The organism is Nostoc sp. (genome assembly GCF_036916655.1).
GTDB lineage: Bacteria > Cyanobacteriota > Cyanobacteriia > Cyanobacteriales > Nostocaceae > Nostoc.
Genome location: NZ_JBALFY010000021.1, coordinates 57,672 through 112,863, shown reverse-complemented (window position 1 = coordinate 112,863; position 55,192 = coordinate 57,672). Strand labels below are relative to the sequence as shown.

Annotated in this window: 52 protein-coding genes and 2 pseudogenes (1 of these 54 running past the window's edge); 28 read left to right on the top strand and 26 right to left on the bottom strand. The window is 42.5% G+C overall.

Annotated features, from left to right (window positions below; all coding sequences use genetic code 11):
• The first annotated feature begins 84 nt into the window (after positions 1-84).
• The 6 genes from V7L31_RS05770 (at position 85) to V7L31_RS05745 (ending at position 6,682) form a co-directional block, all read left to right on the top strand.
• On the top strand, positions 85-612 hold the full coding sequence (locus V7L31_RS05770) for a transposase (RefSeq protein ID WP_442944360.1): 528 nt from the start codon (positions 85-87) through the stop codon (positions 610-612).
• Between the two features lie 725 nt (positions 613-1,337).
• Positions 1,338-3,071 (top strand): fatty acyl-AMP ligase, encoded by a 1,734-nt coding sequence (locus V7L31_RS05765; protein ID WP_334695353.1) that lies wholly within the window; start codon positions 1,338-1,340, stop codon positions 3,069-3,071.
• A gap of 54 nt (positions 3,072-3,125) precedes the next feature.
• On the top strand, positions 3,126-4,094 hold the full coding sequence (locus V7L31_RS05760) for an acyl-CoA desaturase (protein ID WP_334695352.1): 969 nt from the start codon (positions 3,126-3,128) through the stop codon (positions 4,092-4,094).
• A gap of 473 nt (positions 4,095-4,567) precedes the next feature.
• Positions 4,568-4,903, top strand: a complete 336-nt coding sequence (locus V7L31_RS05755; protein WP_334695351.1) for an acyl carrier protein — start codon at positions 4,568-4,570, stop codon at positions 4,901-4,903.
• A 123-nt stretch (positions 4,904-5,026) separates the two neighbouring features.
• Entirely contained in the window at positions 5,027-5,914 is an 888-nt protein-coding gene (locus V7L31_RS05750; protein WP_334695350.1) for a cyclopropane-fatty-acyl-phospholipid synthase family protein, read from the top strand.
• A gap of 15 nt (positions 5,915-5,929) precedes the next feature.
• Positions 5,930-6,682, top strand: a complete 753-nt coding sequence (locus tag V7L31_RS05745) for a thioesterase II family protein (protein ID WP_334695349.1) — start codon at positions 5,930-5,932, stop codon at positions 6,680-6,682.
• Here the strand turns inward: V7L31_RS05745 and V7L31_RS05740 are convergent.
• A complete protein-coding gene (locus tag V7L31_RS05740; RefSeq protein WP_334695348.1) occupies positions 6,679-6,858 on the bottom strand; it encodes a hypothetical protein in 180 nt (59 codons plus the stop codon). The two genes, V7L31_RS05745 and V7L31_RS05740, sit on opposite strands and share 4 nt — an antisense overlap.
• 184 nt (positions 6,859-7,042) lie before the next feature.
• Positions 7,043-8,242, bottom strand: a complete 1,200-nt coding sequence (locus V7L31_RS05735; RefSeq protein ID WP_179065629.1) for an acyl-CoA dehydrogenase family protein — start codon at positions 8,240-8,242, stop codon at positions 7,043-7,045.
• A gap of 908 nt (positions 8,243-9,150) precedes the next feature.
• Between V7L31_RS05735 and V7L31_RS05730 the strand changes: the two genes are divergently transcribed.
• Positions 9,151-9,318: a CopG family transcriptional regulator gene (locus tag V7L31_RS05730; RefSeq protein ID WP_179065628.1), complete on the top strand. Its 168-nt coding sequence runs from the start codon at positions 9,151-9,153 to the stop codon at positions 9,316-9,318.
• Between the two features lie 334 nt (positions 9,319-9,652).
• Here the strand turns inward: V7L31_RS05730 and V7L31_RS05725 are convergent, their stop codons facing one another.
• The 3 genes and pseudogenes from V7L31_RS05725 to V7L31_RS05715 form a co-directional block, all read right to left on the bottom strand.
• Entirely contained in the window at positions 9,653-11,824 is a 2,172-nt protein-coding gene (locus V7L31_RS05725) for a PAS domain-containing sensor histidine kinase (protein ID WP_334695347.1), read from the bottom strand.
• 46 nt (positions 11,825-11,870) lie between these two features.
• Positions 11,871-12,239, bottom strand: a pseudogene (locus tag V7L31_RS05720) (protein kinase domain-containing protein); the annotation flags it as partial.
• Positions 12,240-12,488: 249 nt separating this feature from the next.
• Positions 12,489-12,736 (bottom strand): annotated as a pseudogene (locus V7L31_RS05715) (ISKra4 family transposase); the annotation flags it as partial.
• A 187-nt stretch (positions 12,737-12,923) separates the two neighbouring features.
• On the opposite strand from V7L31_RS05715, the gene V7L31_RS05710 reads away from it, so the two are divergent.
• The gene (locus V7L31_RS05710; RefSeq protein ID WP_334695346.1) at positions 12,924-13,313 is read left to right on the top strand and encodes a hypothetical protein; all 390 of its coding nucleotides are present in this window, start codon (positions 12,924-12,926) and stop codon (positions 13,311-13,313) included.
• 181 nt (positions 13,314-13,494) lie between these two features.
• Entirely contained in the window at positions 13,495-13,716 is a 222-nt protein-coding gene (locus V7L31_RS05705; protein ID WP_334695345.1) for a type II toxin-antitoxin system HicB family antitoxin, read from the top strand.
• Positions 13,717-13,718: 2 nt separating this feature from the next.
• On the opposite strand, the gene V7L31_RS05700 is transcribed toward V7L31_RS05705, so the two are convergent.
• Complete coding sequence (locus tag V7L31_RS05700; RefSeq protein ID WP_334695344.1) at positions 13,719-14,087, bottom strand: PH domain-containing protein; 369 nt, start codon at positions 14,085-14,087, stop codon at positions 13,719-13,721.
• A 157-nt stretch (positions 14,088-14,244) separates the two neighbouring features.
• Between V7L31_RS05700 and cobJ the strand changes: the two genes are divergently transcribed.
• Positions 14,245-15,963: a precorrin-3B C(17)-methyltransferase gene (gene cobJ, locus V7L31_RS05695; RefSeq protein WP_442944363.1), complete on the top strand. Its 1,719-nt coding sequence runs from the start codon at positions 14,245-14,247 to the stop codon at positions 15,961-15,963.
• A gap of 318 nt (positions 15,964-16,281) precedes the next feature.
• On the opposite strand, the gene V7L31_RS05690 is transcribed toward cobJ, so the two are convergent.
• Complete coding sequence (locus V7L31_RS05690; protein WP_334695342.1) at positions 16,282-17,106, bottom strand: alpha/beta hydrolase; 825 nt, start codon at positions 17,104-17,106, stop codon at positions 16,282-16,284.
• A gap of 551 nt (positions 17,107-17,657) precedes the next feature.
• Between V7L31_RS05690 and V7L31_RS05685 the strand changes: the two genes are divergently transcribed.
• Together V7L31_RS05685 and V7L31_RS05680 are read left to right on the top strand one after the other, a co-directional pair.
• Positions 17,658-19,727 (top strand): vWA domain-containing protein, encoded by a 2,070-nt coding sequence (locus V7L31_RS05685; RefSeq protein ID WP_334695341.1) that lies wholly within the window; start codon positions 17,658-17,660, stop codon positions 19,725-19,727.
• A gap of 348 nt (positions 19,728-20,075) precedes the next feature.
• Entirely contained in the window at positions 20,076-21,329 is a 1,254-nt protein-coding gene (locus V7L31_RS05680) for a glycoside hydrolase family 10 protein (RefSeq protein WP_334695359.1), read from the top strand.
• Positions 21,330-21,478: 149 nt separating this feature from the next.
• Here V7L31_RS05680 and V7L31_RS05675 read toward each other — a convergent pair whose 3' ends face one another.
• From V7L31_RS05675 to V7L31_RS05655, 6 genes are all read right to left on the bottom strand, one after another.
• Positions 21,479-21,670, bottom strand: coding sequence for a DUF6887 family protein (locus tag V7L31_RS05675; RefSeq protein WP_334695340.1), 192 nt, complete (start codon positions 21,668-21,670; stop codon positions 21,479-21,481).
• Positions 21,667-21,810 (bottom strand): DUF6888 family protein, encoded by a 144-nt coding sequence (locus tag V7L31_RS32545; protein ID WP_442944362.1) that lies wholly within the window; start codon positions 21,808-21,810, stop codon positions 21,667-21,669. Before V7L31_RS32545 ends, V7L31_RS05675 begins: the two co-directional genes overlap by 4 nt.
• Before the next feature lie 38 nt (positions 21,811-21,848).
• Entirely contained in the window at positions 21,849-23,330 is a 1,482-nt protein-coding gene (locus V7L31_RS05670; protein WP_334695339.1) for a site-2 protease family protein, read from the bottom strand.
• A gap of 288 nt (positions 23,331-23,618) precedes the next feature.
• The gene (locus V7L31_RS05665) at positions 23,619-24,641 is read right to left on the bottom strand and encodes a spore photoproduct lyase family protein (protein WP_442944361.1); all 1,023 of its coding nucleotides are present in this window, start codon (positions 24,639-24,641) and stop codon (positions 23,619-23,621) included.
• Positions 24,642-24,742: 101 nt separating this feature from the next.
• Positions 24,743-25,099, bottom strand: coding sequence for a hypothetical protein (locus tag V7L31_RS05660; protein ID WP_104900334.1), 357 nt, complete (start codon positions 25,097-25,099; stop codon positions 24,743-24,745).
• Positions 25,100-25,761: 662 nt separating this feature from the next.
• Positions 25,762-26,211, bottom strand: coding sequence for a hypothetical protein (locus V7L31_RS05655; RefSeq protein ID WP_334695338.1), 450 nt, complete (start codon positions 26,209-26,211; stop codon positions 25,762-25,764).
• Between the two features lie 347 nt (positions 26,212-26,558).
• Here V7L31_RS05655 and V7L31_RS05650 point away from each other — a divergent pair, with 347 nt between their 5' ends.
• The 4 genes from V7L31_RS05650 (at position 26,559) to V7L31_RS05635 (ending at position 28,895) form a co-directional block, all read left to right on the top strand.
• On the top strand, positions 26,559-26,996 hold the full coding sequence (locus V7L31_RS05650) for an RrF2 family transcriptional regulator (protein ID WP_292847338.1): 438 nt from the start codon (positions 26,559-26,561) through the stop codon (positions 26,994-26,996).
• A 119-nt stretch (positions 26,997-27,115) separates the two neighbouring features.
• A complete protein-coding gene (locus tag V7L31_RS05645; protein ID WP_334695337.1) occupies positions 27,116-27,508 on the top strand; it encodes a pentapeptide repeat-containing protein in 393 nt (130 codons plus the stop codon).
• A 147-nt stretch (positions 27,509-27,655) separates the two neighbouring features.
• Entirely contained in the window at positions 27,656-28,144 is a 489-nt protein-coding gene (locus tag V7L31_RS05640) for a DUF2243 domain-containing protein (RefSeq protein WP_334695357.1), read from the top strand.
• Between the two features lie 145 nt (positions 28,145-28,289).
• Positions 28,290-28,895, top strand: a complete 606-nt coding sequence (locus tag V7L31_RS05635) for a DUF4129 domain-containing protein (RefSeq protein WP_334695336.1) — start codon at positions 28,290-28,292, stop codon at positions 28,893-28,895.
• A gap of 47 nt (positions 28,896-28,942) precedes the next feature.
• Here V7L31_RS05635 and V7L31_RS05630 read toward each other — a convergent pair whose 3' ends face one another.
• Together V7L31_RS05630 and V7L31_RS05625 are read right to left on the bottom strand one after the other, a co-directional pair.
• Positions 28,943-30,223, bottom strand: a complete 1,281-nt coding sequence (locus tag V7L31_RS05630; protein ID WP_334695335.1) for an aspartate aminotransferase family protein — start codon at positions 30,221-30,223, stop codon at positions 28,943-28,945.
• 322 nt (positions 30,224-30,545) lie between these two features.
• Positions 30,546-30,923, bottom strand: coding sequence for a hypothetical protein (locus V7L31_RS05625; protein ID WP_334695334.1), 378 nt, complete (start codon positions 30,921-30,923; stop codon positions 30,546-30,548).
• 126 nt (positions 30,924-31,049) lie between these two features.
• On the opposite strand from V7L31_RS05625, the gene V7L31_RS05620 reads away from it, so the two are divergent.
• Positions 31,050-31,232 (top strand): hypothetical protein, encoded by a 183-nt coding sequence (locus V7L31_RS05620; protein ID WP_334695333.1) that lies wholly within the window; start codon positions 31,050-31,052, stop codon positions 31,230-31,232.
• Here the strand turns inward: V7L31_RS05620 and V7L31_RS05615 are convergent.
• From V7L31_RS05615 to V7L31_RS05605, 3 genes are all read right to left on the bottom strand, one after another.
• Positions 31,209-31,352 (bottom strand): hypothetical protein, encoded by a 144-nt coding sequence (locus V7L31_RS05615; RefSeq protein ID WP_334695332.1) that lies wholly within the window; start codon positions 31,350-31,352, stop codon positions 31,209-31,211. The genes V7L31_RS05620 and V7L31_RS05615 overlap by 24 nt on opposite strands.
• Before the next feature lie 91 nt (positions 31,353-31,443).
• Positions 31,444-32,328, bottom strand: a complete 885-nt coding sequence (gene rsmH, locus V7L31_RS05610) for a 16S rRNA (cytosine(1402)-N(4))-methyltransferase RsmH (RefSeq protein WP_334695331.1) — start codon at positions 32,326-32,328, stop codon at positions 31,444-31,446.
• Between the two features lie 719 nt (positions 32,329-33,047).
• Positions 33,048-34,958 carry a M48 family metallopeptidase gene (locus tag V7L31_RS05605; protein WP_334695330.1) on the bottom strand — a complete coding sequence of 637 codons (1,911 nt, stop codon included), beginning with the start codon at positions 34,956-34,958 and terminating at the stop codon, positions 33,048-33,050.
• 319 nt (positions 34,959-35,277) lie between these two features.
• On the opposite strand from V7L31_RS05605, the gene V7L31_RS05600 reads away from it, so the two are divergent.
• Positions 35,278-36,462, top strand: coding sequence for an NAD(P)H-quinone oxidoreductase subunit H (locus V7L31_RS05600; RefSeq protein ID WP_109006767.1), 1,185 nt, complete (start codon positions 35,278-35,280; stop codon positions 36,460-36,462).
• Between the two features lie 243 nt (positions 36,463-36,705).
• On the opposite strand, the gene V7L31_RS05595 is transcribed toward V7L31_RS05600, so the two are convergent.
• Entirely contained in the window at positions 36,706-37,185 is a 480-nt protein-coding gene (locus V7L31_RS05595; protein WP_334695329.1) for a DUF6985 domain-containing protein, read from the bottom strand.
• A 218-nt stretch (positions 37,186-37,403) separates the two neighbouring features.
• On the opposite strand from V7L31_RS05595, the gene V7L31_RS05590 reads away from it, so the two are divergent.
• On the top strand, positions 37,404-37,619 hold the full coding sequence (locus tag V7L31_RS05590) for a hypothetical protein (protein WP_334695328.1): 216 nt from the start codon (positions 37,404-37,406) through the stop codon (positions 37,617-37,619).
• 142 nt (positions 37,620-37,761) lie between these two features.
• Here V7L31_RS05590 and V7L31_RS05585 read toward each other — a convergent pair whose 3' ends face one another.
• Complete coding sequence (locus tag V7L31_RS05585; RefSeq protein WP_334695327.1) at positions 37,762-38,724, bottom strand: hypothetical protein; 963 nt, start codon at positions 38,722-38,724, stop codon at positions 37,762-37,764.
• 218 nt (positions 38,725-38,942) lie between these two features.
• On the opposite strand from V7L31_RS05585, the gene V7L31_RS05580 reads away from it, so the two are divergent.
• The 5 genes from V7L31_RS05580 (at position 38,943) to V7L31_RS05560 (ending at position 44,683) form a co-directional block, all read left to right on the top strand.
• Positions 38,943-39,077 carry a hypothetical protein gene (locus tag V7L31_RS05580; RefSeq protein WP_334695326.1) on the top strand — a complete coding sequence of 45 codons (135 nt, stop codon included), beginning with the start codon at positions 38,943-38,945 and terminating at the stop codon, positions 39,075-39,077.
• 149 nt (positions 39,078-39,226) lie between these two features.
• The gene (locus V7L31_RS05575) at positions 39,227-40,684 is read left to right on the top strand and encodes a sensor histidine kinase (RefSeq protein ID WP_334695325.1); all 1,458 of its coding nucleotides are present in this window, start codon (positions 39,227-39,229) and stop codon (positions 40,682-40,684) included.
• A 65-nt stretch (positions 40,685-40,749) separates the two neighbouring features.
• Positions 40,750-41,922: a sigma-54-dependent transcriptional regulator gene (locus V7L31_RS05570; RefSeq protein WP_334695324.1), complete on the top strand. Its 1,173-nt coding sequence runs from the start codon at positions 40,750-40,752 to the stop codon at positions 41,920-41,922.
• A 504-nt stretch (positions 41,923-42,426) separates the two neighbouring features.
• Positions 42,427-43,182, top strand: coding sequence for a glucose 1-dehydrogenase (locus V7L31_RS05565; RefSeq protein WP_334695323.1), 756 nt, complete (start codon positions 42,427-42,429; stop codon positions 43,180-43,182).
• Between the two features lie 139 nt (positions 43,183-43,321).
• Positions 43,322-44,683: an RNA polymerase factor sigma-54 gene (locus V7L31_RS05560; protein ID WP_334695322.1), complete on the top strand. Its 1,362-nt coding sequence runs from the start codon at positions 43,322-43,324 to the stop codon at positions 44,681-44,683.
• Here the strand turns inward: V7L31_RS05560 and V7L31_RS05555 are convergent.
• Both V7L31_RS05555 and V7L31_RS05550 read right to left on the bottom strand, forming a co-directional pair.
• Entirely contained in the window at positions 44,661-45,848 is a 1,188-nt protein-coding gene (locus tag V7L31_RS05555; protein WP_334695321.1) for an anion transporter, read from the bottom strand. The genes V7L31_RS05560 and V7L31_RS05555 overlap by 23 nt on opposite strands.
• 2 nt (positions 45,849-45,850) lie before the next feature.
• The gene (locus V7L31_RS05550; protein ID WP_334695320.1) at positions 45,851-47,134 is read right to left on the bottom strand and encodes an MFS transporter; all 1,284 of its coding nucleotides are present in this window, start codon (positions 47,132-47,134) and stop codon (positions 45,851-45,853) included.
• 369 nt (positions 47,135-47,503) lie between these two features.
• On the opposite strand from V7L31_RS05550, the gene V7L31_RS05545 reads away from it, so the two are divergent.
• Positions 47,504-48,484, top strand: a complete 981-nt coding sequence (locus tag V7L31_RS05545) for an aldo/keto reductase (protein WP_334695319.1) — start codon at positions 47,504-47,506, stop codon at positions 48,482-48,484.
• A gap of 43 nt (positions 48,485-48,527) precedes the next feature.
• Here the strand turns inward: V7L31_RS05545 and V7L31_RS05540 are convergent, their stop codons facing one another.
• Positions 48,528-49,382: a class I SAM-dependent methyltransferase gene (locus V7L31_RS05540; protein ID WP_334695318.1), complete on the bottom strand. Its 855-nt coding sequence runs from the start codon at positions 49,380-49,382 to the stop codon at positions 48,528-48,530.
• 267 nt (positions 49,383-49,649) lie between these two features.
• On the opposite strand from V7L31_RS05540, the gene V7L31_RS05535 reads away from it, so the two are divergent.
• Entirely contained in the window at positions 49,650-50,297 is a 648-nt protein-coding gene (locus tag V7L31_RS05535) for an MOSC domain-containing protein (RefSeq protein ID WP_334695317.1), read from the top strand.
• Between the two features lie 290 nt (positions 50,298-50,587).
• On the opposite strand, the gene V7L31_RS05530 is transcribed toward V7L31_RS05535, so the two are convergent.
• Complete coding sequence (locus V7L31_RS05530) at positions 50,588-50,971, bottom strand: hypothetical protein (RefSeq protein ID WP_334695316.1); 384 nt, start codon at positions 50,969-50,971, stop codon at positions 50,588-50,590.
• 695 nt (positions 50,972-51,666) lie between these two features.
• On the opposite strand from V7L31_RS05530, the gene msrA reads away from it, so the two are divergent.
• Positions 51,667-52,344 (top strand): peptide-methionine (S)-S-oxide reductase MsrA, encoded by a 678-nt coding sequence (gene msrA, locus V7L31_RS05525; RefSeq protein WP_334695315.1) that lies wholly within the window; start codon positions 51,667-51,669, stop codon positions 52,342-52,344.
• A gap of 159 nt (positions 52,345-52,503) precedes the next feature.
• A complete protein-coding gene (locus V7L31_RS05520; RefSeq protein ID WP_334695314.1) occupies positions 52,504-53,259 on the top strand; it encodes a hypothetical protein in 756 nt (251 codons plus the stop codon).
• 481 nt (positions 53,260-53,740) lie between these two features.
• Here V7L31_RS05520 and V7L31_RS05515 read toward each other — a convergent pair whose 3' ends face one another.
• Positions 53,741-54,082 (bottom strand): 4Fe-4S binding protein, encoded by a 342-nt coding sequence (locus V7L31_RS05515; protein WP_334695313.1) that lies wholly within the window; start codon positions 54,080-54,082, stop codon positions 53,741-53,743.
• Between the two features lie 13 nt (positions 54,083-54,095).
• Positions 54,096-55,192, bottom strand: the 3' portion of a protein-coding gene (locus V7L31_RS05510; protein ID WP_334695312.1) for an FAD-binding protein. It continues 562 nt past the right edge of the window; 1,097 of the gene's 1,659 nt are visible here — the last part of the coding sequence; its start codon lies beyond the right edge, outside the window; the stop codon is at positions 54,096-54,098.

Sequence of the window (55,192 nt, the reverse complement as noted above, 5' to 3'; positions counted from 1 at the left end):
GCAAAGACCCAGAGTTAGTAGCAAAAAAAACTAGAAATTACAGCATGGCTCAATGCACATCAAAGCGAGATTGTGTCTGGGGAAATGGTTGTATTTTTTGAGGATGAGTGTCATTTGTTGTGGGGAGACATTTGTGGTTATATTTGGGGTAATACTAAAGAAAGAATTGAAGTTCCAGTTCTTAACGAAAGACAAAGGCAGACATACTTTGGCGCACTTAATTATTACACTCAGGAATTTTTGATTAAGCCATTCAAAAAAGGTGATTCATCTTCGGCGATCGCATTCGTAGAATATCTGCTTACTCAATATCCCAAAAGCCGTATTGCTTTGATTTGGGATGGAGCTAGTTATCATCGTTCACTTGAATTTCAAGATTATTTAAAATCTGTAAATCAAGAGCTAGACGAAAACGAATGGAAAGTGACTTGTATTCGTTTTGCTCCTAATGATCCAACACAAAACCCTGTAGAAGATATTTGGTTATATGCTAAAAACTTTGTTAGAGAGTTTTATCATCTATGTAAATCCTTCACTATTGTCAAGCGTTTATTTGAACTTGTCATTCACCATCAAATCTTCAATTTCCCCAAAATATTTATGTATAGTTGATTTTCACAACTGATTTAGGATTGCTATATCCCTCTTCTGTCACTCTCCGAAAACATTTGCCATTTCTGGATTCTAGAGCTTTTGTATAGCAAGCGATCGCGCGATTCTTTTCTAATAACAAATACAAGACCAATTTTTTTCTAATAGTATAGCTTGTATTGATTGCCTCATCAGGCTTCTAGCGATCGCCCTCCCGGAGAGTGACAGAAGAGGGATATAAGACAGATAGTGTTATGGAAAAAATATCATTATTTTTCCTTATTATTCAAGAAAAATGTATTAAATAGCACATAAAAATAATTACTAATTAGTGATTTTTCTGAGATATATGGTAATATGTGAGTAAGTTGGCACAATAAAATCAAATCTATGCCAAATTAAAGATTAACTAAGCTCAATACCTTCGCCAATTTATAAAGGTGAGTTCATGTATTAACTCCCTTTTATCTGAGGCTTGGCAAAAACAATAAGTCCTAATAATTCCTTTAAGGTTGACCGCAAGAGTTTATTTAAGGTATTGCCCGCAGTATAAAGAGTTTAAGAGTCTAAGCTACCTTGTAAGCTAAATGCTCATGTATGGGTCATTTCGCCAGTGGAAGCCAAAATTTTTGTAGGCTCTTATTTTGGCAAAATTATTGAAGCTAAAACACTCTTTCCTTCTGCCTTTGGCCTTATCCAAACGATAGATTTTTAATTTTCTCTAATTTTACAAATAGGTGAAAGTTATGGCTCTACTATCTGGTAAATTTTCTACCTTGGTAGAACTTCTCCGATGGAGATCGCTCCAGCAACCTGAAGAGAATGTCTATACTTTTCTAAACAATAGAGAAGTTGGAGAGTCTAATTTGACTTATGGGCAGCTAGATTACCAAGCTCGAAGTATCGCTGCATTACTCCAAAGCTGTGTAACCACTCAAGAACCAGTTTTACTACTTTTCCAGCCAGGTTTGGACTTCATCGCTGCTTTTTTGGGATGTCTATACGCTGGAGTCATAGCTGTTCCTGCTTATCCACCAAAACCAAACCGCTCAACCCACCGCCTTCAAACAACTGTTTCAGATACACAGTTGAAGGTAGTCCTAACCACACGATCTCTGTTGTCCAACGTAGAGCGATGGGTTAACCAGTGTTCAGAGATGAAAACTCTACGCTGGTTGGCTGTTGATGACATTCCTGACAATCTAGCAGAGAAATGGCAGGAACCAACTATAAGTAAAAACACACTGACTTTTCTTCAGTACACTTCGGGATCTACAGGCACACCCAAGGGTGTAATGGTGAGCCATAACAATCTGCTGCATAATTCTGAATGCATCAAGCAATTTTTTGAACTTAGTTCATCCAGCGTATCCGTATGTTGGTTACCCAATTTCCATGATATGGGTCTGATTGATGGGATTATTCAACCTTTATATACAGGTTTTCTGGGTGTTCTTATGTCGCCTATGTTCTTTCTTGAACGACCGATACGATGGCTTCAAGCCATTTCAGATTACAGAGCAACTCATTCAGGAGGCCCCAACTTTGCTTATGATCTTTGCGTTCGCAAGGTGACTCCAGAGTATATGAAGTTTTTAGACCTGAGTAGTTGGTGTACAGCTTACACAGGTTCAGAGCCAGTTCGCAGAGAGACATTAGAGCAGTTTACCCAGATTTTCAAACCCTGTGGATTTCATTCCAGATTTTTATATCCATGTTATGGGTTAGCGGAAGCCACTTTGATGGTTTCAGGTGGACTAGTAAAAGATGAACCGATTTTCTGTACAGTTGACGCAGATAAACTCGAACAGAATCAAATTGTAGAAGTATCCGTTGACAAACAGAGGGTAGTAAAGCTTGTAGGATGCGGTCGTAGTGTGCTTGATACAAGCATCGTTATTGTTCACCCAGAATCTTTGACTCCATGTTTGCCAAACGAAATAGGAGAAATATGGGTATCAAGCCAGAGTGTAGCTCAAGGATATTGGAACAAACCTGAATATTCCCAACGTATCTTCGAGGCGTACTTAACAGACACCGACATAGGGCCATTTTTACGTACAGGTGACCTGGGATTTTTAAAGGATGGAGAGTTGTTTATTACTGGTCGCCTTAAAGACCTGATCATTATTTGGGGACGCAATTATTATCCACAAGATATTGAACTGACAGTTGAACAAAGTCACCCAGCACTTAGACCAAGTTGTAGTGCAGCATTTTCGGTTGAGGTGAAAGGTGAGGAGCGGCTGGTAGTTGCTCAAGAGATAGAACGTAATTATCTCCGAAATCTAGATTTTAATCAGGTGATTGCGAATATGCGCCAAGCAGTAATCGAACAGTATGATTTACAGATTTATGCCGTGGCTTTGCTCAAGACTGGAAGTATCCCAAAGACCTCCAGTGGGAAAATTCAACGCCAAGCTTGCCGAACGAGTTATCTGGGCGGCACTCTGAACTTGTGGAATGCAAAGGAGGTATAGCTATAAATCGGGTAGTTAGAGATTAAAGTTTCAAACACAAAAAGGAATCAACAAATGGTAAGTGAATTGAATGATCCAAGTGAATTAGGTAACTCTAGAGATTTGCCTAAGATAACTAAAATATCGATAGACAATGATTACCTAATAAAGGTGCAGAGAATCTTTGTTTTGACATTAAATATCGTTTCTTTACTAGGATGTATAATCGCCTTTATCCAAGTTTGGCTTTGGGGGATTAGTTACTTAGAAATCGGTCTTTTATTAGGTATGTATGCTCTAATATTTAGTGGGATCACTGTCGGCTATCACCGACTATTTGCCCACACTAGTTACAAAACTAATACAACCATACGAGTTATCCTAGCTATCCTTGGATCTATGGCTGGTCAAGGTCCTCCAATTTACTGGGTGGCTAATCATCGGCGTCATCATCAGTACAGCGACTTGCCTGAAGATCCTCATTCTCCACACTTAAACTCTAAGGGGAACTTGGGTTTGGTTAGTGGACTATGGTATGCCCATATTGGTTGGTTGTTTGACCCTGAGATTACAAACTCTCTCTTCTTTGCCAAAGACTTACTTAGAGACCCTGCTATTGCTAAGGTTAATCGACTGTACTTAATCTGGTTACTTCTAGGTCTTGCTATCCCTGGCATATTAGCAGGGCTACTCACACATTCATGGACAGGAGCTATATCGGGATTCTTATGGGGTGGGTTAGTTCGTCTATTCCTTTCTCTCCATCTTACCTACAGTATTAACTCAATTGGACATGTCTTTGGTAGCCGCCTTTTTAATACTCACGAATACAGTAGAAACAATGCTTTGCTTGCCATCCCAACGATGGGGGAATCTTGGCATAACAACCACCATGCGTTCCCTCAATCAGCAAGGTTTGGGCTAAAATGGTGGCAAATTGACCTGGGTTATTTGGTCATCCGTACTCTCGAAATTACTGGTCTAGCCTGGGATGTTAAAGTTCCTACATCGAGCCTGATTCAAGCAAAGATCAATGCTAATTAATAATTCATAATTTATAATTCATAATTCATAATTATGTTTTAGATGGGCATTTCAACCACAACTAAAACAGGACTGCTTGTAGAAATAGTGAAAAGTGCGGTTTTCTCCCCTTGGAGAAGAAAAGCAATTTTTCAAAGCAGAGGAATCAAACACTTTTTAGTTATGAATTATGAATTAATGATTATGAATTAGATGAAGAGTGCCTCGGCTTAAAGTTGAAAGGCCGCCCACAATTCTAGCGGGATATCAACCTTCTCCTGATAAAAAGATTCCGCCACCGCCACTTGCTACAACGGGGAACCCCCCCCAATGCAGTGGCCCTATCAGGGGCGGGGCAAAAACCCAAGTACTGAGTACTCTTGTTGTGACTCAGGACTGGCTCAACGCCCCGCTATCGCTAACAGCACTAAGTACGGTTTAACTTTTAGCAATTCTATAAATGTTGTGCTTTTGTCAATTATGGAGTCTTAGAAATGAACAAACAACCTTCTGAAATCAGCAATTCTTATTCTTTTACAAACTTGAACGATCTTAATCAACAAGTAAGTTCCCAAAAAGAGATAACTAAAGAAGCAATTCAAGCTTGGTTAACTTCTTATCTTGCTGAAATACTAGAAACAAATTCAAAGGAAATAGATATCCAGGAATCTTTTGACCGATATGGTTTGGATTCAGGAGCGGCTGTAGGACTAACAAGTGATTTGGAGGATTGGCTTAAACGCGATCTTTCTCCTACTCTTTTATACGAGTACCCTACTATTGAGGTATTAAGTCAATATTTAGCTGAGGAATTCAACGTTACGGTGTAATCATCAGTAGTTAATAAAAGTCTTGTAGCCAGCTAATTTTTTCCACAGTATCCTTTCCTGAAATCAGCAGAGGAAGGATACTTTTATCTAATTGAGTCAATTTGTAAAACTTAGGACACTGTTATGAATGCAATCAAAACCGAGAATCCTGGTGCATCAGCAAAGGCAATTCAACATCATTATGACGTAGGCAATGAATTTTATCGACTTTGGCTTGATAGTAATAATGTCTATTCAGGTGCGCTTTGGGAAGAGAATGACTCGCTTGACACAGCACAGTTAAGAAAGATTGACTACCACATCAACCAATCCAAGGCTAGAGGTGCAAAACGGGTTTTAGATATAGGCTGCGGTTGGGGTGCTGTATTAAAACGCCTTGTAGAAGAGAACAATGTAGAGTCTGCTCTAGGTTTGACGTTGAGTGTGGCTCAAGCAGAGTGGATTAAGTCATTCAACCACCCAAAAATTGAGGTTCGTGTAGAAAACTGGTTGGATCATTTTCCAGAAGTGCCTTATGATTCGATCATTTCAATTGGTGCATTTGAACATTTTGCCAAGATAGAGTTATCTGATGTAGATAAAGTACAAGCTTATCGTACTTTCTTCCAGCGTTGTCATGAGTGGTTGAAGCCTGACGGATACTTGTCACTTCAAACTATTACATACGGAAAAACGCGCCGCGAAGTGGCTAGAAAATCACAAGCAACTCAGTTTATTTCCAAAGATATATTCCCGGAATCAGACCCACCTCGTCTAATAGATGTTATAGAAGCAGTTGAAGGACTTTTTGAAGTTGTGGCACTTCATAATGACCGCGAGGGCTACGAGCGAACTTGCCGAGCATGGTTGGAAAGGTTAAGAGCAGTACGGAAAGAAGCCATTAATATTGCTGGAGATGAAGTCGTCACTGATTTTGAACACTACTTCAAAGTCTTTTGTGTTGGCTTTGCAACTGGAAATTTAGGTCTCTTACGCGTTACTTTACGCCGAATTAACAACTCTCGAAGTTAATTTACTTGCCAGCTAATGAAAACTCAACAAATCTCTAATATTTGGGTTACCTGTCCAAATCCAAATCCCAAAGCGCGAATTCGCCTATTTTGCTTGCCGTATGCTGGTAGAGGTGCCTCAAGCTTCCGTACTTGGTCAAACGATTTACCTCCAGAATTTGAAGTCTGCCCTATCCAACTTCCTGGACGAGAAAACAGGCTTAAGGAACCTCCACTTACTCAAATCTCACAAATTGTTAAGGCATTAGCACCACTCTTAGACCCCTATTTGGATTTACCCTTCGCTTTTTTTGGTCATAGTATGGGGGCTTTGATATGCTTTGAATTGTCCCGCGAGATCCGCAGAGTTGGTAATCCTAGTCCTATTCACCTCTTCATTTCTGGTTGTCCTGCACCTCAGAAGCTAGATTTGTCTCCACCTATTCATGAACTACCTGCATCAGAATTTGTAGAGGAACTGTGTCGTCGATATAATTGCATAATACCAGAATCCGTTCAGCAAAATGCTGATTTAATGCAACTTTTCTTGCCTGCCTTGAGAGCTGATTTAGCTACAGGTGAGACGTATATTTATACTCCTGAAGCTCCACTCAATTGTCCTATCTCTTTGTTTGGAGGCTTACAAGATGGAGTAGTTAGCCAAGAAGCTCTAGAAGCTTGGCGTGAGCAGACCCATAACTCTGTAACAGTGAGTATGTTTCCTGGCAACCATTTTTTCATCAACAGTGTTCGCTCAAATGTTTTGACTTGTATTGCAAAACTTTATTAACATTTCAATCCATAGTGCTGTTTAATCAAAGGCAAGAACCCCAATCCTAATGAATAGCCCAAAGCTTCCAAATCTTCGAGCTTTCCCGCTAATTTAATGCGGCGATGTCTACGACGGGCTACGCTTAAGCAGTAGAGAAGATGGGGTAGATGGATTTGGTAAGTTAAATCAAACATCGCAAATTCCAGAGTTAGGGATTCTCGCGATCGCCCTGCTGTAAATTCCCAAGTTGTAAAAATTGACGAGTGGTGCCATTCAAGCTAAGGTGCGATCGCTAAGTGCAGTATTTGACAAAGTACTAGGTATCGAGGCTTGGGCATTGCTAAAACTCTTACTTAGTCCCCAATCCTCGATCCTTAATCACTTGACTTTCAGCACCGACTTCCCTAAAGATTGGCAAATAACATCATTTTGCGGTGTATGGATACGGCTGCACAAAACGTCACGGTAGTGTCGCTCTAAAGGATTCCTCTTTAATAGACCAGGATTACCAGTTAGTTCTAAGGCAATCTCCACGGCACGAATTGAGTTAGTTGTGGTGAGATATTTAACAGCTTGTGCTTGTAATCCGATATTTGGCTCATACTCGCCCTTATCAATATCTTCAGCCAAGCTATAAATCAATCTATTGTTAGCAAACAAGAGTGCTTCTATTTCACCTACAGCAGTTTGGAAGCGGGGCAAAGTTGCCAGTGGCTCTTTAAGATTAGAAGGCGATCGCTCCCAAAGATATTTAGTGAGCCAGTCTCGCGCACTAGTAGCCACACCGAGATATAAGGCACTCACTGTCAAACTACCCCAAGTGGAAATTAGCGGATCGAAAGATGGTGCAGCAGATATGGGACTGATACTGAGAGCATACTCTGAGGGAATTAATACATTCTCTAAAATGAGATCGTGGCTACCTGTAGCCCTCATCCCCAAGTGATCCCAGGTTTCGACAATTTGCAAACCTGGCAGATCGCGCGGAACCAGAAAACTTCCAACTTGTGGTTCATCCTCAGTTGTCCGTGCCCAAACAACAAAGTAACTGAGAATGGGACTGCCCGTGGTGTACTGCTTATGTCCTGTTAAACGCCAGCCTTCTGTTGTTGGTTCGGCAATTGTCGCAGGCAATCCACCTCTAGCTGGCGTTCCTAACTCTGGTTCAACACGGGCAGCATTCAGCAGGGCAATACCTTCGATTGATTCACGACACAGCCGCTTATATACTTCTGGATGCCAGCGACGGCTACGGGATGCGTGAGCATGTTGAAGGTAGTGCATTGTCAGTACTAATGCGGTGGAAGCATCGCCACGCGCTATCCCTTCAATCACTCGGCAGATAGCTGGCAGCCCCAAATCCTGACCACCGAATTCACGCGGGATGGTCAGGCTAAGTAGTCCGGCCTCATGCAAAGCAGTAAAATTCTCGAAGGGAAAGGAACCATCTTTGTCATGTACCCCTGCACGGGTGGCAAAGTCTTTGGCTAGAGCCTCAACTCGCTCGAAAATATTGGGGAGAGTTTCTAAGCCTTTGGCTACAAAGGTGTCTGGCACTGCTTGCTTCAACTGTGACATAAATACTCCTTTAAAACTCACTTTACTACTACTGAATCTCATCCCGCAAAAAATTGATGTTTCTGCAAACTTGTAGATGCTTCCATCGAAGTTAAGCGATCGCAACTACTTGTAGTCTAAATCCTGCTTTCTTTTGTTCATCTCGATCTCAGGTCTTTTGGCGATCGCTAACAATACTACTTAAAATCGATCGGATTTTAGTAGATGCAAGCTTCGTAAGTATGACATAAACAGTTTCCACAGAGCAAGGCAACTAAAAGATTGTGCGATCGCTCCACATCTGAACAAATCATTAGTAGTGCAGCCAACAATGGTGCTTTTGTTTTCTGACCTAAACCCTTTCTCTCAATGCGTCGCGGCAGGAGACAGATAGCAGTATTACTCCCAATACGGTTAAGATCCCCCCGCCTACGGCGACCCCCTTTTTAAGGGGGTAAATAGGAGGAGAAGCCCCCCTTTTTTAAGGGGGGTTGGGGGGATCTCCGAGAGCCAAATATACTAACCGAACCGTATTGGTATTACTCCTACCTCTCTTGTTTAAACCAACCTCTATGATAAAAAACTCCACGCCACTTGCGGGATGGAGTTTCCCGCCGCTTTCAATGAATTTGGGCTGATGGGTTAGCTCGCCGCTCAATTTGCTAACAGTTTCGTTAAAGCTTATGTGATAATACTTACTTTTAATTTATATACATTGACATTTTTTACATTTAGTTTATAATTACTGTCTGTAAAGTAGCTAAACTTTATACTTCACAAAATACTAGACATCTTCACTAATTGCTTAGGGAAACATCCTATTCAACTTCACGATTACTTGAATGAAATGTCATTAGTTATACCATTGTAGTAGCAGTCTACATGATTGATATTAGAGAAGTAGTTTAAAAACATAGCTTGTCTAATACATGAATAAAAAATGGGCTGCTAAACGACTTACCATCAACCTTACCTCAAGCGAGGCACAGAAGCTCGAACAATACTGTTCGATAACAGGGAGACCTGCGACTGATGTAATTCGGGAGTTAATTCGCTCTCTTTCTTCTAAAGAGGAAAAAGCTTCTGAACTCTCGTGAATCAGACTGTACAAAACATAAAACCAGGGTAAGTACATCTATCTCAATTTGTGAATGAAATATAGTGCTTAACAGTTATCAGCTAACAGTGAATCCTCATAGCTGAAATTAGGGGATTTAAATAAAAACACTCTCTTACAAAGTTCAGAGCGGAGAAAGTCTCCACTCTGACTTTTGCCTATTGGACGTGCTAATCGCAGTTTTTTGGAGCCTACTTAGCGAATTCTATGAGACTGTTGGCGAATAGGGGGTCTAAGAGGATGTTTGAAAAGTTCTGGGCGATTGGAAATCGCCTGGTATATTTGCTTTCGTTGAGATACTCCCTCTAGTATCTCTAGTGCCGAATTGGAATTGCAATCACAAACTCTGTTCCTTGTCCTAGTTTTGAGTAACATTCCAATTTACCAGCATGTTTTTCGGTAATAATTTGATAACTAATAGACATTCCCATACCTGTTCCCTTCCCCACAGGTTTGGTAGTAAAAAATGGATTAAAAACCTGTTTTTCAACTTTTTCTGGCATTCCTAAACCATTGTCAGCGATGGCAATTTTTACCCAATTAGAATCAATTAATGCGGTCTGAATGGTAATTGTGGGTAGAGAAACTTCATTGTTTGTTCTTTCTTCTAAGGCATCAATAGCATTTGCCAAAATATTCATAAACACCTGATTTAGTTGTCCGGCGTAGCATTCTACTAAAGGTAAGTATGTGTAGTTTTTGCTCACATGAATTTCAGGAAAATCTGGCTTTTCTTTAAGACGATGTTGCAAAATCATTAAAGTACTATCTATGCTTTCGTGAATATCCACTGCTTTAAATTCGGCTTCATCCATGCGTGAGAAGGTACGCAACGACAAGACAATCTGACGGATGCGTTGAGTGCCGACTTTCATTGAATTTAAGATTTTGGGTAAATCTGCTTGGATGAACTCTAAGTCAATTTCCTCACATAAAGATGTTCTTAAAGTTCCCGTAGGGTAGCAACTGCCGTTCTGAAATTCAGGAACGTTACTGGATTGATATAGGTGAACTAGTCGTAATAAATCTTGGGTATGTTCTTCAAGATGGCTGAGATTACCGTGGATAAAATTGACAGGGTTGTTGATTTCATGGGCAACTCCAGCAACCAGTTGGCCGAGACTGGACATTTTTTCTGCCTGAATCATTTGTGCTTGAGTGCGTTGGAGTTCTTGCAGAGTTTGGGCTAAATCTTCTGCTTGTTGTCTAAGTTGGGCTTCGATTTGTTGGCGATCGCGGATGTCACGGGCTATGGTTGAGAAGAATTCGACTTCGCCCTGTTCATTTTTATGGGCAATTAGTACTTGAGAAACTGGAAACTCTTCACCATTGCGACAGCGAAATATAGATTCTCCAGACCAAATTCCTTCTCGAACTATGGTAGGTATAATCTGATTCTGGAATTCCTCTAATATCGATAGTCCTACAACCTCGCTAATATGAAACTTGTTAGTTTCTGAGGCGGGAATATCCAAAATCTTCTGCCCTGCTTTGTTTAAGTAGCAATTATTTCCGGCTGCATCAGCCATACCCACAATGTCAGTTGTGGCTTCCAGAATCGCTAGCAGTCTTCTTTGCTCTTGTTCTGCTTGTTTTCGTTCGCTAATATCTCGCACTACCGAAAGTGCGTGGGGTTTGCCATTGTAGCTCAAAAGTTTGCCTGTAACTTCTATATCAAGGTAAGTACCATCTTTGCGGATGTCTACAGCCTGAGTGTGAAATTCATCTCCTTTTTTAATTGATTTGATAAATTTCCCGAATATATGAAAATAATCGGGATGGATGAAATCTGTAGGAATTAATTGCAAAAATTCTGCTTGAGAATAACCATGCATTTGATAAAAAGCCGGATTAGCAGCGACAATTTTACCAGTATCTAAATCAATAACACTGATGCCATCATTCACAGTCTCAAAAATGTTGCGATAGCGAGCTTCTTGTTGAATTAGGGCTGCCTCAGCTGCTTTGCGTAAAAGAAGCTCATTGTAAACATCGCTAATATCTCTCGCTACACAAACAACAGTTTCCTCGCTCATTGGCGAAATACTCGCCTCAAACCAAACTTCGCGATCGCCAATGGGTAAACTATATTCGATTTTGACAGCTTTCTTAGTTTTTAGTGCCTGTTGAATACAGTCGAGAAAAGAGTCTGCAAAAGCGGAAGGAAAAACTTCGTGGATGGTTTTGCCTAGTAGTTCCGCTGGTGGTTGGTACATTAAAGGCGCGCCGCTAGGAGCAATTTTCAGATAGCGTCCTTCTGCATCAAGGATAAGAATTACATCTTGTATGGCGTTAAACAATGCCAGTAATTCGGCTAATTCTGCTTGGCGATCGCTTTGTAATAGTTGTTTTGATTCTTTGAGTTTTTGTTCTAGTTGAGTGATTCTTGCACTGAATTCACTGGTGGATTTTGCTAATTGCTTCTGTAATTCAGCATTTTGCTGACGGAGAAAGAGTATTTCATGTTCTAGTTCTTCAGTATACATGACTTGTTTCTCCCGCTTACTGTCGAACTGGAATTAACAGTGCAAATAGCATTTGCGTTTCTCTTGGTAATAGAGAGGCAATACTAAAGTCGATTAATTTCACTTGTTTAGTTTCAGGATTAATTAAAATATTACTCGTCTTAATGTCTTTATAAATGATGCGCTGACTATAGAGTATATCTAAGGTATGATATAGTGCGATTGCTATTTGTAAAAACTCTCCTAAAGACCCGATGCCCTGTGTTTGGTTGCGATCAAAATAATCTTTTAGAGAAATTCCACCAAAATTTTTCATCACCATCGCTACAGGTAATGAGTCAGTTTCTCGATACCCAGGGTAAACTATGGTTCTCGAACCATTAGAGATTTCTTCACTGACCTGGTATCCAGGAATAGTCACACAATTACTGAACATACTGCTAAATCCTAGTGATTTCTAAATTTATTGTTCCCAAATTAGTAACGGCAGTTTAATGTTAATTGGCAAATATTACTGTGGTTTAACTTTATATTTAGAATTGCTAGTACAACACGGCGTAAATAAACCACCCATTCCAAACCAATGAAACGCTTACGCTATATTCATTTTTAATTTTTAATTTTTAATTCCGCCTTGCGGTACTAGGCTCTTGATAAAAGGGAGCATCTCACTTTTTGAAGTGGCTCAAACTGACAATAATCCATTGAGATAAGCAGAGCGATGAGCCAGGACTTGAGGGACATTTTCTCGTTTCCATTGTGCCCCAGAATCTTTGTTCGACGATCAATCTGTTTAACGGCAGATTCAACCGAACCAGAACCAATTAAACAAATTTGTCCAGCTTGATGATATTCGGAGTTAATAGTGCGATCGCAATGCTTATCAAGATAACAGCAAAAGTTTTGTGCTTGTTTACCCTTACAATCAGTGAAGCGGTTTCAAGGCAATAATAACTGAATAACAAAGCTGTGGATTCTTCTGTAATTTACCAACCTTGGCTTTAAGGGTAAGAGGGATATGCTCAAATGTATGCAATCTCGTTTAACGAATTATGACAATATTATCTTTGGCAACTTGAGATCAGCGATACACTGAGGAAAATTCCTTGAGGAAGCGTTGATGGCAAGAGCAAACGGGGTTACAAGTGAAACGTCTGTAGAGGAATTGCCTACAGTTTCAGACAAAGACACGGCAACAATTGAAAATTCGCCTGAACCAGTAGAGGATGCCCAGGATATTGACGATATATTGAACTCACTAAAAACTTTACTGAGTACCCTAGAAAAACTCCAAAAAGTCCGGCAGGAAGTGGGTGATATCAAACCATTGATTGGGCGGATGCTGGATGGAGAACTGGTAGCTGGTGAAGAACTTGAACAACTCAAGGCAGGTGTGAGCAGTCTTTCTCGCCTTGTTCGTGCTTATAATGACCATCAAGTAGCGTTGGCGAAAGCACAACCTGCTAGAAACTTGTTAGATCAAGTCTTGAAAGAGCGTAAAGTGAGTTGAGTTGAGTTGGGGATGGGGAACTAGGAACTGGGGAAAAATACTTTGGATATTTGCTTGGAATCCCAATCTCCATTCAAATCTTATGAGTTTACAGTCCCCAATTTTAAGAAGCGATCGCACTTTTTTTGAGAGATGCGATCGCTGTAAACTGAAGATGTAACTCAAACTTGCAGCTATCCCCATGAAGTCTTTACAAGACTACACTGCTGTTATCCGTCCCGATAACAATGGTACATTTGTCCCCTACATACCAGCGATTTCCGGTTGTCACACTTGGGGACAAACGCCAGATGAAGCTCGTGCTGAACTTGTCTATGTTTTTGAAATGATTCAGGAGGAATACAAAGAACAAGGACGTTCTTTACCCGAAGACGTTGAACTGGTAATTACAAATGCCAGCTAAAGCTAGTGTTTTTTCTTAGCAACAGCCCAGCCTAGAACACTTAATAAAGCAAAGACACTTCCACCTGCTTCGCCTATATTAACAATAAAGTTTTCTCCTGATTCTGTTTTTATATTTATTTCTTGATTCTGCTTTTTGAAGTATGCTCCTAAACGTAATAGACTTTCTTTATTTATATCTACCGTTTCAATAGCCTCATAATGCAGATTATTAAATTCCTGATAATTTGTCCAAATTAATCTTTCATTAGTAATTAAGCACCAATGGTTCAAATTTACAAAGCTCAAAATACATGGTTTTTCATCTGATGCTAAAGCTACTCCTTCTAATACATAAGCTTTCGTTTCGTCAGAAAAGCTGTTGAAAGACATAACAACTTTACTATTGATTTTACGTCGGCGAAAAATAGAAGCTATTATGTCAGGGCTTATTGTTTTCTTTGGTATCGCACCTCGCATAAAGTCGCTGCATGTCTAAATCTGTGGTTTCATTTGAAGGATATCAAATTTTGCAAGATATCTACTTATGATGATAAACGTTGCACCCGCCATTGTAATATTAGGTCAAAATAGCGTGACAGTAGCACGCAAAATAATCAGTGTTCTACCAGGGGCGACGCTATACGGTCTAGAGGGTCGCACATCTGGAGTTGATGTCAGCTTTACGAACTTTGGCGAGACGCTGCGCGAGTTATTTGCCCAAGGAAGGCCGCTGATTGGCATTTGTGCCACCGGCATTTTAATTAGGACGTTAGCTCCGCTCCTTTCAGATAAACGACAAGAACCACCAGTGCTAGCTGTAGCTGAAGATGGTAGCGCTGTTGTCCCCCTATTGGGTGGACTTGGTGGGGTAAATGATTTGGCACGCCGCATTGCTGAAGCACTGGATGTCAAACCAGCAATTACGACCACAGGCGATTTACGTTTGGGCACAACGCTGTTATCTCCTCCAACTGGATACCATTTAGCGAACCCAGACGATGCGAAGAAATTTATCTCAGATGTGCTAGCTGGGGCGCAAGTCAAGCTAGAAGGAATAGCACCTTGGTTGAGCGATAGTAAACTGCCTATAGATCCACAGGGAGATTTGACGATTCAAGTTACAGAACGTTTGGTAACTCCCACAACCAACAGTCTTATCTACCACCCAGCAACGATCGCGATCGCAATTAGTGACATCATTGATGATGCATTAGCTTTAGTCCAGCAGCTACTAGCTGCTGCCAAACTAGAAAAAACATCAGTCGCCGGCATATTTGCACCCATCGCTACCGCCGCCGATCCCACAATTCACGCCGTAGCTAGCGCCTTGGGAGTACCTGCCCGCTTTTTTACCCCAAATCAGCTAGAAAGTCTACTTTCACAGGGTTATAGCCCCGCCCAAGCCGCAGCGATCGCCGCTACAGACACATCTCCCTTATCTTCCCCTTCTCCTAACATTGCGATCGCTATTGCCCCGCAACCAATAGACCCCAACACCATCGGTCAGCCACGCGGACGGTTAGCGATTATTGGCACTGGCCCTGGTGGAGCGCAATGGATGTCTCCAGAAGTCAAGGAGATACTCAAATCGGCAACTGACCTCGTAGGTTATAAAACCTATTTAGATTTAGTTGGTTCTCTAGCTGATGGCAAAGAACGGCATGAATCCGACAACCGAGAAGAAGAAGCACGGGCAAAGATGGCTCTTGATTTAGCCGCATCTGGGCGATATGTAGCTGTAGTTTCCTCTGGCGACCCCGGTATCTATGCAATGGCAACAGCAGTTTTTGAGGTATGCGATCGCGATCGTAAACCCGAATGGGAAAGTATCGATATTCATGTAGCCCCAGGCATCTCTGCAATGCAGGCAGCAGCAGCAGCCATTGGCGCGCCCTTGGGGCATGACTTCTGTGCTATTTCCCTCTCTGATATTTTGAAGCCTTGGTCTGCGATCGCACAACGAATTACTGCTGCTGCTGAGGCTGATTTTGTGATTGCTTTCTACAATCCTGTTTCCAAAGAGCGCACCTGGCAACTAGCAGAAGCGAGAAATATTTTGCTGCAACATCGCACACCAGATACACCAGTAGTATTAGCACGGAATCTCGGTAGACCAGGACAGACGGTAAAAGCGATCGCACTTGACCAGTTAACACCAGCAAGCGCTGATATGCGGACAATTATTCTCGTTGGTTCCACAAAAACCAGAACCATCAAGCGCAGCGATGGTAGCATCTGGGTTTATACACCGCGTCGCTATACCTAACAGCCAGTAGGGAACAGGGTTGAAACTCTCTTAATCGGCTAAAAAACTCTAATTTGCATAATCGAATTAAACATAACTCTTGTGTGGTGGGCATTTGCCCGCCCAGCTTATGCAATTTAAATATGGAACATCTTATATGGCTTTGTGCTTAAAATTTGTACCTCATACCAATTTGAAAAATGATTGCGACAGATAGTTTCACAAAAACCAGACACAGAAAGCGATTCTCAATTCAAAATCTAAAATTCAAAATGGTATCACTTACCTGCAATCTGCTGTAATAACAGTGCAAGACACTTCTCTTAATCTGAAATATTTTTAATTTTTAATATTGACAAGTCTAATAAAATCCTGCAAAGTTTGACGATACTTTTCTTCGGCTATCCAGAATAAATCATTATGATTTGCCTCTTCAACCCACAAATAACGTTTTGGGGATATTGCAGCATCAAATAACCTTTCTCCATGAGTAAAAGGAATGATATCATCTGCTTTTCCATGAATCACCAATATTGGACATTTAACTTTTTTGATATTGTCTAGATTGGGAAACTTATCAAAAGGTAAAATCTGAAAAGGTACTATTACTCGAAAAGCCGAAGTAAACGAACTTTCAATAATTAAACCAGCTATTGGTTTTCGCATTGCTAAATTTACCGCAGAACCACCGCCAACCGAACGCCCCAAAACTATAATTCTTTCAGGTGGCGTTTTTAAATTTTTGGTCAAATAATTGTAAGCGCTATTGATATCTTCGTATGCGTTACTTTCTGTTGGTTTTCCTTCACTCGTACCGTAACCGCGATAATCATAAGCAAAGACACTAAAACCCCAGGCGTGTAATTTTTCTAATATCTGTTTAATTTCTCCTAAATCTTCGGAATTACCATGAGAATAAAGAATCGTATATTTAGCTTGATTGTTCAATAAGTATGTAGCTGATATCTTCGTATTTTCCCCGCTTGTCAACTTCAAAATTCCTGGATCATCCTTATAGCTAGAGGATTTAGATAGAAAAATCATGCTATCTGCCCGAAAATATACAAATACTCCAAAAAATATATAGATAAATATTAAAGATTTAACCAACCGTTGCCAAGTAAAATCACCAATTAGTAGTTTTCTAAGTTTTTGTTTATCCATTAGTTTTTATTTATTAGGTAAAGCTTTATTTCCAGGTTTCCCGATTTCTGATATTTTCTAACTACAACTAATACAACTTCACCAAACTTCATACTAGTGGCGTGGCAAGCTGAAAATAGTGTATTAAACGTAGGTTGGGTGGAGGCTTTGCGTAACCCAACATATATCAGGATGTTGGGTTGCTACAATTTTTTTGCAACATTTTAGCCTTGTCATGCCACTAGCTTGATCAGAAAAACTATTGAGTGTTCTATAATTGAACGACTGAGTAATTGCTTGATCTAGATTATTGAACTGATATCAAGAAACACTGTTATATAGCGGTTCTTAATTGCATAGAATACAAACCATTTGTAGGGGCATAGCAATCATGTGCCCTGCATTCAAACGAGAACCGCTATATTTCTTGATGCTAGACAGAAATGCTTAGTTTTGTATCAGTTACAGTTACCAAAACTGCAACGGTTATGAAATCTCAGGCTGCTCAAGACTATTCTAAATAAGTAGAAACTTCAAATGTGACAAAACAAATTTAGTGTGAGGATTTAGCCATGTCTTACCCGATTCCGTCCAAAATGTGGCAGCGAGTCAGTATTGTTGCACTATTATTAGTAATACCATCAATAGGAATTGCGATTTTACGTCAGTCTGCTACGGTTGCGATTCCAGCTAATCAGACTCCTCCCAGTTCTAGCATTCTACCCAATCACCCTGACTACCAAGCACTCCAGGGATTGGTAAAACAGTATAGTTGCGTCGTCTCCATCCAAAACTTTGGCACTCTTCCCATAACTCGAACTGAATTTGCCACAGTCTTGAATGACTGTCTAAATCGCATCAACGAGCTAGCAACGACCGATCCCAAGATAGTTACTCAAGCAGATATGAAAACTCTGCAACGCTTGCAGTCCGAATTCGCGCCGGAATTAGCAATCCTCAGAAGTTCGATAGATGAATTGGATGCTCGTAATCTTACCACTCCAACTCAGACTACCAGAGAACGTACTCCAGCTGAGTCTACCCGAAAGACTCAACCTTTACCCACAGTTCTACCCCGTAGTATTCCGTCTAGGGCATCTATGCAGGATCAACTTCTTAGCCGTCCCGCAAGCCCTGAACTCCAAGCTGGTAGTAGTATTGGAAGGGTTGCACCCCAAACTGAAACAGATAGCAGATTCAATACAGAAAACTACAACCGAATTGAGGATAACCCCTTTCATCGCGTTGGGAATGACCCACTTTCCACCTTTTCTATTGATGTCGATACAGCATCCTACAGCAACGTGCGACGGTTTATTACTCAAGGGGAATTACCACCCAAGGATGCAGTGCGAATTGAGGAATTGATCAATTATTTTACCTACAATTATCCTCAACCAAAAGGCGATCGCCCTTTTTCTGTAACCACTGAAGTTGCTGCTACTCCCTGGAATCCTCAACATAAGATGGTACTGGTCGGTTTGCAAGGTAAACGCTTAGAGAGCGAAACCTTACCACCCAGCAACCTAGTATTTCTGATTGATGTCTCCGGTTCTATGGATGACCCCAACAAATTGCCCTTGGTGCAGCAATCCTTGAAATTACTAGTGAATAAACTGCGCCCTGAAGACCGGGTAAGTTTGGTAGTTTATGCTGGGAATGCTGGATTAGTCTTACCTGCTACTCCTGGTAGTCAGAAATCAAAAATTCTGGCGGCTATTGACCGCTTGGAGGCTGGAGGTTCCACTGCTGGCGGACAGGGTATTGAACTAGCTTACAAGATAGCCAAACAAAACTTCCTCAAATCTGGCAATAACAGAGTAATTTTAGCTACCGATGGAGATTTTAACGTCGGGGTTTCCAGTGATGGCGACTTGACGCGATTAATTGAACAGAAGCGAGACCAGGGAATTTTCCTGACTGTGTTGGGATTTGGCACTGGTAACTATAAAGACGGGAAAATGGAGCAATTGGCTGATAAGGGTAACGGCAATTACGCTTACATTGATACCCTATTGGAAGCCAAAAAGGTTTTAGTTAACGATTTGAGGGGAACTCTGTTTACCATTGCCAAGGATGTGAAAATTCAGGTGGAATTTAATCCGGCGAAAGTTCAGGCATATCGGTTGATTGGCTACGAAAACCGCTTGCTGCAAAACCAAGATTTCAATGACGATAAGAAAGATGCAGGGGATATTGGGGCTGGTCATTCTGTGACAGCACTTTATGAAATCATTCCCACTGGTACAAAGAGCGATGTGAAGCTGCCAGAGGTAGACCCCTTGCGATATCAGCGTTCTGGTGAAACTGCCTCGAATACTGACGGCAATGAGTTGATGCAAGTAAAACTACGCTATAAGTTGCCCCAGGATAGCACTAGTCAATTAATTACCCAAACCATCCAAGATGATGATTTGAGAGCCGACCAGATACCCTCTACAAACCTGAGATTTGCTGCTGCGGTTGCTACCTTTGGGATGGTTTTACGTGACTCTGAGTATAAGGGGAATGCTAATTATGATTTGGTGATGAAATTGGCAACCCAAGGAAAGGGGGAAGACCAAGAAGGTTATCGAGATGAGTTTATTCGTCTGGTGGAGCAATCTAGGGCGTTGATTGCCAGGACGGGGAGTAGGGAGTAAAGAGTGGTGTAAGCTGTTGTGATTATAGTTTGCACATTGAAGCGGCAGGGGAGCAGGGTGCAAGGTAGAGGATTTACAGATTTTGCCTAATCATGCTCGTGATGCAATTTGCAGACACAACAGCTTAGTTCAATTACTTGAAAAGCACTATACCGACCTAGTAAGGTACATCCGTTATGGGGGCACGGCATGTTCCCTACACCTTGCTCATCTGAATGGGAACCGCTATATAATCTTTTGGAGCTATTCACAACCCAGACCAAAAAGGCGATTGTTTTAGCGCTTACAATCGAAACGATCGCTATTCATGCTAATTGTTCATAAGTTGATGATGTCTGTAACCCAATGATGAAAAGGTTTGTAAAGTGGTGTGTTGAGTTTCCTTTTTGGTGGAATATTCGCCAAAGCAGAAAGTCTCTTTTGTTTGTGGTTATGCTTGCCTTGGGTGTGGTAAGTCCGCTGATGCTATCGTTCCCCTTGAAGGCTCAAATTAATCTACCGCCAACGCCCGCATCTGAGTTAAGGGGAGTGTGGTTAACAAATATTGATAGTGATGTATTATTTGAGCGCGATCGCCTCAAGGGATCTTTGCAACGCCTTGACGAACTCAATTTCAACACTATATACCCGGCGGTTTGGAATTGGGGATATACATTGTATCCTAGCAAAGTTGCCCAAAAAGTTATCGGGCGATCGCTCGATCCCACACCGGGACTGCAAGGGCGAGATATCCTCAAAGAAATTGTGGATGTAGGACATCAAAAAGGGTTAACAGTGATTCCCTGGTTTGAATTTGGCTTTATGGCACCAGCAGATTCTCTACTAGCTAAAAATCGTCCCCAATGGCTCACCAGTCGCAGCGATGGAACTCGGATTGTCAAAGATGGGAATGATAATCGCGTTTGGCTAAATCCTTTTCGCCCAGAAGTACAACAGTTTATTCAAGATTTAATCGTTGAAATTGTTAGAAACTACAATATCGATGGGATTCAACTTGATGACCATTTTGGCTTACCATCAGAATTAGGATACGATGCTTATACAGTGGCACTTTACAAACAAGAACACCGTGGTAAAGCGCCCTCCAAAAATTTTAAAGATCCAGAATGGGTACGTTGGAGAGCTAACAAAATCACTGAGTTTATGAAACGGGTTTTCACAACCATCAAAGCTACTAAAAAAAATTGCCTCGTTTCTGTTGCTCCTAATCCTCAACGTTTTTCCTACGAATTCTTTTTAGCAGACTGGCAAAAATGGGAACGGCTAGGAATTATTGAAGACTTAGTTTTGCAGATATATCGTGATGACTTGAATATTTTTATTAGTGAATTAGAGTATCCAGAAGTGAAAACAGCCAAGAGCCATATTCCGGTGAGTGTGGGGATTTTAGCTGGATTGAAAAACAAATCCGTACCGATACAGCAGATTCAGACACAAGTGCAAAAAATCCGCGATCGCAATTTCGCCGGAGTCTCTTTCTTTTTCTATGAAACCCTCTGGAACATAAGCAAAGAAAAGCCCCAAGAGCGTCAAACTGCCTTACAAAAAATCTTCCCTACACCAACAACTTACCCGAATTTACTAGCAGGCTGGAAACCATAAGAAAGGATGAAGGATGAAAGTTAATACTTTATCCTTCACACTTCTACTCTTCAGTCAGACTGCTCCGGTTTTGCGCTCAATCCCCGTTACGAATTACGTTAGCGTAGCGGTAGCGAGTCCGCGAGCGTCATTACGAATTACGAATTATTTTAACTAGCTTGCTGTCCAAACCGTCTTTCTAATTCAGCTTCCGCTTCCTCAATAGTCATCGGCACCTGATTTGGAGATTGGGCACGTCTCCTGTCGATGTAGATATGGAATGCTTCATCGTCGTTGCGATGCTCCAAAATATAAGTTCTTAGCTGCTCTAAAGGCATTTGTTGAAAGTTAGGTTTTGTCATAACCAAAGAATTTCTCCAGTTGGTGTTACCTCAGTTTCTATTGAATTATTTGCCAAGATATAAACATTTTTGGTGCGCTCGTCTAACCTTACAAGGTCTATTCTTTTATAAACTCTAGTAAGTTGAGCGCACACCCGAATCGCAGATATTGCTTATTTGGGTGCAGGCTCCATAAAAACTATCCTATTCCCAAACGCCCAGCCAAGCCCGGAGTTAGGGGTAAAAGAGTAGTAATCATCAAGAATAAAGCTAAAAGCCCCAAAGCAGCTCTAGCATCATCAGGTTCAGTAACTTCATTCAAACTGGGGCGTTCTTGATCTCGTTGCAAGAAGAAAATCACGATCGCCCAGTACATGGCAATCATATTACCGAGAGACACTAACGCTAGTAAAATTAAAGTTGCGATCGTTGCCCTTCCTGCGGTTTTGCGTCCATAAATCGCCTGCACAATCCGCCCACCATCTAGCTGTCCTGCGGGCATTAAGTTCAAAGCGGTAATGACTAACCCCAGCCAACCAATCACCACTAGGGGATGAACGCTTACCAAGGGTGACTGCAACGCCGAACCAAGGACAACTCGCGCCAAACTTCCCACCAAAATCGACCCTTGGAAAAACTGATTGGGCAATTGAAATAAACTACCTGGGTGGGAAAGCAGCAAGCCTGTCACCAGCATTAACAAAGAGACAATACCACCGGCGGCTGGCCCTGCCAAAGCGATATCAAATAATACTTTGCGGTTGGGTAACAGAGACTCGAAGCGAGTAATTGCACCAAAGGAGCCAATTTGCACTGCGGGTAGAAAGAATGGCCAGCTGAGGCGGATTTGGTGACGCTGGGCAAGTAACCAATGACCAATTTCGTGAGCAACTAAAATTGTAAATATCCCAGCACCTATGGGCAAAGCTTCTTGAAACCGCCCTGGATTGCCAAAGAAATCAAAATTCAGCAATAAGCCTGCTGCTTCTAAATTTGTGGCAATGGTTGCTATCAACAAAATACCTGCAAAAGCTTTTTGCGATCGCAACATCGGCTTGGGATCGTTGCGACTGGGTAGGACAATCACCACTGGTCTACCGTCTGTATTTTCCACTAAAAACAGACGATAGCGATCGCCAAGGCGTTGCCGTAAACTTGCAGTTAGACGGTTGTGAGTCTCTTCTGGTTCTCCCCGCAAATTGCCTTTGAAAATTGCTCCATCTTGGTAAGCGATCGTTTCTGTAGCAAAAAATGTATCGATACCGAAAATACCTTTAATTGCACTCAAGTCATCTTCCGGTATTGGCGGGATTTCCGCTTTCAGTTCTGCTGCTGTTGGTTGTGAGGAATTTGCTTCAAGTAAGGAAGCCGCAGCGAGTCTTTCGGTTGCGCGTTGCTTGAGGATGTCATCTTGCCCAGCTGCGCGTAACTGTCTGCCCAAATAAACGTACAATCCGGCGGATGTCACCACTAAGAACAATATACCCGCTATATTGATGTAAATCCCTACGGCAAACAATCCAAAAAACAGGAGCCAGGGAGTCATCAACACCACCGACTGTAACCAGGCTAAGATTCCCAGCTTACCAAAAGGTCTAGCGCGATAAAAGCCCCAGCCCAAAATGCCTAAAGCTACCAGTAGGATTGCCGCCAGGATAGAAGTTTCTGATAAAGTAAACATCTCCAAACCTTTGCTATTGAAACTAAGCCAGAACAAGTCCGGTATTGCAGATACACTTATTAATTTATAACGTCGCCTGTCCTCTGCCCAAATTATCTCGCTTTGAGTGGTCGTAGCCAAACCCACGCGAGAGGTAAAAAAGTTTATAAAGTAAATCTTAAGTAGGATGTGTTACGGCTTTGGCCTAACGCACCTGAGCAACTTGAAAAGAGAGCGATTGATATATTTACAACCGCTCTCTAACCCAATAATTAATTTGCTCAAACTCTATATGAGCGAAGTAGTCTTCTAAGTCCAATAAAGAATTTCAGCATTTGGAAAGCGTCTACTAATCTCACTCTCAAAAAAGCAACGCAACGCCTTCATTGTATCTTTCTCATAAACGTACTTCGTCCCACCAAACTTATTACGCTTGACGCTGCGTTTTGCCTCATCCATCTCTAATTTTGATTGCGGATACCAAGTTTGTAACACTTCTTTTGACCCAGGTGTGAACCGATGCGAGATGAGTTCAAAGGTAAGGTTACAATCAAAATCCAGTGCCTCGTTTATCTGGTCAAATAAACAACTATAGTGCATTTGCCAATCATCTATCGGCATAATTGGCGCGATAACCAAACCTACTGAATAACCGCCACCGCCACGCTTTTGTGGTAGCGCCAACCGTCGCAACGCATTCAGTCTAGATGCTACGGATGCTGTACCACCTTCAAACTTACCAGAAATTGGTGCGGCATTAACGCTCATCCGACAGCGAGTATTCCCATTGTGTGGTAAGTCGAGTAATCCATCCACAGCATCAAACTTCGATACCCAACGTAGATGTGCATTGGGACGAGTGCCAAAGTAACGGATACATTCAGCAAGACTTCCAGTTAAATGCTCAATACCCAATGGGTCTGTGTAACAGCTAACTTCAAAACTCGTGGTTTTCCCTTGTTGCTCGTAGTTCGCTGAATTCTCTAGTATCTGCGGTAAGTTGGCAAAAGCGCGGATGACAGGTGGGCCGGACAAGCTACCTGCTAAGTAGCAGTATTGACAGTGAGCCGGACAACCTTCGGCAAGGTGAAACTGCCAATCGGCAGAAGGTGGGATCGGACTCAGTTTAAAAGAACTGGGTGGTGCAGTAACCACCGCTAAAGTACGCTTGGCGATGTTGTAAGTATCCCGCTCAGACTCACCGCGTAGACCCTTCAGGCGGTTCTGTGATAGTTCTTCTATTGGTAAGTTGAGTGACTGCACACGTTTAAGAATCTGCTGCCCCCAAACTTCATCTAGGGCAGCAGGTGTAAATAGTACCCGTTCAGGTATCCACAACCTTGGCGATCTTGTTTGTGTATCTGCTGAAACTTGGTCTGTAATGGTATTCAGCAATATCGTTCTCCGTTATGAAAGTTTGCTGATTTCTGGAATTAATTTTCCAAGACTTGCTTAATTCGTCGTTCTAACAAATCAAGATCCAAACTGCCTTCATCACGGTTAATTCGGCGCACAGTGGAATTAACATTGGCTAAATTAACCAATAAATCTTGAAGAATTTCTTGTTGCTGACGGGCTTGAGTAACTTCACGTGGTTCCTGTACTAAATCACGCACAATGGTATCTTCAGCGCGAGAGGCGATAATTGGATCGTTTTGCCCTTGAACGTGAACAAAGGTTCGTCGCCCAGGGCCTCGCTCCTCTTCTATTGGTATAACTGCTGTCACTTGGTCAGAACGCACATATTTGCCAAATCCCAAATGAACTAGTTCTGATGAGAGTATTTTCATATATTGAAGCGTTATTTTTATGTCTTACTTATATTATAAAATTTAGAAAAGTGACTTAAAGCCATAGAGCATACGGGTTATACCCAATTCAAGGTAGTAGTTTCCTTTCTCAATCGCTGCTTGATATCTCTATGTCAATCACACTATTTTTGCCAGCTTTCGGGCTTGTTCTGGGGTTTTACTAAGCTCAGTAAACTTAAGTTTTAGGTTGCAGTTTTAACCTTGGCTTGTCAAGTACAGCATTTTATTCATTTGTAGGGAATTAAATTTGGCAATCTTTTGCAATGCCAATGCGTCCTTTTGCCATGCTAATACCAATTTAATTAATGATTGCAACACATCCTTGGGTAAAGACGCGATTCATTGAGTCTCTACAAATGATCTATTTGTCGCATTCTTTTCTTTAATTGGTATAATACATCGACCGCATTGTTAATGCGTGCTTTTGCAATGCCAATGCGTCGGAATGCATTGTTAATGCGTGCTTTTGCAATGCCAATGCATCGGGATGCATTGTTAATGCGTGCTTTTGCAATGCTAATGCATTAGGATGCATTGTTAATGCGTTCCCTTACAATGCCAATGCATCAGGATGCATCAGCAGTTATAGAGTATGAACCCAGCTTCGACAGATCGTATACCAAGGTTGAGGCATCGGCAATTCATACTGCACTGAACGAATTAGCTACTGATGTCCACATTGGGGCAACTTCTGTAGTCTTTTTCTTAGTTGCAATCCGCTGTATTAGTTGCTCAAACAACTTGACAAATAATTCTGCTGGCAAGCTCTCCAGGCGTTGAGATAAAGCTTGCCGGCTCACAGACATTGCCTCTAACCACAATAATCCTTCCACTTTTAGGCAGCGCAGAACATCTGTTAAATAATGTATTTGTCGATATACTAAACTCAGTACTATTGCTGCCATCATAGGTAGAGTTAGTATGCGTGAGCGCAAGCTCCGCTCTTTGTCTTTTATCCCTTTGAGATTCGCAAATGTACCTAGACTGATTAACTCAAACAGCCGTGATTCTATCTCTTGGATTGATGGGGCCGGTACCGTGACTTGATGCCGAAAATTTGGATTCCCTTGTTTTTTGCGAGGTTTACTCATGACAAGACTTTCATTTTCTTAACTTGACACCAATGGCAAGATGCCTACCCCACAAGAGTTATGTTTGATTCGATTATGCAATTCAGATGTTTTTTAGCTTAAAACTGGATTGAAGGCTAGATACACTAAGCTCTTAACTCACTTTTCAGCTATGAAAACTGTACAATAGTCAATCACTTTTATTTATTAAATTTAAAAAAAAAAGTATTTGCTTCTATCCTAAAAGGTCTTTAAAGTAGAGTTAGCCGGTCGGCAATGGGTTGATTGTAAAGTTTTCTTAGCATTAGCTTAAGGAAACAGACTTCGACACTTTGTATTTTTAGGTATGAGTTTAAAATATTACGCCTGTGGTAATCTCTAATAAATCAGAATACGCGCTTCTAGCCCTGTTAGAGTTAGCAACCTGCTACCCTAAGGGTGAAGCCCTGCAAATTCGGGAAATAGCGGCATTACAAGACATACCGAACCGCTATTTAGAACAACTTCTAGCAACATTAAGACGTGGAGGTTTGATTAAAAGTATACGCGGAGCCAAAGGTGGCTATGTTTTAGCACGAGATCCTGCAAAGATTACAGTATTTGATGCTTTTAGCTGCATGGAAGGGTCAGATATTGTTGTCTCTCCTTGTGAGCCGACTCCCAACACGGTAGAAGGTGAGCTAATTCAGGAAGTCTGGCAGGAAGCACGTCAGGCTGCTAACTCTGTTTTGGAAAAATATACACTCCAAGACCTTTGCGATCGAAGAGCAATCCGAGAACAGAAGGAACTAATGTATTACATTTAGGAAGGATGACCAAATAATTACTAATTCGTAATACTCGCCTCCAGCGAGAAGCAAGCTACGTAATTCGTAATTAAAAAGGGTATCTGAAAGTCATAACTAGCAACCCGTAACGCTGTTATATGCCTGAAGTCAATTCTCAGCAGCCCATCAATAGTACCGCTACTCTTGTGGAGAGTTATGCAGCCGGAAAACGAAACTTTAGTAAAGCAGAACTAGGTAATGCTGATTTGCAAAGCATTAACTTGAAAGGATCTGACCTTAGTTATGCTGACTTGAGCGAAGCTAACCTGAGTAGCGCTAATTTGAGGGGAACTGATTTGAGTTTTGCCGATCTGGGTCAAGCGAATTTGAACGATGCCGATCTTCGGGGAGCATTATTGATGTCAACGAATCTCCGTCAAGCCTCTCTCAAAGGAGCGAACCTGGAAAAAGCAGACTATGATCGCAACACCCATTTTCCTCAAGATTTCGATCCAGTGAAGGCGGGTATGCAGATTAAATTTGAAGATTGATTAATTTACAGCATTTTTCAAGTAAATGGTGTAGTTCAATTACTTGAAAAACGCCGTAAATTGAATGATTTTACTTGCCTCAAGATAGAAGATATTTCTCCTCAAGGAGTTGTATTTTTGTAATAAAGCCTATCTATGAGGTTGACAATGGAGGCGAAAAGTGAAAACCTCAACCGACGCGCACCGCTGATTACTGCTGGAATTTTTCTTGGTGTGGGTCTTGGAGGGTTTATTGATGGGATTTTACTGCATCAGATCCTCCAGTGGCATCACATGCTCAGTAACATTCGACCTCTGACCAACACGGCAAATATAGATTTGAACATAGTATGGGATGGATTATTTCATACCTTGAATTGGGTATTTACCGTGATCGGACTTGGGTTGCTATGGCGTGCTGGAGGGCGTGATGATGTTTCTTGGTCATCACAGACTTTTATTGGATCGATACTGATTGGAACTGGGTTATTTGACTTAGTGGAAGGTTTAATTGACCACCAAATTCTCGGTGTTCATCACGTGAAATCAGGCCCAAATCAGTTAGCTTGGGATTTAGGATTTCTCGCATTCGGTGCCCTACTTGTTGTTATCGGCTGGATAATGATAAAAAAGGAGTCAAGAGTCATTAGTCATTAGTCATTAGTCATTAGTCATTGGGCATTGAAAAGAGGCAGAGGGGCGGAGTGCAGGGGGCGGAGAGGAAAATAAAATTCTTCTCTCTGCTCCCTGCCCCCTGCTCCCTGCTCCCTGCCCCCTGCTCTCCCCACTCCCCCTCCCCCCTATGACAGAAACTTTTGAAAAAACTAGCTGGAATTGGCAGTTATCTCAATTCCAACAACAAGCGGGTGAATGGTGGGAATACCAGTTTTACCGCTTTGAGCAAGCTTTGCCAGAATTGCCTACTGGATGGTCGATTAGCCCTTGGCTAAGTGAATTGCTAAAATTCTTGTTTTGGCTGGTACTGGGCTTATTTATCGCTTGGGTGTGTTGGCGATTATGGCGAGAATTCAGTCCTTATATATATTCTTGGCTGAATAAAACTGGCAATCTCATTGATTTTCGCGTCAAAACTCCCTCTAGTGAGTTATCCATAGCCCTTTTGTTGGAGCGATCGCAAGAATTTTACCGTCAAGGTAACTACCGTGAAGCTTGCCGTTGTATTTATTTAGCAATGTTGCAGCAGTTACATCAAAAGGCGATCGCACCTCACAAACTCAGCCGTACAGATGGAGAATATCTGCAATTACTGCGATCGGCTGTGACTCCCATACAGCCTTATGAAACTTTAATTACCACTCACGAGCAATTATGTTTTGGTAATGCCGATATTTTGCCAGACAATTATGAGCAATGCCGACAAGCTTATCGGCAAATTTCCCCAGAATAAAAAAGAGACGTTGCAATGCAACGTCTCTACACAAAACAAACAATATTCTATTTGGTGAGAGCCGCGATCGCTTTGTCCACAGCTTGCAAGGCAATGTCTACTTCCGCCTCTGTGACAATTAGCGGTGGCACAAACCGGACTACTTTTGGCCCGGCTGGTACTAGTAATACGCCTTCTTTGATAGCAGCATTGACGACATCGCCTGCGGTTAGGGCAATGTCGGCTCGCAACTCCAAACCATTGATTAAACCCCAACCCCGAACATCGCTAATCTGCTGAGGATATTTGGCTGCGATCGCTCTTAATCCAGATCGCAACTGTTCACCCCTATCTTCCACATTCTGCAAAATATTTTCCCGTTCTAATGTCTGGCAAACAGCGAGTGCTACACCACACACAAAAGGATTTCCGCCAAAGGTGCTAGCGTGTTCCCCTGGTTGAAAAACATCGCAGAATTTCTTGCTCATCATTGCACCGATCGGGATACCGCCACCTAAGCCTTTGGCACTGGTGAAAATATCCGGTTCAACGCCGAGATGTTCGTAACCCCATAATTTGCCACTGCGCCCCATACCAACTTGCACTTCATCAAAAATCAATAAAATGCCAGTTTCGTCGCAAATCTGCCGGAGTTTTTTGAAATAGGCAACATCTCCTGGACGTACACCGCCTTCTCCCTGCAATGGCTCGATTAGAATTGCCGCTACCCGATAATCGCCCTCATCCAACTCACTAATCGCCACTTCCACAGCGTTAACATCGTTGTAATTTACGTAGTGGAACCCAGGAACTAAGGGGTCAAAGTACTTTTGATACTTCGGTTGTGCCGTAGCGGTAATGGTCGCTAAAGTCCGCCCGTGGAAACTGGCATTGGCGGTGAGAATAATTGGTTTTTCAATGTCTAATACTGTGTGGGCATATTTTCGCGCTAATTTAATTGCGGCTTCGTTAGCCTCAGCTCCAGAATTGCAGAAAAATACGCGATCGGCACAGGAATGATTGACAATCCATTTTGCCAATTCACCTTGCTCAGGAATATAGTACAAATTAGAGACATGGTGCAACTTCTGGATTTGGCGTGTCACCGCTTCTACCATCGCTGGGTGGGCATGTCCTAAAGTACAAGTGGCAATTCCCGCCACAAAGTCCAGATATTCTCGTCCCTGTGTATCCCAAACCCGGCATCCAGCGCCCCGTTCTAGGGCTAAGGGAAACCGGCCATAGGTGGACATGACAGCTTCATTAAAGCTATCTACCTCAAAGGGACTAGATGCTGACCCTGAATCTGGGGGGATGGTGGCTTGGTCAACGAGAGTTTGTAGGCTCACTACCGCTCCTCCTGAAAGTTTTTCATTATATAGTTATTTACTAGTTTCCTAGAAATCTCTAAAAATTACTTTTTGTTTGGCACAACTCGTACATCTTCTTAAGCTAACGCTTATGTGACCTCAAACGCTTGGCGGTGGTGAAAAAAATTTTGTACTCAACACTTCAGCAACAGGCAATTTCCATAGGCGCAGCCCGTTATAGGCATCGCAAGTCTATAGTCCAGGAGTGTTTTTGGGTTATTACTTGAACAACTTCAGACGTATAAGAAGTACAAAAAAACTCCCCCTGGGATGAAGGGAGTTTAGCGATAAATCGAAAATGTTACTGGCTCAGTAGCCCAACAACAATTTCAAGGTGCATCTTAGCTTTGTGCAAATTCAGCAGTTTCTCTTGGTCAAACCGATCGGGGTAAGCCATTCTCCTACCTTCCAAGGTTATTTTGATCAGTGCTGCTTGCTCATCTGTGGGTGAATTTATTTCATCTATGACCCCTTCAAAAAATTGAATGACGCTAAATCCAGGAGATTTTAATCCCTTTCCTTCCCTCACTTGCTGGAGTGCTAGCTGAGGAAATGCCATCAGAGAAGTCATGTAGCTGACTTTGTATGCTGCACTTCCTGTAGGCTTAATACCGTATCGACGGGCTAAGTCGCGTAATTCTGGGATGGTTTTGATTTCTAACTCGGAACGCGTGAACATAAAATAGAGTTACCTCTTGTAAAAGTGGTATCGGTAGGTAACAACTTTTCCAGGGATGATACCTACCGAATTAAAACTCTATTTCCTTGTATACATCAAATCAAGCGTTATTTATATATCTCAACAATGCCTAACCCCAAGGGGAACCCTCAAAATTTTGAATCATCTCAACCAAGTAGAGAGTTAACCGATAATCTCAGTTTCCGGGTTACTAAGGATATGAAGGAAGAGGTGAAAGCACAAGAAGACCCGCCAGAATTCTGTAGACGTGCTATCCAAGAAGCACTAGACAAGAAAAAAGGTAAGTAAACCTCGTCTACCTTGAGAACCGTAGTTTTGTAGTTTTGTAGGTTGGGTGCAGCGATCGCGTAACCCAACATAAAATTTGATGGTAATGTTGGGTTGCGTTTCACTCCACCCAACCTGCATAAATATATCTTTTAAAAAACTCTAGGTTTCAACATAGATGAGGTTTAGTAGCCATTGAGCGTATTCGCAGCAGTTTAAGGCTGCATTGCAGTTACAGCAGCTTTTCGGCTATCCTCAGTTTGGCCGATCGCGATCGCGGATTCTTGCCAATTTCCTCTTCTTGAGCAGTAATCGGCTTTTTTGTCAAGACTTTTAATAAAGGTGAATTTCTTAAACCATGCTTCACCGGGCGGTCTTCTAAACTGTGAAAACTGATAATCGCAATTCTGCCGCCAGGGACAAGGGCATTTGGAGCTTTATCCAAAAAGGTTTCTAGGGATTTTAACTCATCGTTGACGACAATTCGCAGAGCTTGAAAAACACGGGTAGCGGGGTGAATTCTCCCATAACGGTATTTGGGAGGAACAGAAGAAGCGATCGCTTCAGCTAATTCTGTAGTCGTGTACAACGGCCGCCGTTCTACAATCCGTCTCGCAATCCGCCGTGATAATCTCTCTTCACCGTACTTAAAGAAAATATCTGCTAATTCTGCTTCATCCCAATTATTAATCACATCAGCAGCAGTTAGCGATCGCCCCCGATCCATTCGCATATCCAAATTTGCAGCTTGGCGAAAGCTGAAACCCCTTTCTGCTTGGTCTAAATGGTAAGAACTCACTCCCAAATCGGCTAAAATACCATCGAAAGTGTTGGGGGGAAATTCGTAGTCAGCAAAATTGCTATGGATAAATTGTATGCGATCGCCAAACTCAGCTAATTCTTTCCTCGCTGCTGCTAAAGCATCCTCATCTTGGTCAATTGCCGTTAATTTTACATCTGGTGCGGCTGCTAAAATCAAACGGCTGTGACCTCCACCGCCTACCGTCGTATCAAGATAATGACCTTCGGGAGATACCGCTAGACCTGCAATCACTTCTTGCGGTAACACTGGTAGATGGGAAAATATCGATTCTTCAATAGCTAGCTGACGATTCATGAGACTTAGGGCACAAAACCACAGATCAACTTTAATTATGTATTCTTTTGTTTGTGTCTTTGTGTGTTTCTAGTAAAAGGGTGGTTAGAAACCGCATCTACACGAGACTTTACCCACCGACCTGGGTTTCAAACACTCAATTTTTCTTTAGGAACTGACAAATAAAAAAATATCCAATTAACTCTTGTGGGGTGGGCGTCTCGCCCGCCCAGTCCATAGGGCGGGCGAGACGCCATTAGTGTCAACTTAAGGTTAAAACCCATTTGTCAACGATGGGTTTTGTGAGTCACGAAGTATAAAAGTAAACCTACTCTGACTTTTATACGCAAGCCGGGAGTGATGCTAATAAACAAAGCATTAATAGTCCCTGAAAAAGTTCGTTTTTTGTCCCTTTCAAACCAAGCTTTTAAGCATAAATGCTTATTGACATAATTAGTTTGAGCTTAACTTGACACCTATGGCGAGACGCCCACCCCACAATATTGGATAATTTATTTCTTGGAGTTCCCTTAGAGGATGTCTGAAAAGTTTTTTGTATACGCCTAACCCTTGGAGATCCCCCTAAATCCCCCGATAAATTGGGGGACTTTAAGACTCTTATTCCCCCCTTTTTTAAGGAGGGTTAGGGGGGATCAACAAATATTTGATACTTTTGAGACATCTTCTTAGTCCGCGCAGGCGGACTTTGTTTGTGTAGCCGCGAATTCCATTCGCTGGGGCTATTTTTTACCTTTTTTTTGGTAAATCATCGAATTTGGTATCTGTTTTAATTTCTTCTCCATATTTAAATGGCTATTTAAAACAAAAATGAATACATTACCTGGCAATTCATTTTCTTGTAACAAGCTATTCACAAGTTTAGAGTTGTCGTCTTCATAGCTACCTTCAAATAAACTAATTTCTCGTTTCACCGTTAAAACATAAAGCGGCTTTTCAGGAAAATATTGTAACTTTTTTTGAACTAAGTAAGCAGTTATTATATGCGGATAATGAGATAACTGCTGGCGAAGCTTGTTTACTTCTAAATCTGAGATATTATGAGATGCAAAATTATCATTTTCTCTTACAATGGAACGTTCTTGCTGTGCTTTAAAAATTAATTCACCATGATTTTCGGCACGTTCTTGATAAGATTTTACTTCATTAATCTTTCCTTGTTGTTGAAGAAAAGAGCTAATTATCTGACAACCTTCTATGACTATGCTTGAGTCTTGGTCTATTGCCTTCTCAATATATTCTATTCCAGTTGCATCCTGGTTATTTAATAATATTTGACCTAGCAAATAATTAGCTGAGACATGGTGAGTTTCACGATGAATAATTTCCTTTAAAAGTGGAATAGCTGCTTCTTCACCTTCAAACTCAAATGTCAAAAAGGCTCGTTGACTAGCTTCTTCTAAGGTTAGCTGTTGTTTTTGCGATTTATGATTTAAATCTTTTAAGATAGCTATTGATTGTTGAAACTCAACATATTTTTGTCGCCAAGGTGTTGCTATTTCTTCTCGCCAAGCTTGACTAAAATACTCGATAAATTTTTCTAACCTATTTCCCAAGAATTCTTGGGCAGCACTGATTTCAATTGGCGCAAATATAGCTAGTTCTTGGCGATAATTGAGGATGTATCCTAAAGCTTTTAGTCTATCTGTGAGGCAAGGATGAGTATCAGAGTTATTAGTTTTTTTGGCTAAAGCTTCCATTAAATAACTACTTGTTATCTCCTGATGAAGTCTCTGACTTAAAGCCTGTTGCATAGCTATATAAGTCATTTTTGGTGGTTCGATTTCTGTCTCAACTTGTTTATAGATGCTAGACCAAAAATATCTTTCTAGAAATCTAGCTTTGACCTGTAAATTTATCAAAGCTTCAGCAATATTTTGTTCTCCGGTTAGCTCAACGGCACATTTATCTGCTTCATATTCATCCATCCGTGCCAACACAAAAGAATAGGCATTAAAAAACGGGCTGTACCATGTCAAAAATCGCTCAAAGATTAACGATGATACTTCATTTCTACCTTGTCCTAGCCCTTTAATAATGCGATACCAAGTTTGACGCTGGCGATAAATCCAACCACCAAAACGGCTGTGATTTCCTGATAAATGTCCTAGTTCATGGGCTAAGACAGCACGAAATTGTTCGGGTGGCAGTGCTAGCATGAGGGGTAGACCGACAATTAAGTAATTTTGCTGCCATCCCAGCAAACCTAAGCGTGGTCTTTGAACAACTGCTGCATTAAAATTATTGGTTAGCAGAATGTGGTGAAACCGTGGAGCTTTTAGCTTCGATGAGATTTCGTTGGTTAAAGAATAGAGATTGGATACATCCTGGGGTTGCAGTGGTAAACCTGTAGGTGGGGGAAAAGAAACCCAAAGCGATCGCACTAACACCAATGCGAACACCAGCAAAAACACAATAGCTTTCAAAGATGACGCATTAACTGACGGAGCATTCAGCATCAAAAAGACAATACCTACCACCAGACCCAATGTTAAAGCTAGAACCAAAAATATGTATGCGTATCCCAAAGTAGCCAAAAAAGCAACGTGCAATTTATAAAGATGCGGTTGTTTATTAGCAAAAACTTCTAACTTTTGAATTAGCCGATCAAAACGTTCTTGATTGAAAGCCATAAATATGTATCAGCATCATAAAACTGTAATATAACTGACACAATATCTCTATAGCTTACGTAAAAACTCAGAAGTCAATAGTCATCACTGAGAAAATGCGTCTTCTTATCTCATCCCCATGAGATAAAAAAATTTGATGCCTTAATTAACTGCATATCCAGCTTCCATATAATAGTTAAAGAAGTGCAACAAAATTAAACATCAAATCAAATCTCTCCTCGCACAACCTTACTTTGGCTTGACAAACAAGATAAATTGGGTCTAGTTGGCATCTGCGCGGTTGAATTCAATCTTTTCACGAACGGAGAACACAAAATCTATGACCAGACTAGAAACCCGCACTGAACCAATGGTGCTAAACATGGGGCCACACCACCCCTCAATGCACGGGGTTCTGCGGCTAATCATGACTCTGGATGGCGAGGATGTCGTTGACTGTGAACCAGTTATCGGCTACTTGCACCGAGGAATGGAAAAAATTGCTGAGAACCGCACTAATGTAATGTACGTCCCTTACGTTAGTCGCTGGGACTACGCTGCGGGAATGTTCAACGAAGCCGTCACTGTCAACGCCCCAGAAAAGCTTGCAGGTGTCGCTGTCCCCAAACGCGCTAGCTACATCCGCGTCATCATGCTGGAGTTGAACCGCATCGCAAACCACTTGCTATGGTTTGGCCCCTTCCTCGCTGACGTAGGCGCTCAAACTCCCTTCTTCTATCAGTTCCGGGAACGGGAGATGATTTATGATTTGTGGGAAGCTGCCACAGGCTATCGGATGGTGAATAACAACTACTTCCGCGTTGGTGGAGTAGCAGCCGATTTACCTTACGGTTGGGTAGATAAGTGTCTAGAATTCTGCGAATACCTACTGCCCAAAGTTGATGAGTATGAACGCTTAGTAACTGATAACCCCATCTTCCGGCGACGTGTTGAGGGTATTGGTACTATCACCCGTGAAGAAGCAATCAACTGGGGACTTTCTGGCCCAATGTTACGCGCCTCTGGCGTGCAATGGGATTTGCGGAAAGTTGACCATTACGAATGCTACGACGATTTCGATTGGGATGTACAGTGGGAAACTGCCGGTGATTGCTTTGCCCGTTACGTGGTGCGGATGCGGGAAATGCGCGAATCTGTGAAAATTATTCGCCAAGCAATTAAAGGACTTCCTGGCGGCCCTTACGAAAATCTGGAAGCCAAGCGTTTAGCCGCAGGTAAAAAATCTGAGTGGGACGCATTTGATTACCAATTCATCGGTAAAAAAGTTTCCCCCACCTTTAAGATTCCCAAAGGTGAAATCTATGCCCGTGTAGAAAGTGGTAAAGGTGAATTAGGAATTTACTTGGTTGGCGATGATAACGTCTTTCCTGCACGTTGGAAGATTCGCGCCGCAGATTTCAACAATCTCCAAATCGTTCCACATTTACTGCGCGGCATGAAGGTTGCAGATATTGTGGTGATTCTCGGTAGTGTTGACGTAATTATGGGATCTGTGGATAGATAGAAAATATCTATCTAAGTACTTTTTAGAGCAGTTGTATTACAGTGCAACTGCTCTATTTTTTTGGCTTTTGGTAAAACTGGCGATTGTAGTGGTTCTGAATTGCATGGAATAGAATTTGACCTCTCTTTTTTTAGCCTGAATCGCGTCTCTTGTCTCCACCGACCATAAATGTAAACATAGCGATCGCAGCGTATAAGCGATATGCTTCAATTCATCACGGTTTTAGACCAAGCTATATAGTTTTTACCATCCTATTTCACCTATCTGATCTGCATCGTCTGCTACCCCATTGCGAAAGCGTACTTCTAAGCCGTGTTCTGCGTCCCAGTCACACTCAGCTAGCAATTGAAAGGTAGAAATATGCAGGTCAAACTCAACGTGGGGCGGCACATAGATATATGAGAAAGTGACCTGATCCCAGACCTGAATGGGATCAGCCAGCAGCGGCATTGACTCATCTCCAATCATGTCACGATATACATCATAATTTTGCAGCACCAGAGGAGCAGTGATGCGTAACACATCGGGTGGCAAGGCTAGAGCTTGCCGAATAGCTTCACGCTGAAGTGATGAAAGTTCCCCAATCTGCCCCTGTTCAAAATCCACACAAATCGGTACATGGCGATCGCCCAAAACAGCGCATTGTGCTAAAGTCCAGTGGTTATCTTCCAGTCTCATCTGTCCAAACTCAGCATCGTCATAACTTCTTGGGGATTCCATCATTTTCAGATACTACCTTTATTCTGGGCTTCCCTAGCGACTCCAAAAACTAGTGAAAATCCTACTTTGAAATTAGAGTTTCTATTCCAAACTCTTGGGATTATACCCATATTACATTTTCCCAAAAAGCGACAGAATTTCTTCATGATGAAAATATCAAGTCGTGAAACACCTACATGAGAAACTCAGAGATTTTACATCAATTATTTAAAGTCGAGTTTATGAACAATCAACCAGATCGAAAAAGCTACACACCACAAGAAACGCTATGCCCAATCTGCGGCTCACAAAATTTTGTTTGGGGTCGTACCGTTGGAGAATCAGTAAGTCAGTGGGTATATTTCCGTGCTGATGGGGCTGGGTGGGGGGAAGGCGAAAAGCTGCGGGCGCGTAAGTGCATTGATTGTAAGAATGTTCAGTTATTTACCTATGATTAACTGATGGTTAGCCATCAGTGAGTAAATTGTAGTTAAGAAGAATTCAGAATTCAGGAGTCAGCGAAGAGGAAAGGGGGCAGGGGGCAGGGAGCAGGGGGGAGAACCCCATAAATAAATTCAGGGGATTTGATAGAGACGTAAGCTAAGGTTTTTTAGGATGTAGTGGAGCGATGCCTACGGCGGGCGGTGCCAACGCTACATTCTGTCCATTTACGGTTAACTGGGTTGCTTCGATGACTTGTCCATAGGTATTACGGCTACCAAAACCTTGAACTTGAACTTTGTCGTTTCCTTGAATCATACTGACTAGTTGTTCGCCGACATGAGGCGGAAAGTTAACTTCTACGCCAGAGGAAAGGATCAGGCCATTAAGTTCTCCCCGATGCCCAACCAACCAATGCTGAGTATTTCCCTCGGTAGAAAAACTGGTGTAGCTAGTAGAGTTGGTAGGAGGCGGGGGAAGAGGGTTAGGAGATTGAGCAGCAATTGTCTGTTGAGTCTTCTGATTGGTAATCTGAATTGCCCTGATTTCCTGTCCGAACCGAGTAGCTGTACCAGCCATACCAGTGATGCTAACCTCAGCATTTGGAGCAATCAAGTTAGTCAATTGGTTGCTCAAATGAGGCGGAAATTTTACCTGAAGTCCATTTTTGAGCAGTAAACCATCTACTCTGCCTTCGGGATTGAGTAAGTATTGTTGCACTGTGCCAGTGTAGGTTACAGCGTAGCCATCAGTTGCAGGCGCATTAGGAACAACCGGACTTTCTAAATTAGTGATCGCCCCAGGTAATATCCGTCCTCCCATCGCTGACTGCTGGTTGAGGGTAAAATAAGCCCAAACACCAGCACAAGCGATCGCAACTCCGGCGACTCCACTGCTCAAAATCAACCGTAAGTTGCGGCGGCGAGTCTGTTCTTGAGTCTGTTTGATCCGCATAAGTTCTAATGCCTCCTGAAGATTCTCTGGAGAAATGCCCGCCTCTGTGGCAGCTTGAACCAGTTCTGAAGGTGCGTAATCATGGGATTTTTGCCCTTGGAGTTGTGCTGCTAAGGCAAATAGTTCTGTAGCTGTTTGGTTTGTAATGCGATCGTGAGAGTCCTTCATATTACTGTCTGATAAATTGAGGACTGCTGATGAGGAGGAGTCAGAAGACAGAATTCAGAATACCTAAAATCAGGGGTAACAGTAAGGACAAGAATTTTTTCTTCTCCCTTGGCGCAGCCTCTCCCTTTGGGAGAAGGGGAGACGCTAAGAGCGAACACGCGCGTTTAAAATCGCTTGCTCTAAACCTCGATTCCCCATCCAGTCGCACAGAATCCATTATGGATTCTGGCTCAGGAATTGCTGAATTCTTCTTCAGTAAAAGTGCATCACCAAAAGTCCGCATGGGCAAATTATCAACGTGCAAAAATCGTGCCAAAGATACAGGTGAAGTCAAAGCAAATCGGGGAAGATAATAACAATTCAAAATTCAAGACATTTCAGACGGGATTTAAATAACCCGTCTGATTGATTCTGACTCCTGTTAGCGAGCGATAGTGGGGCGTTTAGCCCATTCTGACTTCTGAATTCTTCTTCAACAATTAATTGAGCAAATCAACGTCCTATGCCCTTGCGACGCTGGACTCTGCGGCAACAACTTACAATTTTGACAGTTCTGTTTCTGAGCCTGAGTGGATTAGCGCTATGGCTTGTTATACAACTATTTGAAAGCCTGGAGGGGACGGTAATTTCCCGTAATCAGGGTGAATTAGCAAGTGCTAATACACGCCTCATCAAATTGTTTTGGGAATCTCGGCTCAATCATACAGAAATCCCTGACGATCGCTTAAATAAGTCGTTACAAGATTTATCAACAGACGCTTTAGCAAATTTTCCCCGTGTCGAAGGGGGTTTTTATCTCCTACAACGCGATCGCCTGCTGGGATACGCTTTTCCGACTCATGGCGGGCCAGTGCCAAAAAGAGACATTCCCCCCACTGAACAGGACTTAATTTTACAATTGGCACGACAAGCAACTAGTCAGGGTTTACCCCAAGAACTTGTACTGCGTCCAAAGCTGGATATTTTGGTGCTGCGAGTAGATCCATTACCCCTTTGGGGATCGGTGTGGACTATGAAACGGATGCCACGTACAGAGGATGGGGGGCAAAAAATTCTCAGTGGGTTGATTGTGTTGGGGATTTTAATTGTTGGTATCTGGACGTTTGCCATTGCCATGCAACTCCAGTGGGGCGTGCAGAAACTACAGCAGAGTCTCCAGGCGATGGCGGCAAATCCGGCAGAACAGATACCGCCTTTACCTGCTGAAATGGGAATGTTAGGAAGTGCAATTAATACAATGCAGTTACGCCGTCAAGATTTAGAACAACGCTTGCGGCGAGTGGAAAAATTGGCTTCATTAGGACAACTGGTAGCAGGTGTTGCTCATGAAGTTCGTAATCCCCTCGCTAGTATGCGGCTAAATTTGCAATATACAGAACGCCAACTACAAAAACAGGCGGTTAACCATCTCCCAATTGCCAGTCTGCTGGAACAGGTGGAGCGTTTGGAACATTTGGTGCAAAGACTTTTATATTTTGACCACAATCAACAGGAAATTCCTACAGTAACTTCTTTAGAGGCGATCGCTCAAGAATCAATTGCGTTACTCCGCCTCAAAGCTGAAGAATGCGGCGTTGATTTGCTTTATTTGCCTCCTACCCCATCCTTACCGCAAATGCTCCTTTGTCGTCACGAACTGGGACAGGTATTTGTGAATTTGATTTTGAATGCAATTCAAGCCAGTCCTGAAGGTGAACAGGTGAAAGTTGGAGTTGAGCAGATCGAGAATGGAGAAAAGGGTAACTCCTTTTTGCTGGCTTGGGTGGAGGATCGAGGAAAGGGCTTATCTGCTGAGGCTCAAGAGAAAATTTTTATGCCGTTTTATTCTACCAAGCCGGAAGGTACAGGGCTAGGGTTAGCTATTAGCCACGAAATTGTAACACGCAATCAAGGTTATATCGATGTGCAATCTGAACCAGGGTGTACTCGCTTTAGCATTTACCTATTAAATAATTCGTAATCCGTAATACTCGCCTCCAGCGAGAAGCAAGCTACGTAATTCTTAATTTACAAAGATGAGGCGAAATGGCAAAAATTTTAGTTATTGATGATGAAAAAGCATTACGACAGGCGATCGCTCAAATTTTGCACAGTGAAGGGCATGAGGTTCTGGAAGCAGCAGACGGAGAACAGGGATTAAAGCTGTTACAAAACCCTGAAACTCATCTGGATTTAGTATTTCTCGATTTGAAAATGCCCAAAACTCAAGGCATGACGGTATTAAAGCAATTAGAGCAAAAACGGTTTGAGTTGCCCGTAATTGTGATGACAGCCTATGGAACCAGTCGCACGGCAATCGAAGCTATGCAGTTAGGTGCTTACGATTACTTGACTAAACCATTTGATTTAGATGAACTGGTAAATTTAACGACAAAAGCATTAGCCCATCATCAAGAGCCATTGTATCAGGTTGGTGAGTCTACCTTGCAAGGAGGACAGGAAGAATTATTAGGGCGATCGCAACCGATGCAATCAGTTTTCAAGCTGATTGGTCGTCTTGCCCCCACTGATACAATCGTTTTGATTACTGGAGAATCTGGCAGTGGTAAAGAGTTGGTTGCTTCCACCCTTCATGCAGCCAGTCCCCGCAGCAAAGCGCCATTAGTGAAAGTTAACTGTGCTGCACTACCAGAACATTTATTAGAAGCAGAATTATTTGGACACGAAAAAGGAGCGTTTACCGGCGCAAATCACCTGCGAATTGGACGATTTGAGCAAGCAAATAGCGGCACAATTTTTTTAGATGAAATTGGCGAACTTAGTTTGACTATTCAAGGTAAACTGCTACGGGTATTACAAGATTGTTCCTTTGAACGTCTGGGGAGCAACCAGACACACACAGTCAACGTGCGGATTATTGCCGCAACCAATCGCAATTTAGAACTGATGGTGCGGCAAAACCAGTTTCGGGAAGACCTTTTTTATCGCCTAAACGTCGTGCGGTTGGAGTTACCACCCTTGCGCGATCGCCCAGAAGATTTAGAACAACTTACCCAACATTTTCTCAGCACTACTGCTTTGCGACGGGGATTCAAACGGTTGGCGCTGGCTGAGTCAGCGATGAAAAAGCTGAGGGATTATGCTTTTCCTGGTAATGTGCGGGAGTTGCAGAACGCCTTAGAACGAGCAGCGATCCTTTCCGGTGGACGCACAATTTTGCCAGAACATCTTGTCTTTACCCAAAAGGATGAAGTATAAAACAGGAGTCAGAATTCAGAATTCAGAATTCAGAATACTCTACCCATAAAGGGATAGAGTTTTATGGCGAGAATATTTTAATTTTTTTTCGCCCACCTCTTACGTGGTTTTAACCAATATTCAGACGCGACTCGAAAATACTCGCTTGCCGCCGGCGCTATCACCCACTCGTACAGAATTCATACCTGTTTTCTGACCGGAGGCGGAGCGTCTCCGGCTCCGCTCCTGAGTTCTGAATTCTCCTTATAAATTATTTCTAATAAATTTAAAATCGAATGTCTTTTGTCAATCAGTTAAAATACTCAAATAAGTCTTAAAGATTTAGCCCATGCTGAGTAAAAATACCAGTTCTCAGTCATTCTTTTATTCAAGGCTTTTGAAACTCGTTTCATTGGGACTACCTTAATTGAAGACGTTGTTGCGATCGCATCAACATCTTTGCTCATTCGACATCATGCCCACGGATGGCTTTTGAAATTCAACAACCATAGGAAACTCATAACCATGACCAAACTAGAAGGAAAAGTCGCAATTGTCACAGGTGCTTCCAAAGGAATTGGTGCTGCGATCGCCTTGAATCTGGCAGCTGAAGGTGCAGCCGTTGTTGTCAACTACGCCTCTAGTAAAGAGGGAGCAGATCGCTTGGTTGACAAGATTCTCAGTGATGGCGGTAAGGCGATCGCAGTACAAGCAAATGTTAGCCAAAGGACAGAAATCGAACGTCTGTTTGCAAAGACGCAGGAGACATTCGGCAAGCTCGATATCTTAGTCAATAATGCTGGCATTTACGAGTTTTCCCCACTCGAAAGCATCACCGAAGAACACTTCCACAAGCACTTTGATCTCAATGTGCTGGGATTAATTCTCACCTCACAACAAGCCGTCAAGCACTTCGGTTCAGAGGGTGGCAGCATTATTAACATCAGTTCGATTGTTAGTACCCTCACGCCTGCAAATGCCTCAGTCTACAGCGGTACTAAAGCTGCTGTCGATGCTATAACAAAGTCCCTGGCCAAGGAATTGGGTTCGCACCACATCCGCGTCAATTGCATCAATCCTGGTATGGTGGAAACGGAGGGCACGCACACAGCAGGAATATCCACAGCCGACAATCCAGGCCGCCAACAGATTGAAGCGCAAACCCCACTTGGTCGCATTGGGCAACCGCAAGACATTGCACCTGCTGTTGTTTTCCTCGCGTCCTCCGATTCCGGCTGGATTACTGGCGAAACACTGTACATCGCGGGTGGACTCCGCTAGCTTTAATGGCATTGAAAAAGGGACTGGGGATTAGGGACTTAACTTCTCACTAATAGACATCTGGTGAAAAATAATGTAGAGACGTAGCACTGCTACGTCTCTACAAGGGTTCTGGGTAACGCATCTTTAATTTCTGGATATGGATACACCTGCATTAACTTCAACTCTTGCTGTAGAAACCCGTTTAGAGACGCAAGCAGTTCTTTATCCAACGCTGCGCCAGTTAGTGCAACTCTTACCCTGGAATCATCAGCGAGTTCGAGAACATTTGCAAGCAGAAGCCAAGCACAATCCATTTTTGCAGCATCGCAGCCCTAATCATCGGGAAGCATTGCTAGAAGACATTTTACCAAGTTGGTATAGTCCAGTGGCAATGGAACCAAGCTTACAAGAACATCTGCGTGGGCAAATTGCCGCTTTAGATTTGCCACTCAAACAGCAAGATGCAATATTATACCTCATGCAGTGGCTTTCACCCTCCGGCTATCTAGAAGAATCGCCCCAAATCTGGGCAGCAGGAAGCGGTTGGAACGCCAGGGAGTTAGAAGCGGTTGTGTCGCATTTACAAAGCCTCGATCCACCAGGGATTGGGGCGCGATCGCTCCAAGAATGTCTGCAATTACAGCTTCAAGATCGTCCCAATAGTTTGGCTGCTTTACTGGTGCAAGATTACTTAGCAGATATTGCACATTGTATTGGTAATTCAACTGAAGCCCAGAAACATCAACAATTGTTGTTGGAAAAGTTGCAATTACATACAGAAAGGGTTGCCGTAATCGAATCATCGCTTAATCTGCCAACTTTGAAAGCAGCAATTCAAGAAATTCAGACCCTAGAACCCCGCCCAGGAAGGAACTTTAATTATCAGCCAGTAGCGATCGCCACCCCTGATTTACAAGCCGTCAATGCCAACGGGTGGCAGGTTTCTTTAACTTCTCAAGTGAGTCAAGAGTTTTGCTTGGATGAAGAAGCGATCGCAATGCTAGCCCAATCAAACCACAAAATGCAAGAAACCCTACTGCAACAAGCACGAAATTTATTGTCAGCACTAAACCAGTGGCAGGAAAATTTACTCAAAGTCGGGCAATTTTTGGTTAATCGCCAGCAAGCCTTTCTCACAAGTAAAGACAGTTTAGATTTAGTACCAACGCCCCAGCAGCTAATTGCTCAATCAGTCGGACTTTCCAATGCTACCATCAGCCGCATTGTGCGCGATCGCTATTTGCTAATTAGCGGCGCGAAAAATCAAATTGTGCCTTTACAGTCCTTCTGTACTTCTGTTGGCGTTGGTGGACGCACACCGATACAAATTCAACAGTTGATTATTCAACTAATTCAACAAGAACCGCCAAATCAACCCTACAGCGACGAACAACTTGCCCAACTATTAAAGCTGCAATTTGGAATAGCGATCGCTCGACGGACTGTAGTTAAATACCGAAAACTGGCAGGAATCGCATCTTCTCACGCACGTAAACTTAATAAATCCAAAAATAGGTAAGCACCAAAGTAATAACAGTTAGCGGTAGCCCAAATCGAAAATGTTCTCCAAAAGTGAGCCGATATCCCTGTTTGGCAACAGCCTCCGCCACAATCAAGTTTGCCACCGAACCCAACAGGGTAAGATTTCCTGCCAGTGTTGAAACCGCCGCTAGTAGTAACCAAGTGCGCGTGTCGGGATGGGGAATTAGGTGATGTAGTAGCAGAATAGCCGGCACATTTGACACTAGATTTGATAGCAACGCCGTTATCCCCAAAATGCTCAAGGGATCGTGAACAAAACGAGAAAGCCATCCCAAGGAACCAAGTTTTTGCACACCCTCAGTAAGGATGAAGAGTCCACAAAACATTAACAGCAAATCCCAATCTACCTTTTGTAAAATTCGCTCAGGCTTGAGGCGACGCGTTACCAGTAATAGTGCGGCAGCAATTAAGGTAACTTCAGCAGTGGGAATTCCAATTAAAAATGCCACTAGTAATCCGGTGGTAATTAATAGACTTTTAACTAACAGTGGCTTGAAGATGTGGTAACTAGGTGGTTTGACTTTTAAGTAAGGGCGAAGCGATCGCACTTCTGGATATAACCACCACAACAAACCTACCTGAATCGCCAAACATATTAAAGCAAGTGGCGTTAAAGCTTTGGCAAAGTCTAAATAACTAATGCCAGAGAAGGAACCGATTAAAATGTTCTGAGGATTACCGCTTAAGGTGGCAACGGAACCGAGATTAGTTGCACCTGCCAGCGCCAGCAAATAGGGAATAGGTTTAAGCTTGAGTAACTGGGTAACACCAACTACCAAAGGTGTCAAAATTAGAGCAATTGTATCATTAAGAAAAAGTGCCGAGAGAATGCCACTGCCAAAAGTTAACACCACCAGTAACCCAAATGGACTGTGGATGCGACGAATTGTATAATCCAGGGCAAGCTGGAAAAATCCCGAAGCAGCGAGATTGGCGCTGATTACCATCATGCCAAACAGGAAAATTAGGGTTTTGTAGTCAATTGCGCCCCACGCCGCAGGTAAATCTAATACTCCCAATGCCATCAAAAAGGCAGCACCAACAATGGCGATCGTCGCCCGATTCATCCGCAGTCCAGGTAAGTACCCTAGTCCTAAGCCGATGTAGGCAAGGATAATAATCAGATATCGCAGAACTACCATTGCTAAGAATCTCTAAATGTCGCAAGCTCCGATTTAGAGCTTACCGGATAGGGTGTAGATTTAGTTTCGGGCATGAAAAACCAGAAGAAAGCTAAGGCAACTGCTGCGATCGCTGCCATACTTAAAAAGCTCGCGTTGTAGCCAGCTGATTTTGCTATAAAACCAGCCAAGGAATTACTGAGAGATGCCCCAATGCCCACAGCAGTTCCAATTGCTCCCTGTGCCAAATTAAAATGTCCGGTTCCCTTAGTCAAATCGGCAATCACCAAAAGCTGCATCACGCCAAAAATTCCTGCGCCTACCCCATCTAATAATTGCACTGACACTAGGAAAAAAGGATTATCACTGAAAGTATACAGTACACCGCGAATCGGTAATACTAGAAACGCTAGTAGAAAAATCGGTTTACGCTTATCTTTACTTGCCCGTCGCCCAACCAAAATTCCCAAAGGAATCATCACCAATTGAGCAGTGACAATGCAGGCAGACATAAACAACGGCGGACTACCGCCTTTTTGGTGAGACAGTACCTCACCTACCAAGGGTAGCATTGCAGCATTGGCAAAGTGGAACAGCACTGCACAGATGGCAAAAATCAGTAGACGGCGATCGCTCAATAGCGTTGTAAATTTAGAAACATTAACTTTTTCTTTCCGATCTTCCGATCTCTCCTGGCTTTCTGGATCGTCACCCCCTCTTGCTAACCGATAGTTAATGTCTTGTTTGCGAATCTTGAAGGCGCAGAAAATCACTGCAACTGACATCAGCGCGATAAAGTAGAAAATACCTGCCTGATTCACAAAATGACCGATTAATCCTGCCACAATGGCTGCGATTACATTTCCAGAAGAACTGAGAGTCTGATTGCGCCCAAGGCGATACTCAATCCCCCCTCGTCCAACTAATCCTAGAGAAATTGCCGCGATCGTCGGGCCAAAAAATGCTCCAGCAATGGCGCTGAAGGATTGAGATATTGTAATAACGGGCAATGATGGGATAGTCACAGTGGCAATTGAACTGATAGCAATTAACACAGCAGCGATCGTAATTAGCGATCGCTTCTGGCGTAACCGATCAACTAATGCGCCAATGGGTGTTTGAGCAATTACCCCTGTCAACCCTGAAATCGTCATTACCAATCCTACCTGAGCCGGGTTCCATTGCAGACTTGAAGTTAGGTAAACCACTAAAAACGGGCCGACACCGCCCTGAATATCTGCTAAAAATACATTTAACCAATCGAGCGCTTTCAGGCTTTGTTGATGCGTTACCGAACGAGTAACCATATCTTCACTTACTACAAAATTTCATCAAGTTGGGCTATGCAGCTTTAAGTGCAAAAAGCATGCCAATTCCAATAAAAAGACTTTCCTCGTTCCCAGTCTCCGACTGGGAATGCCGTCCTAGAGGCTCCGCCTCTCTTGCTTGTAGCAGAGCATGATTTCTAGCCTGAGGTTGGAAAAAGCAATACACTTCAGAGTGAGCAACAAAACACTTGTCTTGACGGCGATTTATCGCGTAGTCAAGGGCGGACAAGATGTCCACCCCACAAGAGTGGATAAAGTCTCTCGGTAAATACTTCTAAGAATAGATGACTTGGTGAATAGAAAAGACCTAATATTCTATAGACCTATTACTGACTAGGATATTATTTTATGACAACCAGGAAACTAGGCAAACAAGGGTTAGAAGTTTCAACCATTGGACTTGGTTGCATGGGAATGTCTGAGTTTTATAGTGGTCGTGATGAAATTGAGGCGATCGCCACAATTCATCGAGCATTAGAACTTGGGGTAAATTTCCTCGACACGGCTGATATGTATGGGCCCTTTACCAACGAGCAATTAGTAGGCAAAGCAATTAAAGATCGCCGAGATCGAGTAGTATTAGCAACTAAATTTGGCAATGTCCGCACTGAAGATGGTGGTTTTAAAGGGGTTAATGGCAGACCAGAATATGTCCATCAAGCTTGCGATGCCTCACTAAAACGTTTGGGAGTTGAAGTTATTGACCTCTATTATCAACATCGGGTAGATTCAACTGTACCCATTGAAGATACTGTTGGGGCAATGGCAGAGTTAGTCAAGCTTGGTAAAGTGCGCTATTTAGGACTTTCGGAAGCTGCGCCGACTACAATTCGACGAGCGCAAGCAGTTCACCCCATTACCGCACTCCAAACAGAATACTCTCTTTGGAGTCGAGAGCCAGAGGATGAAATTTTACCTACTGTGCGGGAATTAGGAATTGGGTTTGTTCCCTATAGCCCATTAGGAAGAGGGTTTTTATCAGGTGCAATCACCAGTCCTGACGATCTTGCACCTGATGACTATAGAAGAAATTCACCCCGCTTTCAAGGTGAAAATTTCTCTAAGAACTTGCAATTAGTGGAGCAAGTTAAGGCGATCGCCACCGAAAAAGGAGTAACTTCTAGTCAGCTTGCACTAGCATGGCTTTTGGCTCAAGGCGAAGATATAGTACCAATTCCGGGTACAAAACGCCGTACTTACTTAGAGGAGAATATTGCAGCTACCGAAATTACTCTGACAGAACAAGATTTGAATCGACTTGAAGCAGTTGCACCAAAAAATGTGGCCGCAGGTGAGCGCTACCCTGATATGAGTACTGTTAACCGTTGATCTAATGGAATGGTGGTGAGGAAGGCAATTATTAACATGAGTGTCATTTGGGTTTGACAAATTTAAGGGTCATGCGATCGCTCTCTCCGATGTTGAGGAAGCGTTGTCTATCCTTTTGACCTTGGCTTAAGGTTGGAGGTAGTGTCCAAACTCCGCCTGGATAGTCTTTGGTATCTTTTGGGTTGGCGTTAATCTCTGATTTACCCACCAATTTGAAGCCGGCTTTCTCCACAGCAGCAATTACCCCATCTTCAGACATATAGCCAGTTTTAATACTTTCTTCTAAAGAAGTCCCCGCAAGGGCGCGGTGTTCTTCCACTCCCAAGATGCCCCCTGGCTTGAGTGCTTTATAAGCCGCCGCGTAAACCTGCTCGGCATAGCCAGCTTTAACCCAGTTGTGAATATTGCGGAAGGTAACAACTATGTCTACAGAGTTGTCTGGAGCTAGAGTAAGTTCATTTGGGGGATTGATTTGAGCTACTTTGACCTTACCAAAAATCTCTGGATTAGCTGCTAGTTTTTCTTGGAAAGCCAAAGCGGGTTTACTGGCGCTAGCCAAGTTAGTAACTATGAGTTGCCCTTTGGGAGCTAGAAATGGGGCTAATATTTCAGTATACCAACCGTTCCCTGGCCACAATTCAACTACGGTCACATTTGGGCGCAGACCGAAGAATTCGAGAGTCTGGGCTGGGTGGCGGTACTTGTCTCGGAGGCGATTCTGTTCTGAGCGATGACTGCTGTTGAGTATGGTTTGAAGTGTGGTTGTGCTGTTGAGTGTCGTTTTTTCGCTCTCGTTGGCTAAAACAGTTGGTGGCATTACAGATGCTAATACGAGGAAAGCTACAGTCAAGGCTTTTAGTAAGCCTTGGTAAGGAATGGGATTTTGGGCAAATTTCATAGCTGTTGTTTTGATCGCGATCGCCTATTTTTGAATTGAACCCCTAACCTGCTACCATAGTCAATTAATCCCGTTGAACTTACGTTAAATAATACCATTCCTAAGAATGGCAAATATACTCAGGGGAAACGCATCTAATTTATTTTAGTGGTCAACAAGAAAGTTGCCTGTCTGAATCCCCGAATGATAGCGGCGCGGTAGCGAGTATTTTCGAGTTGCGTCAAGATTGCTGACTTCTGAATTCTTCAATAGAGGAGATATTAAATTGTGCAAGTTATCTCAGTCAATTTAGGACTTCCCCGTGAAGTATTTTGGAAGGGCAAAACAGTTACAACTGGGATTTTTAAAGAACCAGTTGAGGGACGAGTGATGATGCGATCGCTCAATTTAGATGGGGATAGACAAGCTGATTTGAGTGTCCACGGGGGGAAAGACAAAGCAGTTTATGCTTATCCATTGGAGCATTACGACCATTGGCGGCGCAAATTACCTGACATGGATTTGCCCTGGGGAATGTTTGGTGAAAATCTTACCACAGTTGGGCTGTTAGAGGATGAGATTAATATTGGCGATCGCTTCCAAATCGGTAGCGCAGAGGTAATGGTGACTCAACCCCGAATGCCTTGTTATAAACTTTTAATCAAGTTTGGACGTGCAGATATAGTTAAACAGTTTTTAGATAGCCGCCTAACGGGGTTCTACTTTTCGGTGCTGCAAGAGGGTCAAGTCGGAAATGGTGATACTTTGTCGTTAATCAGTCGAGACTCAAATAATGTCACTGTTGCTGATATTACCCGACTTTATGCACGGGAAACACACGACTTAGAACTCTTACACCGCGCCGTACAAGTTGAGGCTTTACCTACAAGTTGGCGAGACTACTTTCAGCAGCAAATCGAAAACTTTAAAAAATGAATTTAATTAATGTTAGAAAATAAAGCTGTAACTTTCTCACTGTAGAAATTAACTGACATTATTAACCATTTTTTGAAAAAGAATTCAGAACTCAGGAGTCAGAATTCATACTGAATTCTGTACGATTTGGTAATAGCGAAGCGGTAGCGAGTGTTTTCGAGTTGCGTCTGAATATTGGTTAAAAGCGAGTGAAATGGTAGGCTAAAAAATTAAAATATTTTCGTCTTAAAACTCTATCCCTTTATGGTTAGAGTATTCAAAATTCTGAATTCTGAATTCAGACTCCTTTTTTATAAGATAGTTTCGAGGCGAAAACGCTTAAAGGCCCTAGCAGCTTCAGGAATTAGCTCAATGTACCAATACCCATTTGTTTCATCTGCAAACCAATTAACTATTGCAAGTGCTGGTTGAGCAAACTCATCATCTCTTACTCCAAAAAATTTGCAAAAGCTTGCACCTAAATGACCAATTTGCCCAGGAGAATCACCACTATATCCAGCAGCTTCAGATAACTCCCAAGTACGTAATCTGCGATTATCTTTCATAAAGTAACAATGCTGATACAATTTATCCAAGATAGCTTTATGTCCTAGAGTTAATTCCTCATAAATTGAGTGGAACGCCTCTAAATATTCTTCTTCTGAAAAAATATAACGTTCAGCATATTTAACCACTTTATTATTCCCTTTTCGATTTGCCAGAATACCAACATTAACCTTGTCACAAAGATATCAGTCTTAAATATTACTTTAAATAATTGATTGTCGCTTAATGATCTGTTCGCGTTTCCAGCCTTAAAAGTCACGAACCCTAAAATCAAATATTTCCTCAAACTCTTCAGGGTCAAAATATCGAAATAATCATTTATTTTGAACGTAAAAATTAATATAAGAGACCTCCACAAAAAGAAATGCCCAATTGTCATTGCGTTCACCCCTGGCGTTCCCGAATGGTATGGAGCGAAGCCAAATGAAGCAACCACAAAATCTTGGGATTGCTTTGCTACACTCCGTTTCGCTCGCAATGACAGCTTTTGGATCAATCATTCTGTGGAGTTCTCTAAATTTTTGCTGAGTTTATCCTAAATTTTTATTTATCAATTTACCTAGCAAATTTTAATCAAAATATCAGCCTCATCTTTGATAAAAAGGTGATACTCAATATAGCAAATTAATTAAAATAAAGTGCAGATATGTAGAGGGTGAGATGATGACAACTCCAACCCTAGAAGAAATCAGATTAGCAGAAGCCCAAAATCACATAGCCCATTGGCGTAAATGAGGGCGATATTTAAGCGATCGCTATCTAAATGACAAATAGCTGAGTAAACTCGGTTCTTCATCAATTAAATCAAGGAGTTCACAACCTCATGTCAATTCATAACTTTACTTTCTCCCGCCAGTTATTACGCAACTTGTCCATCTTTTCGCTGACTGTTGTACTCCTATACGGTGCATATCGTGTAATACTTCCTGCTCCCGCCACTGATATTTCGACTGTTGCACCGAAGGGAAAGCAAGTAGCAGTATTCGCTGGTGGCTGCTACTGGGGAATGGAAGCAGTTTTTGAGCATCTCAAAGGTGTTTCTGATGTTGTTTCTGGCTTTTCTGGGGGTGATGCAAGAACCGCAGACTACACACTTGTCAGTGCTGGATTAACTAATCATGCTGAATCAGTGAAAATCACTTACGATCCATCAAAAATATCATATAATCAACTTCTAAAAGTCTACTTTTTGGTAGCCCATAACCCAACAGAGTTGAATCGACAAGGGCCTGATTCAGGTAAGCAATATCGTTCGGCGATCTTTTTTGCTAACGATGAGCAGAGACAGGCTGCACAAGAATATATTGCTCAACTCAACAAATCGCGAATCTTCGATAAGCCGATTGTGACAAAATTAGATCCTTTGAAAGGTTTTTATCAGGCGGCGGCATACCATCAGAATTATATAGTGCATCATCCGAGCGATCGCTATGTGGTAGTGAATGACTTGCCGAAACTGGCTAAACTTCAAGCTAAGTTCCCTGATATGTATAGCAATTAAGGAGATTTAGAGCATTCACGTCATTTTGAATTTTGAATTGATTCATCCCTCTATTATGCAACGCCTAAAAATCATCTCCCATCGGTCATGTTAGAAAATGTTACTGCTTGGGAACCCTAAAATGCAAAGCCATAAGGCTATTGATGGCATGTTCGTGCAATGAATTTTACTAGCAATTCTAGGGTTCTGGGGCGGCTTTTACAGGAACTATCGTGGGTTGGTAATACGATTAAAAAATATCGAGATGGTGGACGAGGGTTTGAAAACGTTCTCACTGCTGAAGTATTTCTTGCATTAGACTTTCTTCCTCGTCAATTTTTCTTGGGTGCTGTACTTGAAGCATCGTATGGTGCTACAAAAGTGCGTACTCTACTTCAGCGAGAGATTGAACAAGCTGAGTTTACTCTTTTACCAGGCAACTTCTACCTAACCCCAAGTGGTAGAGTGAATCAAAAAGAACTTGCAGTACAGCCCGATGGAATAATCAAAACACCAAGTTGTTTTGGGCTGATTGAGGCAAAACGTATTAAACCAAGTTCATTTCAGCCAGAACAACTCTCCCGCGAGTTTGTACTAGTAATGCAAGAGGCGTTAAATAGAAACCAAGAGCCAATACTATGGCTTGTTCTAGGTTCAGAACCTCCTGTATCAGTTCAAGGGCATGGGCGGTTAAATCCTATAGATGCGATTGAGCTTTATCTGGAATCCGTGTTAAACCGTACCGAGAACCATAATTTTGAAAAATCAGTACTTCTACAACAGGTTGATGAAGTGGTTTGTTGGACTACTTGGGAAACCATAAAAGAAGTAGTTCACAAGCAAGTTTGCGACCTTACTATTCCTGAACCGTCGGCCAAGGGGTGTGTACAGAGACTTGCAAATTCAGTTGTTCAATCAATTACTTGGCATTCATAAAGAATTGATCCTGTATCACCAAGTTGCTGTTTAAGGTAATTTTTGGGGAACTCCAAGAAATAAATTATCCAATATTGTGGGTTGGGCATCTTGCCATTGGTGTCAACTTAACGTGAAACCGCTTGTCCGCCGGGAATTGAAATTCCCGTCTCATAGCTAAAGTCATCTGAAGATGACTAAATATCGTCAAAAATCTCCAGTCTACTTCAGTAGACTTAAGCTGTTAGCCCGGAAATTTATTTTTGAAGTAATAAGTAATGAGTAATGGGTATTACTTATTACTTATTACTCATTACTCATTACTCATTTATTTATTTCCGGGCGGGCATGGAAGCCAACAGATAGGATATTTCCAGCTTAAATTGACACCAATGGCATCTTGCCCGGCTTATGGACTGGGCGCTTATGTTGCCCACCCCACAAGAGTTAACTGGATATTTTTTTATTTGTAAGTCCCTTTTTATTTTTTGGTCGCCCGCGCTTACGCTTGATAGGGGCGCGGCAGTAGGCGCAGTTTATGGGCAGTATCCAATTCGCTATTGTTTTTTCTGCCATATCCCCAACCTAAGGTGCGACGATATTCGCCCATGATGCCACGTTCAATTAAATCATCCTCATTGACTGCAACATTGGTATGAGACTCAGGCGCAACATAGAGCGCATCCGCAGGACAATAAGCTTCACACATAAAGCAAGTTTGACAGTCTTCTTGCCTAGCGATCGCAGGTGGTTGATTGGGTACGGAGTCAAAGACATTGGTAGGACAAACTTGGACGCATACATTGCAATTAATACAGAGTTTATGGCTGACAAGCTCAATCATGATAATGCTCCGACTACAATTTTGATACAGAGGGTGTGGTTTGAGTGGTTAGTACTGGTGGTGTAGCGATTTCATCTACGATCCAATCACGCCTCACCCATAGCTTTTCTAAGCCACCTGTTGCCTGGTAATAACGCTGATTTGGATCGGTTTCGGGGTAGTCTACGCGAATATGTTCGCTACGCGTTTCCGTGCGATGTAAAGCACTAAAATATCCCCATCGGGCTACAGATGTTAGAGCTGCTGCTCGACGAGAAAATTCCACATCGCGCACTGTATCTTGTTTCGGGTTCGCCTGTACCTGCTCCCATAGTTTCTCTAATTTAGAAAGAGAATCCAAAAGTTGCTGCTCAGAACGGAAGTGATTTTTCTCTAGAGGTAACATTTCATCTTGAACACCACGGACGATCGCTTCGCTATCGAATGAAGCAGAAGACGGCGTTCCACCTGGCTGGGGCGATCGCAATCCGGCTTGACCGGTAGGACGTGCAACCCGTTCATTTGCATGAGCGCCGAGACTCTTGGCAAAAACTGCTGCACCGACTCCAGCCCATTGACCTGTAGAAATCGCCCAAGCGGCATTAGGACCACCACCACCAGAAGCTAAACCGGCTAAAAATTCGCGTGAGGCTGCATCCCCTGCGGCATAGAGTCCGGGTACTTTCGTACCGCAACTATCATCAGTCAAACGGATTCCACCCGTACCACGAACAGTACCTTCTAAAACCAAGGTGACAGGTACTCGTTCTGTATAGGGATCGATATCAGCTTTTTTGTAAGGTAGATAAGAGATGAAATGGGATTTCTCAATCACTGCCTTGACTTCAGGTGTAGCTCGATCCAAACGAGCATAAACGGGCCCTTTTAAGAGTGCATTAGGAAGGAACGATGGATCGCGACGACCATTGATATAACCACCAAGATCGTTACCCGCTTCATCACTAAAGCTAGCCCAACCAAAGGGAACCCCCCGTGTCACTGTGGCATTGAAAGCCGTCGAGATGGCATAGTGATTAGAAGCTTCCATGCTGGAGAGTTCGCCACCAGCTTCTACTGCCATCAGCAATCCATCACCTGTATTGGTATTGCAACCTAATGCTTTACTCAAGA

Coding starts and splice junctions, on each gene's coding strand:
- V7L31_RS05550 (WP_334695320.1), bottom strand. CDS start 47,134: ATGGTTACTCGTTCGGTAACGCATCAACAAAGCCTGAAAGCGCTCGAT.
- V7L31_RS05560 (WP_334695322.1), top strand. CDS start 43,322: ATGGATACACCTGCATTAACTTCAACTCTTGCTGTAGAAACCCGTTTA.
- V7L31_RS05755 (WP_334695351.1), top strand. CDS start 4,568: ATGAACAAACAACCTTCTGAAATCAGCAATTCTTATTCTTTTACAAAC.
- V7L31_RS05640 (WP_334695357.1), top strand. CDS start 27,656: ATGGAGGCGAAAAGTGAAAACCTCAACCGACGCGCACCGCTGATTACT.
- V7L31_RS05575 (WP_334695325.1), top strand. CDS start 39,227: ATGCCCTTGCGACGCTGGACTCTGCGGCAACAACTTACAATTTTGACA.
- V7L31_RS05655 (WP_334695338.1), bottom strand. CDS start 26,211: ATGAGTAAACCTCGCAAAAAACAAGGGAATCCAAATTTTCGGCATCAA.
- V7L31_RS05670 (WP_334695339.1), bottom strand. CDS start 23,330: ATGTTTACTTTATCAGAAACTTCTATCCTGGCGGCAATCCTACTGGTA.
- V7L31_RS05770 (WP_442944360.1), top strand. CDS start 85: ATGGTTGTATTTTTTGAGGATGAGTGTCATTTGTTGTGGGGAGACATT.
- msrA (WP_334695315.1), top strand. CDS start 51,667: ATGTCAATTCATAACTTTACTTTCTCCCGCCAGTTATTACGCAACTTG.
- V7L31_RS05620 (WP_334695333.1), top strand. CDS start 31,050: ATGCCTAACCCCAAGGGGAACCCTCAAAATTTTGAATCATCTCAACCA.
- V7L31_RS05685 (WP_334695341.1), top strand. CDS start 17,658: ATGTCTTACCCGATTCCGTCCAAAATGTGGCAGCGAGTCAGTATTGTT.
- V7L31_RS05675 (WP_334695340.1), bottom strand. CDS start 21,670: ATGACAAAACCTAACTTTCAACAAATGCCTTTAGAGCAGCTAAGAACT.
- V7L31_RS05615 (WP_334695332.1), bottom strand. CDS start 31,352: ATGCAGGTTGGGTGGAGTGAAACGCAACCCAACATTACCATCAAATTT.
- V7L31_RS05635 (WP_334695336.1), top strand. CDS start 28,290: ATGACAGAAACTTTTGAAAAAACTAGCTGGAATTGGCAGTTATCTCAA.
- V7L31_RS05735 (WP_179065629.1), bottom strand. CDS start 8,242: ATGTCACAGTTGAAGCAAGCAGTGCCAGACACCTTTGTAGCCAAAGGC.
- V7L31_RS05705 (WP_334695345.1), top strand. CDS start 13,495: ATGAAGTCTTTACAAGACTACACTGCTGTTATCCGTCCCGATAACAAT.
- V7L31_RS05660 (WP_104900334.1), bottom strand. CDS start 25,099: ATGAAAATACTCTCATCAGAACTAGTTCATTTGGGATTTGGCAAATAT.
- V7L31_RS05570 (WP_334695324.1), top strand. CDS start 40,750: ATGGCAAAAATTTTAGTTATTGATGATGAAAAAGCATTACGACAGGCG.
- V7L31_RS05565 (WP_334695323.1), top strand. CDS start 42,427: ATGACCAAACTAGAAGGAAAAGTCGCAATTGTCACAGGTGCTTCCAAA.
- V7L31_RS05725 (WP_334695347.1), bottom strand. CDS start 11,824: ATGTATACTGAAGAACTAGAACATGAAATACTCTTTCTCCGTCAGCAA.
- V7L31_RS05515 (WP_334695313.1), bottom strand. CDS start 54,082: ATGATTGAGCTTGTCAGCCATAAACTCTGTATTAATTGCAATGTATGC.
- V7L31_RS05540 (WP_334695318.1), bottom strand. CDS start 49,382: ATGAAATTTGCCCAAAATCCCATTCCTTACCAAGGCTTACTAAAAGCC.
- V7L31_RS05680 (WP_334695359.1), top strand. CDS start 20,076: ATGAAAAGGTTTGTAAAGTGGTGTGTTGAGTTTCCTTTTTGGTGGAAT.
- V7L31_RS05710 (WP_334695346.1), top strand. CDS start 12,924: ATGGCAAGAGCAAACGGGGTTACAAGTGAAACGTCTGTAGAGGAATTG.
- V7L31_RS05595 (WP_334695329.1), bottom strand. CDS start 37,185: ATGATGGAATCCCCAAGAAGTTATGACGATGCTGAGTTTGGACAGATG.
- V7L31_RS05605 (WP_334695330.1), bottom strand. CDS start 34,958: ATGGCTTTCAATCAAGAACGTTTTGATCGGCTAATTCAAAAGTTAGAA.
- V7L31_RS05690 (WP_334695342.1), bottom strand. CDS start 17,106: ATGGATAAACAAAAACTTAGAAAACTACTAATTGGTGATTTTACTTGG.
- V7L31_RS05750 (WP_334695350.1), top strand. CDS start 5,027: ATGAATGCAATCAAAACCGAGAATCCTGGTGCATCAGCAAAGGCAATT.
- V7L31_RS05585 (WP_334695327.1), bottom strand. CDS start 38,724: ATGAAGGACTCTCACGATCGCATTACAAACCAAACAGCTACAGAACTA.
- V7L31_RS05625 (WP_334695334.1), bottom strand. CDS start 30,923: ATGTTCACGCGTTCCGAGTTAGAAATCAAAACCATCCCAGAATTACGC.
- V7L31_RS05730 (WP_179065628.1), top strand. CDS start 9,151: ATGAATAAAAAATGGGCTGCTAAACGACTTACCATCAACCTTACCTCA.
- V7L31_RS05765 (WP_334695353.1), top strand. CDS start 1,338: ATGGCTCTACTATCTGGTAAATTTTCTACCTTGGTAGAACTTCTCCGA.
- V7L31_RS05580 (WP_334695326.1), top strand. CDS start 38,943: ATGGATTCTGGCTCAGGAATTGCTGAATTCTTCTTCAGTAAAAGTGCA.
- V7L31_RS05600 (WP_109006767.1), top strand. CDS start 35,278: ATGACCAGACTAGAAACCCGCACTGAACCAATGGTGCTAAACATGGGG.
- V7L31_RS05745 (WP_334695349.1), top strand. CDS start 5,930: ATGAAAACTCAACAAATCTCTAATATTTGGGTTACCTGTCCAAATCCA.
- cobJ (WP_442944363.1), top strand. CDS start 14,245: ATGATAAACGTTGCACCCGCCATTGTAATATTAGGTCAAAATAGCGTG.
- V7L31_RS05700 (WP_334695344.1), bottom strand. CDS start 14,087: ATGTCTTTCAACAGCTTTTCTGACGAAACGAAAGCTTATGTATTAGAA.
- V7L31_RS05520 (WP_334695314.1), top strand. CDS start 52,504: ATGAATTTTACTAGCAATTCTAGGGTTCTGGGGCGGCTTTTACAGGAA.
- V7L31_RS05740 (WP_334695348.1), bottom strand. CDS start 6,858: ATGTTTGATTTAACTTACCAAATCCATCTACCCCATCTTCTCTACTGC.
- rsmH (WP_334695331.1), bottom strand. CDS start 32,328: ATGAATCGTCAGCTAGCTATTGAAGAATCGATATTTTCCCATCTACCA.
- V7L31_RS05555 (WP_334695321.1), bottom strand. CDS start 45,848: ATGGTAGTTCTGCGATATCTGATTATTATCCTTGCCTACATCGGCTTA.
- V7L31_RS05545 (WP_334695319.1), top strand. CDS start 47,504: ATGACAACCAGGAAACTAGGCAAACAAGGGTTAGAAGTTTCAACCATT.
- V7L31_RS05760 (WP_334695352.1), top strand. CDS start 3,126: ATGGTAAGTGAATTGAATGATCCAAGTGAATTAGGTAACTCTAGAGAT.
- V7L31_RS05590 (WP_334695328.1), top strand. CDS start 37,404: ATGAACAATCAACCAGATCGAAAAAGCTACACACCACAAGAAACGCTA.
- V7L31_RS05645 (WP_334695337.1), top strand. CDS start 27,116: ATGCCTGAAGTCAATTCTCAGCAGCCCATCAATAGTACCGCTACTCTT.